The organism is Streptomyces clavifer (assembly GCF_036345975.1).
GTDB lineage: Bacteria > Actinomycetota > Actinomycetes > Streptomycetales > Streptomycetaceae > Streptomyces > Streptomyces clavifer.
Genome location: NZ_CP107794.1, coordinates 402,291 through 455,846, shown reverse-complemented (window position 1 = coordinate 455,846; position 53,556 = coordinate 402,291). Strand labels below are relative to the sequence as shown.

The following is a 53,556-nucleotide window of genomic DNA, read 5'->3' as shown; positions in this document are numbered from 1 at the left end:
ATATCGCTGCGCGATATGCAAGCGAACGGCTTCGCTCCGCGAAGCCGGAAAGGGGCTGCGCCCTTTCCGAGGGTGCGCTTCGCTTACCCTCGAATTCACGCTCCGCGTGAACCAGGATTCCCGCTTCGCAGAAACCCTTCACCGCACTCCGCTGCGCTCCATGCGGGGGTCGTCCGCTGCGCTCCCTCCCCCACCGGCTACGCCGGGCTGGCTAGGTGAGAGGGTGTCCGGGGCCGTCGTGAGAGTGCCCCGGACATAGGCCCGGCCTTTCCGGGCGGGGGCCGGTTTGAGGGTGCATCAAAATCTGACCGTAGCTCAACTCTGGAACCACCCACCCCCACCGTTCACCACCTGATGCACCATGTACCTTTGGCAGATTTGAAGGGGGTGCATCATTTTTGGGTGTAGCTAGAGACTGGAGCCAGCCCACACCACCCCTACCGCACTCCGGCACGCCCGGAACGGCTACCGCACACCCCACCCCCGACCGTGCCGGAACCGGCCGGGCTCACGCGGACACTGCCCCCTCCCGCGGGGTCACAGACCCTCCTGCGACCCCGCGGCACCCCGACTACCCAACCCCCCTCGCCATGGGGCCCCTGGAGACGCTCAAGCACTTCCAGGAGCCCCGAAAAGACAGAGAAAACGCAGATGCCGGGCAACGCAGTCGGCCGGCATCACGGCCAGGACCACCCCCGCATACGCGGGGAGCAGGTGACGGGGACGTCTTGGACGAGCTGGGTGATGGGACCATCCCCGCGTGCGCGGGAGCAGACTCTGTGACCTGCGTGGAAGTTAGAAGGGGGGTTCGTCACTGTAGCCAGTCTGAGGGGGTGGCTTGGCAGGAGTAGCAGAATCGGCCCAGGGGTCGCCTTCGGGGACCTGCCGGGCAGCAGGTACGGCTGACTGCGGGGTGCCCCAGCCTGAAGTGGGTGACGGGCCACCCCAACCGGAGGACGGCGGTGCCGGAGCGGCAGGAGGAACTACCGGCGTCTCGTTCGCTTCGAGGTCATCGATGTCGTTGTTCCATAACTGGCGCAGGTATTCGCGGCAGGTCGCCGGGTCGTCTTCTTCCCAGTGGTCGTCTGGCTTGGCCCAGCGCCGGCCGTCGGGGTCACGGTCTTGTAGTTGGCACAGGGCACGTAGGAGGGCGTCGACGACTACCCATTGGCTGGTGGTTGTGCCGGTAAGAAGGCGCCGGATCGTTTCCCTGCTGACCGGGTGACAGCCGGGCATGTCCCTGGTGAGAGTGGCGATCCGTGGGAGCGAGGGACGTGCGGCTTCCCGGTAGTGAACGAAGAGCTCGTTCACAAGCTCCCGCTTGGGGCCGGGTGGCAGCACGTCTTTACCGGGCATTCGTAACATTCTCGGCATCTAGCAACTCTGCCACGGATAGGCGCAGTTAGACACAGGAAAGCTCGCTTCTGCGTGAGATGACACCACACAAAGACCTACTGAACCCCATGTCAGCTCGTTCTTACTGCCCTTTCCCTCGAATCGACTCAGACCAGCACGTTAATTGCCAGCTTCCACATGGGAATCCATGTTTGAACAACATGCCGTTTTCGCTGGTCAGAGGGGGTGTAGGGGTGGTTTCGTTGGTGTCGGACGCCTTACTGAGCCGCAAATGTCTCGGTGGGTGGACAACGGCGTGGACGTCGCCCGAAACGGCGACGGCCCCCTGGTGGGCAGGGAGCCGTCTGCAGAGGACATCACCACTACATAAGGAACAGCGCATGTCCGACCACGAGCCTAAAGGCACAGGCCAGCCTGCGGAAGGCCCTCGTAGACGCTGGCGACATCGACTCCGCCGGCTCAGGAACGAAGCGGGCGTCTACCTCGTCCGAGGAGCGGCCACCACCGTGGGCGGCATCCTCGTGACCTACAGCGCCTTCTGGATCCAGACACGCGTCTGACGCCACCGTCCGCGGAGGGGCGGAGGGGGCCTGCTCGCAGGATCACTCCGTGGCCGGGGCCGTGGTCCTGGCCCTGGCCGACCGGTCGGGGCCAGGGTCGTATCGGGCTCCCTACCGCGACCCGCCGTGTGTCTGCACCCGAGCCAGAGGCCAGGACTGCCATGCCGGGGGTGGGGCTCTGGCGCACGCTGGGGTATGAACGCGCCGATAGCCGTCCACCGCCCCTCCGCGACCGGTGGACGGCGGGTCACCATCCGCGGGCAGATCGCCGGTCTCGCCCACGACGACCACGACGTCGTGGAGTTCCTGCGCCGCGCCGGCCTCCCCGACGTCGAGCAGCTGCTCGACGACGCGGCGTGGGTGCAATGGCGCGGCGGCAGAGCACACCGCTACGAAGCCGCGTAGCGGGTCCGGCCGGTGGTCAGGCGGGTGAAATACCGGGGGGACGCCGCGGTCGCGGAGCTGCTGGAGCCTGTCCAGGCCTGGCCGGCCGGTCGCAGGGTGCTGGTTCGCCGTGCGTGCCGTGAGCAGCGGCCAGTCGCGGGCAGCGGCTAGGCCGTTCCTTTCGGATCTTGCATGATGATCGGCATGAACACGGAAACCTGCGACCCTGCCGAGTTGGCCGCCCTCCGTGAGATCTTCGCGCCCCGTCCCGAGGCGTCGCTGCCGGCAGGCTGGGAGGCGGTGCGGTTTTTCGAGGCGGAGCACGGCATCCTCCTGCCGGAGCCATACCGCACGTTCGTGGCGGAGGTCTGCGACGGCCTGCGGGCCGGGCCGCCCTACTACGGTCTGCTGCCCTTCGCGCAGACGCCCTCGGATTGGGGCTCCGACCGCCCCGAGCGCCTGCTCGCCGAGCCGTTTCCTCTCAGGTCGACGTGGATGTGGGAGACCAACGAGGAGGACGAGGAGGCATTGTCGGAGCAGGAGCTCGAGGCCCGGATGGACGCCGTGTTCGACCACGGCTCCCTGTTGCTGGGCACCGACGGCTGCGGCATGTACTGGCACCTGGTCGTCACCGGCCCGCAGCGCGGTCACGTCTGGCTGATCGACGAGTACGGCGCGGTGCCCTTCGGTACTTCGCCGAGCACCTCCCCGATGCCGGGCACCCCTGGTTTCACCGGATGGGTGATCCACTGGACCCAGGGCCGTTCCTGGTTCGCCGGTCCTCCGGGAGATGATCCGGAAGAAGCGGCCTAGCCGCGGGCGGCGGTCAGCAGACTCGCTTCGTGCTCCGTTCCGACGGTGTCCTGGTGCGATGCGCCGCCGTGATGACAGTGCGCGACCTGCGGATGTAGATGGCGTCCGTGAGGCCCGTGGAGGGCGCTGGGACGCCCCGGGGGCCCTGGGGTGCCTGACCGCATCACGGGTGGCCCAGCGGCCGCCGCAACACCCTCAGAGGCCAGCGCAGCGCCGCCCGGTTTCCTTCACGAGGGCGCCCACCACCGCTGCAGGGTGGTCAGCGCTTGACGCGGTTGCGGACCGCGAGGACCGCGAGGCCCAGCAGGATGGGTTCGGTCAGTCGGGAGGTCATTTCGATGTAGGTGCCGGTGGTGGTGAGGTCCTGCCCGGAGGAGCGGAAGACCACCGAGTTGAGCGTGACGTTCAATGCCTTCTCGAAGCGCTCCCCGTTGAACCTGTCGCCCTTCGGGTTCTGTGGATCGGCCTTGTCGATCTCGAAGGTGACCTTGCCGCCGCCGGCCGGGACGGTCCCGGTCGCTTCCTGCTTCGGGGAGTCCTGGGCGATCCCGAAGCCCATCAGCAGCACCACGGTGGCCAGCATGGTGGCAGCGAGCCAGTACAAGGCCCGCGAGGCACGCAGGCCGTACCCGGACAGGGCCCAGTAGCCGTGCAGCAGCCCGCGTTCGGTGCGAGTGGTGCCCTCACGGTCATGGCGGCGCATCTCCATCTCGCCGTAGTAGAAGTCCGCCGCCCCCGGCTCGTTCTTGCTGTCCTCGAACGACTTGCGCAGCGCCCGGTAGACCGGTGCCAGCTGTGCCGGTCCGACGTGGCCGGCACTGAACACCGCCACGTTGGCAGGATCTGAGGGGCGCCCGCATGCCCCGAGGGCTGTACGGCCAGCCGTGGTGGTGGTTGGTGCAGAAGCCAGCGGCCGGCTCAGGGGCTCGGGCGGAACGTGCTGCGGCGGCTACCGTTTCGCCTTCGGTAGCCGCCGCATCGCTGAAGTTCTCGCCGGTTCTCCCGTCAAAGAGAACGGATCACCAAAGAGATAGTCGCCTAAATACGCCTTCCCCCATCCGCAACCTGATCAGGATTCGCCAGAAACTTTTCGATCTCTTCAAATGCGTCCTTGAGATCGTTTCCTGTTTCTCGCTCACGAATGCAGAAATGCATCAAGGAGTTGGACATCAGATGCGCAATCGATTTCTGCACGTCGAGAGGAATGTCCTCGCCTGGATAATCACGCACCTCCAACTCCTCGTCTAGAATCTCTAGATAGCATTTTGCGTCCTCGTCACCGGACACAGCAGCTCTCTTCCACCACAGGTAAGCACCTTTGTCATCGCCGAGAGACTCGACAATCTCAGCTACTCGCCGAAGCTCAGCAGAACTGATTTCATCTTTCGCATCTCTCTCGAGCAGTGCGTCTAGCTCAACGAGACGTTTCAGCTGGCGACGATCAAGGAGCTGGGTAATCTGAAGAGTCTCAGAATCATCCAGCGGACACGCCCCGGCCGGGGGCCGGCCCGAAGGCCAACCCCCTGGTTCCCGGGCAGGTCAGAGACCTCACCCGAGACGGCTTCCTTGCACAATGCCTGGTCAATGAGGTCCAGCAGGACCAGACGGGCGAACTTTTCCTGCTCTTTTCCGAACTTCCAGCTGCTCATGCTGACACCTCCTCAGATGACTCAACCATTGCTTTCTCCAACCGTCGACGCGCCGTCCTGATGTACTTCTGGACGGTCCCCACGTCGACGTCCATCATTCCTGCTACCTGATCCAGCGGAAGTTCCCGCACGATGGCGAGATTGACGACCTCGCGCATACGCTCAGGCAGATCAGAAATAAGTGCATAAATCTTGGCGCGAAGTTCAAGAACCAAAAAAGATTCCGGAATTCCGAGAGAAGATGCTGCATCAGGAATATCTTCTGGGGGCATCGGGGTGATCGAGGGTCTCCCACTCTTTCGAAACTCGTCCACGATCACATGGTGCAGAACCTTGCGACTGTAGTGGATTAGTCGAGTGTCGCTGATGTGCCCCAGTTCGGGAAATCGTTTATAAACTTTCTCCATAGTGATCTGGACCGCGTCTTCGGCGAAGTCTCGGTCAGATGATGTGGCCCTGGCCGCCGTCAAAAGAGGGCGCCGCAGGGTAGCGAACCGATTGTTGGGGTCACTGTCGTAAGTGGGCGGACACGCTTCATCGGTCACGGGGACCTCCGACAGCGCATCGCCTGCCACGGCGTGCTGTGGCAGGCGATGCGCACACCGTCCCTCCATGGGATCTCAGGCCAAGCCATGGGCTCAGCTCCCTTCTCGGCGAGGATCTTCAGCGGTGAAGGCAGTGCCTTCACACACCTACACGCCAGAAGGCTCCGGATCCGGACGCCTCACGACGAAATTTTTCAACAGGGTGCCGACCGGCTGCGGTTGGCGGGTCTGCGCAGCCGGGAAGGGTGCGCCCGTCGTGGAGCAGGTCTCCACAAGGGATTCGAATGTCCGGCGCGGCGGCGTGTGGCGTCAGGACCCGAGGGAGCTGACGTCACACGCCGCGGCGCCGAAGGCCTCAGCGCTGAGCACGGGAACTACAGCTTCAGAAACAGCAAAAGCGCCACGAAAGCGGCTACGGCCAGGGTGAGGGCCGGAATCAGGGACGGCATGGAGACTGCGAGGTAGGCGGCAAAGGCCGCGCCCATCATCGCGATCGCGATGGGCGTGCGCTCGTTGCTGGACACTGGGTTTCCTCCGAGGTGTCGGGACTGCCGTGTTCCGGAGAGCGCGTGTGCCCTCCGATGACCTACACGGCGAACCAACGTGAAAGCGGACGCCTGAATGGCCATCACCCTTCCGCCGACCACGGGCCGCCGCTACGCTGCTGCCGCCCAGGGTCCACGACGACGCTGGCGTCGTGGAATTCCTGCTCGGCGCAGGCCTTCCCGACCGAGCAGCTTCTGGACGACACGTCATGGGTGCAGTGGTGAGGCGGCAGAGCACACCGGCACGAAGCGGCGTAGCGGATCGGCCGGTGGTCAGGCGGGGGGGACGCCGGGGGGAGGATGCCGCGGTCGCGGAGCTGCTGGAGCCTGTTCAGGCCGCCCGGCCGGTCACAGGGTGCTGGTTCGCCGTGCGGGCCGCGAGCAGCAGAGGCTGGTCTGCTCCTTCAGTTGACCTGCGCAACGCGTTTGTTGTCCGGCATCATCACGATATGCCGGTCGATCCCGTACTCAGGGCTCGTCCGCCAGCTGGAGCCGTCACTTATGTTCGTCCGGATCCGTCCGTCTCGTCGCGAGCTCAACCGCTCAGGCGGCCGGGCCCCTTGAGAGATCGGTCTCTTCGCTGATGCCTGCCTCCCTTCTGCTGTCGGCACCGGCGTCGCGTTCTGCTACGACACAGCCAGGGCTGGTGCGGCTCGCGCCGCTGCAGGGTGAGACGAACCTTTCGTATCTGGACCGGCTGGCCGACCGCTACCGCCTTGGCGTCAAAGACCTCATCCCGCCGCTGCTCCAGGACGGCACAGAACTGTTCAGGGGCTTCCGCACGGACGGGGAGGTGTACCTCAACGCCGAAGCGCGCGCCCGTGTCTCCGCGTTCTGCCGCGTGTCCGAGAGCGTCCTGGGAAGGGCTCTGCCCGCCTGGGCCGCCCATGAGCCCCTGTCACCGGACGGGGCGGGTCCGGCGGGGCGGTTCCGCTTCGGAGCTGTGGTGCCGGCCGCGGGGGAAGGCTGCCGGCTGTGTACGTCAGCGCGCACCGGAGGGGCCAAGCCCGCGCGGCTGTATCTGCAGCCGCACACCCGGGTCTGCCCGCGCCACCGGCGCTGGATGCTCGGCACCCAGTGGGTCGACGGCGCGCCGGCGGGCACCGAGCAGATCGGCCTGGCGGGTCTGCCCGAGGTGCTTTCAGCGCACCGGTCCCACCTGCACCTGCTGCGGCGCCGTCCGGACACGGCCCGGGCGTTCGAGGTCGCTCACGCCGTGATCGTCTCCTGGTGGGCGCAGCAGTGGCCGGAGGAGGAGGAGTGGCCCGATCGGGTACGTCAGATGGCGCCGTCGGGGGCAGATGCGGGCTGGTGGCGGCTTTTGGTGCGGGACGCGGTTGTCTACCCGGAGACGGTTGCCCTGGCCCGGGTCCTCACCGGCGCACACGTGAGGCAGCGGCTGCTCGTTGAGACCGGCGGGCATCTGCCCCACATGCTGGCTCATACCCCTGCCTTCATTGCTGGGTTGGCGCGGGTGTTGAGACGGCCGTGGCTGCTTGATCGGATCGCCTCGGCTTCGGTGGGCCCTTTGCTGGTCTGGGTGCAGCACTGTGTACGGGCTGGTGCGGGCTCGGCCGCCGCCGGGAGTCTGTGGGAGCTGCGCACGGCGCACCGGCCTCGCAGCGTCGCCCGTGAGCTGACCGTCTACCGCGGTGCTGCCGCCCGGCGGGAGGAGGCTGCGGGCGGCGGGGGGCAGCGTCTGGGGTTGCGGCACACTTCGGATCAGGCGTTCACGGCCGGTTTGGCCCATGCCCGTGCTTATGCCGCTGTCCACGGCCACCTCGCCGTCCCGATCGGCACCTGGTTCAACGGCTTCGCCCTGGGCCGGTGGCTGTCCGATCACCGTGAATCTGCTGCGCTGCCGCCCGAAAACGTCGCGGCACTCGAGGCGCTGGATCTCTGGTGGCGGCCGCCGTGGCCTGTGACGTGGCAGCGCTTCTACTACCAGGCGCAGCACCACACCCGCGCCCGCGGGGCTTTGCGGCCCGAACACGGCTTCCCCACCACCGGCTTCGGGTTGGGTCAATGGCTCTACCAGCAGTGCGTCGGCTATGAGAGTCTGCACTCCGCGCAGCGGGGTCTGCTGGCCGGTATCGGCCTTACTTGTGAGGCCGTACGGGTGGCCCGCCCCGGTAAGCACCGGGCTGCTTCTTTCCAGCGCGCTCTTGGCTGTGCGCGCGCGTTCGCGGAGGCTCACGGGACGTTGGTGCACGCGACTACCGGCACGGTCCAGGACGGCCACAGGCTGGGGCAGTGGCTGGCCGGCGAGCGCAGCAAGGACCGAGCCCACCAGCAGCGTCACGGCACCCACTCCCCCGGGGCGCTGGCACTCTTGGCGATCGACCCGTGGTGGAATCCGCCGTGGTCACTGCAATGGCAACGCTCCTGGTATCAGGCTCGCGCCTGTGTCCAAGACGGCAAGGTCCTCAACGCGGCGGCGGGGTTTCCTGGCACCGGCAGCAAGGTCGCCACGTGGCTGACCACCCAATGTGCCCGGTACGACACGCTCCTGCCCGAACAGCAGGACCTCCTCGCCCGCATCGGTATCACCGCAGCCGCCGCTCTCGAAGCCACTACCCGGCCCACCGAGAGCGGGACTGACTACGCCACCGCGTTGGGACACGCCCGCTGGTATCACGCGGTCCACAACACACTCGCCGCGGCGACCGGCACCATCCATGATGGCTTCCACCTGGGACAATGGCTACGCCGACAACGCCAGCACGCCCGTGACAACGCCCGCCGGGGCGCGCCTTCGCCGGCCGCCGCGAAAGCTCTGAGCGCGCTCGATCCGTGGTGGTGCCCGGCCTGGAGCCTGGCGTGGCAGCGCTCTTGGCAGCGCATCCACGACCAGAGCGAAACCGGCGCCCGGCCTGGGACCGGTCATCACTCCCGCAGCCTCACTCCCGTCCAGCGCGCCTGGCTGCGCCGGCAGCACACCCGGTACCACGATCTGCACCCCGGTCAGCAACGCCTCCTGGCCGGCATTGGCCTCACCACCCGGACCACGGCCGGACCCGGGCCCGTCCCACCGCACGCCGAGTGACTATCCACCCTGGTGATGGTGGGACGTGGTGCGAGGGCTTGCCAGCTCGGCGGTGCGTGGCGCTGATGGGTTGAGAGCCACACGGAAGTACTGTGAAGAACGCCCGCCAAGGCCGGTGAACGCGAGAGCGTGGTGGAGTGACCCCTCGTCCCGGCCTCCTGTCGACAGTTCCTCTGCAGAGGGAGACGACCTCGTCGCTGATCTGCCGCATCGCGAGCCGCTACGGGCTGGAAGCGAAGGCGTTGCGGTCCTGCTGGAAGTGGCACAGCCACCAGCCCCGGCACGACGGCGGGGGTGCACGGGCAGACGCCGAGGTGCTGTTGAACACAGCCGGCCGGCAACTCCTGGGAGGCTTGTGCGGCGTCGAGGAAGACGTGCTGGCGCGGGCGTTGCCGTCCTGGGGACACCAGGACGCCAAGGTGCCCGCCGAAGAGGGCGGAGTGCCGGCGGCGGTGTGGCGGACCGGGGGGACGGTCGCCGGACCGGTGGCATTCGGCTGCCGCCTGTGCACCGCCCGGCGTACGGGGACGGTCGTGCGGGTGGTGCGGTACTCACCTCTCTGGTCCCGGGTGTGTGTCCGGCACGGGAGGTGGTTGCTGGACGCGGACGCCGACCAGCCCTACGAGTACCTGGACGTGCGGTGTCTGCCGGAAGTTGCCGCGGCGCAGCGGCGGTGGGTGGGGGTGGCGCGGCGCGCGGTGCGGGCGGGGGCCCAGCCGGAGCGGGTGTTCGCGCTGGCGCACGCGGTGGTGACCCGCTGGTGGGAGCAGGCCCTGCACTGGGAGCGGGAGAAGGTCTGGCCGCGGCGGTTGCATCAGGTCGCGGGCGGTGATGCCGGGGGTGATCTGGAGTGGTGGCGGATCGTGGGGCGGGGCGCGGTGGTCTTCCCCGAGGTGGTGGCGGTCGCCGACGCGCTGCTGGATCCGGCCATGGGCGAACTGGTGTGGGTGGACAGCGGGGCCGGGCAGCCGCGGGCGCTGCCCGTCGACGGGTTGTTCTGCCGTCGGCTCGGTGAGCGGGTGGGGCGGGAGTGGCTGGGGCCTCTGGTTGCGGCGGACCATGGCGGTCCGCTGATCGCGTGGATGGGCAGCGTGATCCGGCTGCGCCGTGGGGCCGGTGGGCCTCCCGGATATGACAACGACCCCTGGTGGCTGCGTCGGGAGTATCAGCCGGTGACGATGGCGGGGCAGTTGCGGGTGCTGGGCAAGGAGAAGAAGGCACCCGGTTCGGGGACGATGTGGCGGACGGTGGTGCCGGCTGAGCAGCGGATGCGGATCGGCAGTCTCATCGGCAGTGCCGAGGAGCAGTTGCTGCAGCTGCGCGGCGTGCAGAGCGGGCCGACCGCCGAGGTCGCCCGGCAGCTGCTGCAAGGCCTCGGTCACAGTGCTGGTCTGGTCGAGGCGGCCTGGAAGCGGACCGCGGTGGCGGCGGTGAACGGCGGGGTTCCGTTGGAGGAGGTGGCCCGGTGGGCGGATATGTCCCCCGGGACACTGAGAAGGATGCTGACGGCAGGCGGGCAGGAAGAGGACGGCTGAGATCAAGGTGGGCCCGGGCGCATCGGCTGTTAACTGATACAGCACTCGTTTGTGGCAGAAACCCTGAAAACGACGATGCTTGTCGGCGGGAGCGGCTTGGCTGACGCGGGTGATCAGCACAGGAGAGGCCGCCCGGCCCGGGGGCCGGGCAAGGCGAGCGGCCGTGGATCGTCGGAGCGGCTTCGAGGCGGTGTTCCTCGATCCGGTGGGGCAGCCGGTTCAGCAGCGGTGGGCGGATGCCGCCATGACCGTGGGATTCGAGGAGTTGCGACCGGTGTCGGCGTTCCCGGTGATCCCTGGGCGCCGCTGGGGGCCGGGGCTGTGGTGGTCGGCGACCACCGGGCGGCACGTGGCGGCCGGGTCGAACGCGATGCGCACCCAGCTGATGGTCCTGGACCGCGACCCCGATGTGACCGGGCTCGCGGGGCGTCCGGTGCGGCTGCTGTGGCGCGAGGAGCGGGGCCGGGTGCGTTCCTGGGTGCCGCAGCTGTTCGCCCGGTACCGCGACGGCACGGGTCTGCTGGCCGACTGCCCCAGCCACCTGGAGGCCGGCGGCGACCGCGCGGTGAAGGCCGCCGAAGCGGTGAACGCGGCGTGTGAGGAGATCGGCTGGGCCTACCGGCGTCTTGCGCCGCTCGACGACGTCCTGGCCGCCAATCTGAAATGGCTGGCCGGCTACCGCCACCCCCGCAACGCCGGCCGCCCCGGCCTGACGCCCACGGTGGTGGAGGCGTTCGCGCGGCCGCGGCCGCTGATCGAGGGCGTCGAAGCGGCCGGCGACCCGATCGAGGTCCTGCCGGTGGTCTTCCACGCCCTGTGGCACGGCCGGGTGACGGCAGATCTAAAGGCGCCGCTCCACGAACGCCTCCTGGTCGGTCCCGCGGGCTGGAGTGGCCCGCGTCCGGGCACGGCGGGAGGGGCCCGGTGACCGCGCGGCGCAACGCCCGGCCATCGGTGACGGTCGGGGCGCAGGTCCGGTTCCGCGGTGTGAAGTGGCAGGTGGTCGCCCTGTCCGGGCAGACCATTCACCTCGTCGGCCCGGACGGCGGTGGCGAGGCGGTGCTCGCCGGTTACCTGTTCGCCGATCCCGGCTTCAGCGTCATCGGGGCCGAAGTGCCGCAGGCGGCCCCGCAGTGGGGGCTGTTCGAGACCGCCCCCGCCGCGGCACGTGAGAAGGCCATGGCCTGGCAGCGGCACGTGCGGGAAGTCGAATGCGGCCTTGCCGACGGGCCCGGCAGCGCTGGAGCGGTGCGGGTGCAGTACGACCCAGAGCGGCACACGCTGGCCGAGCGGGAACAGGCCAAGGCCGAGGAGCTGACCGCCCTGGGCTTCGGCCGGGTGTCGCGCACCACGGTGCAGCGCATGCGGCTCGCTTACCGCAAGCAGGGCCTGTGGGGGCTCTTGGACCACCGCACCACTCGTGCCTCCAGCCCCACCGGGCGGTCCGACGAACGGGTCGTCGCCGCCGTCCGTGAAGCACTGCGCCGCCGGCGCGGGCGCTCCAAAGGCACCATCAACGGCCTGTTCCCGCTCATCAACCAGATCCTCGAAGATCAGCACGGCCCCGGTACGGTGCCCGTGCCGTCCCAGGCGACGCTGTACCGGCTCGTCACCACACTCGCCCGCCCCGGTGAACTGCCCAGCGGTCCGGTGCGGCAGGTGCCCGCGAGTGTCGAGGGGCGGGCTTTCACTCCCGCCATGGCGCTGCGGCCGGGCGAGCAGGTCCAGATCGACACCACCCGCCTGGACGTCTTGGCCCTCTTCGACGACGGGCGCCTGGCCCGGCCCGAGCTGACTATCGCCGTCGACGTCGCCACCCGCTCCATCCTCGCCGCCGTGCTGTGCCCCAGCGCGACCAAAGCCGTGGACGCGGCCCTGCTGCTCGCGGAGATGGCGGTCCCGCCCCCGGCCAGGCCAACCTGGCCGGACATCCTGCGCATGGACCACGCCCGCGCACTCCCCCACCAGCGGCTGGCCACGCTGGACGAGCGTCTGGCCGGTGCGGCGGCCCGGCCGGTCGTCCTGCCCGAGACGATCGTCGTCGACCGCGGCAAAGTCTTCATCTCCCGGGCGTTCACCGCCGCCTGCGAGAGCCTCGGCATCAGCGTCCAGCCCGCCCCGCCCCGCGCCCCCACCGCCAAGGGCATCGTCGAGCGCACCTTCGGCTCCATCAACGCCCTGTTCTGCCAGCACCTGCCCGGCTACACCGGATCCAACGTCACCCGCCGCGGCCCCGACACCGAGAAAGACGCCTGCTACAGCGTCACCCAGCTCCAGGACCTCCTCGACGAATGGCTGGTGCACTACCACCACCGGCCCCACGAAGGGCTGCGCCACCCGATGATGCCCAGGAAGGCCCTCACCCCGAACCAGATGTGGGCCGCGCTCCTCGCCGTCGCCGGCTATGTACCCGTCCCGCTGACCGGGCGCGACTACCTCGAACTGCTCCCCGTGCGCTGGCAGGCCATCACCCCCGCCGGCATCACCATCCACCACCGCACCTACGACGCGGACCTCCTCGCCCCGCACCGCAGCCAGGCATCCCCCGTCGCCGGCCGCGGCGGGAAATGGGAAATCCACTACAACCCCCACGACGTGCGCCAGATCTGGGTCCGCCTCCCCGACGGCGAACTCACCGAGATCCCGTGGATCCACCGCGACCATGTCCACCGGCCCTTCGACGAACGCACCTGGCAGCACATCCGCACCCAGGCCGTTGACGGCAACCACAGTGACACCGAGCAGCACGAAGCCAGCCTCGCCGACTCCCTCGACCAGCTCATGCGCCGCGTCCACAGCGGCCACGCCACCACAACGGAGCAGGCACTCCTCGCCCGCACCGCTCACCTCCCTCTCCCCACAGCCCGCGACGGGGACCACCACACCGAAACACCCGCTGACAGCCCGGCGCAGCTGGACGAGGACGACAGCATCGACGACCTCGACGACCTGCCCGACGACGACGTCAGACCCGCCCCGGCCGCCGGATTCGGGCTCTACGACGCACACGAGGAAGCCGACAAGTGGTGAACCCGAGCCCGCCAGGCGCGAGCAGCACACAAGGCGGTCCCGGCGACAGCGGCGGAGCCGAGCTGTCGTGGCCGCTGACCACCTGGCAGGGCTGGCACCGCTTCGCGACCACCGACCCCGTCGTCCCTCCCCGGCCCGGCGACCCACCCCGCAGTACAGAGGAACGCCTGGCCTACCACTCCAGCTTCGTCACCATCCGCACCCCCGCCATCCACACCCTGGCCATCCAAGTCCGCACCCTGATGATCCTCGGCCGTCATCAGCAGACCACCGCACGGCCCTCACTGATCGTCACCGGACCCGCCGCAGCAGGGAAAACCACGGCCCTCCTGAACGTCGGGCGTACCTGCCACCTCGCCCACACCCGCAAAAACCCGCCACCACCGGGATCAGCGCATGCTGCGGTACCCGTCGCGTATGTTCTGGTCCCGCCCGGCGCGACCGCGAAAACCCTCATCACCGAATTCGCCCGCTACCTCGGCATCCCCGTGGCCGCGCGCATGACCCAGACCCAGATCACCGAAGCCGTCTGCCACACCTACACCCAAGCCGGCGTGCAGCTCGTGATGATCGACGAGATCCACCGCCTCAACCCCCGCACCACCACCGGCGCCCAAACCGCCGACCTTCTGAAAGACCTCAGCGAACGCCTCCCCGCGACATTCGTCTACGCCGGCATCAACGTCACTGACACCCCGCTGTTTACCGGCGTGAGAGGCGCCCAACTCGCCGGACGCGCCACCCTCGTCGACTGCGGCCCCCTACCCGCCCGCCACGGCACCCGCCACCCGTTCCGCGACGTCATCACCGACATCGAAAACCATCTCGACCTCCAGCAGCACAAACCCGGCACCCTCCCCCACCACGCCCCCTACCTCCACCAACGCACCGCAGGACGCATCGGATCCCTCACCAGACTCATCCGCCAAGCCGCCATCACCGCTATCAGTGACGGCACCGAACGCATCACCAAAACCACCCTCGACACCATCCGCCTCGACCACCTCGCCGAAACCCAACACCGCTCCCGCCGAGGCCGATAGGCCCACCTGCCAGCCAGGCAAAACAACCCTGACCAGCACAAACACCAACCGGGCCTATACACGCCAGAACTACCTACAACACACCCAGCCCCGCTCAACGCACAACACATAGCCCCAGCTCAGAAGCCCCCACCTACCCGCCCGAGCCGCCGACTCCACCTCTCAGCGAACCAGCAACACCCCAGACCAGCCGCCCCACCACACACCAACAAACCCCCCACCCAGCGTTAATGTTCGCCTCGGTGATCACGAATCCACAGGTGGCCGTTGTCGAGAATTCGCGAAATCTCTCGCCAGAATCGCAAACAGTATTTCCCGTGGTGGCCATTCACGCCAGATAGTGTTACCGCTAGCCTGATGAGTTCGAGGTCTCCGTAGCGACCGGCATCGCAGCACGCTTTCCTACTGCCGCTCCTCTCAGAGTCCAGACGAGCAGCCATGCCGCTGATCCGAGTGCGATGACGGTGAACGTCGTCATCGCGGCCGAGAACGGAACCCCTATGAAGCCGAGGAGACCGCTCACCGCGCTAAGCACTCCACCGACTATCAATCCCCTTGCGCCGCGGATGCTGTCCTTCTCCGCGGCGAGGTGCGCTGCGCGCCATGCGGCATCTGAGGAGAGCGTCACGCTCGTGCGGATACCGGCAAACTGATTGCGCTTGAGCGTGCCGGCGGCGGCGCGGCGTGCGAGGTGCAGAAGTAGCCAACCTGCCGCGACGAGACCTGCACCCGTGGCAACTGCGGTGACGATGAGGGTAACCTGATTATCCATAGTCCAACTCCTTGTCGGGTCGTGAGGAACGTCAACAATCCGACGATAGCGTCAGGAAGGAGAGGGAGACAGCAGGTGCGATCGCCGACAGACTCCTGCTCGAATCACCCGGTCAACTCAAGCACTTCCAGGAACCCCGAAAACACCGATGCCGAACGATTCGTGAACATGTGGCCTCAAGAGGGTGAGAGGCATTCACGGAAACGGATGTCCAGCCCGAGGCCCAGCCTTACGACAGCCTCAAGCTGTCGACCAGTTGCACCTGGGGATCCCACCCCGCCGGACGTTCGCTTACCGATCCGCGCCAAGGGCAGCCGGCCTCGTTCCATGCAGCTCGCGCGGTCATGACCCCCGCATTCGAGGCGTCCTCGTAGCCGAACTCGATGCAGCAGCAGCTGCAGATTGCGAACGACGGCGTCAGTCCGTCGGAACCCCAGGGATCGAATCCCTGATCGAGCCCGCACACAGGGCAATAGGCTCCTAGTGACCTGAGTCAGAGATTCGGTGGCAGTAGGCGGCGACTTTGTCGAGGATTTCGTCGGCCGACTTGGTCCAGATGAAGGGCCTGGGTTGGTCGTTCCAGTCGGCCAGCCAGGCCCGGACGTCGCGTTCGAGGGCTTGGACGGAGCGGTGTACTCCGCGCTTGAGTTTCTTCTGTGTGAGTTCGGCGAACCACCGCTCGACCAGGTTCAGCCACGACGCGCTGGTAGGTGTGAAGTGCAGGTGGAAGCGCGGGTGTGCCAGCAGCCACTTCTTGACCGCCGGTGTCTTGTGCGTCGCGTAGTTGTCGAGGATCAGGTGGACCTGAAGGCCGGCCGGGACTTCCCTGTCGAGCTTGGCCAGGAACTTCTTGAACTCGACGGCCCGGTGGCGGCGGTGGAGCGATCCGATCACCTTGCCCGTCGCGACTTCCAGGGCGGCGAAGAGAGTGGTGGTGCCGGCGCGGATGTAGTCGTGGCTGCGGCGCTCGGGAACCCCGGGCATCATCGGCAGGACCGGCTGGGACCGGTCCAGGGCCTGGATCTGCGACTTCTCGTCCACGCAGAGAACCAGAGCCTTCTCCGGCGGGTCGAGATAGAGGCCGACGACGTCGCGGACCTTGTCGATGAAGAACGGATCGGTGGAGAGCTTGAAGGTCTGCGAGCGGTGCGGGGCCAGAGCGAACGCACGCCAGATCCTGGATACCGTCGACTGCGACATGCCCGTCGCGGCGGCCATCGAGCGCGTCGACCAGTGCGTCGCGTTCTTCGGTGTCTCCTCGAGCGTTCTGACGATCACTCGTTCCACATCCGCGTCGGTAATCTTCCGCGGGACACCCGGCCTGGGCTCGTCACACAAGCCGTCCAGGCCGTTCTCCAGGAAGCGCCGCCGCCAGGTGCGGACGGTGTCCGGTGCAACCCGCAGCCGACGGGACACCTCCATGATCGAGTGACCGTCCGCGCACTCCAGCACGATCCGTGACCGCTGAGCCAGCGCCTGCGCGGTCGTCCGCCGACGCACCCAGCCCTCCAGCACAGCCCGCTGAGCATCGGTCAGTGACAACGGCGGAATCTTCGGCCCTGGACGACTCATAACCAACTAACGCCAAACCTCTGACTCAGGTCACTAGCGCATCCAGCTCGGATTGACGGAGCTGGCAGACGCGTTCGGTCAGGATCGGCCAGGCATCGTGGAGCCAGTCGCGATGAGCCATGTCGTTGTCGAACTCCCAAGCCCACATGGTGTCGAAGCCCTCTTCCACGTCCGCGACGAACTCCGCCCACGCCTCCATGCGAGCGTTCAGTGTCATGCCGTGGAGGTAGCGACTGGACAGTAGTTGTGTGGCCCGAAGAACCGAAGCGTAGTCCTCTGCGTCCAGCAACTCGCTCTCCATGCCTGCAGCCTTGCAGGAGAGCCCCTTCTTGGTCACCCCCTTTCCTCGCGGATCCGCCGGAACGAGGGCACCCTGCACCTGCCAGGTGCAACACATCTGATCAGCTCGTGAGTCCTTTTGCGAGAGCAATGGCCAGGTCAGGGGCACTCCGGCACGTCCACCACGTCTGGACCCACCAAACTCATGAAAGGGCGAGGCTAAGGGCTTTGCCGCCCCACCTGGCCTGGTCCCGCGGTCACGGCGCCGCGTCGGGAGGGCCCAGCTGGGCCAGTGCCGTGGCGCTCGGGCTGCCGGGATCTGCGGTGTAGAGCACCAGCCGCAGGCTGGTGCCGGGCATGAGCAGGGTTTGACGGTCAAGTTCCAGCTCGCCGAATTCGGGATGATGCAGGCGTTTGCGCAGCGTCGGACGGGGGTGTACGTCGTGGCTGCGCCAGCCGGCGACAAAGTCCGGGTTGTGTGCGGCGTACTCGTTGACCAGCTCGCCCAGCGCACGGTCCGCCGGGTGGCGGGCGCCGGCCGCGCGCAGGTGGGCGGCGGACTGCCGGGCGAAGTCGCCTTCCGCGCCGACGGGTGCCGAGCAGAGGGTGCCACCCAGCCGAATGGCGAGGCGCACGGTGTTGCGCTCGTGGACGGGCAACTGCGCGAAGTCGATGATCAACGCGACTGCCGCAGCGTTCCAGGCCACGATGTCTTCCAGGTCGTTCATCACATAGGCGGGAATCGGCCCGAGCCGATGCAGCAGTCGGCGTGCATCGGCAGGCGCCGGCGCGCGATCGGCGTCCGTGCTGGGCGGGATCTGCCCGGCCAGCCGTGCCAGGTGCTCACGCTCTGGGTCAGTGAGGCGCAGTGCCGTGCCCAGCGCGGACAGCACCTGCGGCGACGGACGCGGCGCGCGGGCCTGCTCCAGTCGCTCGTAGTAACTCGTGGACACCCCGGCCAGGGCGGCCACCTCTTCCCGCCGCAGCCCAGGGGTGCGGCGGGCACGCAGGCCGGGCGGGTGGATAGCCGTGGCCGGCATTTGGGTCGGGCGGAGTGCCTCCCGTCGACGGCGCAGGAAATCAGCCAGTTCTGCTCTGCTCACCCGGCCAGGTTGGCACAACGGCACTCGGCTTAGCCACGGACCAGTGGTCCGGGGCTCACTGGTGCGTTCCACGGCACTGCCTCGTGCGCCCACTCTGGGGCGGTCACACGTCCTACAGAACGCTGGAGAATCACCGTGTCACCACGCACTTCCGAAGAAGTCTTTCGCCGGCTGCTGGAGCTGCTGCTGGCCAAAGATATGGATGCCGTTGCCGATCTGTGGGCGGACTACGGCACCGCCGAGTTCCCCTTCGCCGAAGGGGCATCACCGAGACGGTTGACCGGACGTGAGGCCGTCCGGGGCTATCTGGCCGGCTACCCGGACCTGATGGACGTGCAGGCGATCCCGACCCTCACCGTGCGCCACACGGACCAGCCGGACACCAGTGTGGTGGAGTTCACCGCGCGCGGCCGCACGGTGGCCACCGATGAGCCGTACCAGTTGGACTACATCACGGTGCTCACCACACATCAGGGCCTGATCACCCGTTATCGGGACTATTGGAACCCTCTGGCGGCCGCCTCAGCGGCCGGCACACTGCCCGAACTACTCGGCTCGCTGCGCTCGCAGGCCACCCGATGACCGGCGTCCTAATTACCGGCGGCACCGGGAAGACGGGAAGCATCCTGGCCGAACTGCTCCGCAATAACGGTGCGCCGGTCCGGGTGGCAAGTCGCATCCCACCGGCAGACGCCCCGGACGCGGTTCGGTTCGACTGGAGCGATCCGGCCACCCATCCGGCCGCGTTGCACGGGATGGACCGGGTCTACCTGGTGCCTCCGGTGGACACCACAGATCCGATGCCGCTTGTCGAACCGTTCCTGGCCGAGGCCGAACGCCTCGGCGTGCGCCGGGTGGTGCTGCTCGGCTCCGCTATCGTGCTGCCCGGTGCCGCCAGCGCGCTGGAACTGGCCGCGCACGTGCGGGCTCGGCCCGGATGGATGGTGCTGCGCCCCTCCGGGTTCATGCAGAACTTCTTGGCCCCCCACCCGCTGGGTGAGCGGATCCGGCGACGCGGTGAGATCCGCACCGCCGCCGGAACCGGCCGGGTGGGCTGGATCGACGCTCGAGACGTTGCGGCGGTGGCCGCCGTGCTACTGACTCAACCCGACGGCCACCCCGACGACCGGCGTGACTACTTACTCACCGGGCCGAGGGCGCTGAATTACCAGGAGGCGGCACAGATCATCACCATCCACACCGGCCGGCCGATCCGGATCGAGCCCGTCGAGGTCGTTGAGCAGGCGGACACCTACCGTGCGTCCGGCATGCCGGACGCCTTCGCGACCGCCCTCGCCGCCGTCGACGCCGGTATCCAAACCGGCCGGAACGACCAGATCAGCACTGCGGTGCTGGACCTGACCGGCTGCCCGCCCCGCGACTTCGCCGAGTTCGTCCAGGACCACGCACCCCAGTGGGCGAACGCCGGGACACCCGAGGGCTGACCGACACCTGTGCTGGCCCCGGCGGGAACTCCTCCTTGGACCAACTCGTGAGCTCGGCCGCCCATCGTGCTCAACCCGCCAGATCAACTGGCCAACTGAAGGGGTCTGTCAAACAAACGAGCGGTGCAACTCGAGTTGTTGCGGGTTACTGACGTGCTGCGGAGAGCTGGCCGTCGAAGGTGATGTCGAAGGCCGTCAAGGGTGTCTTCCAGCACATGGTCCAGCGTGGTTAGCGGGCGCGGGAGATCCAGCCGGAGCACTCCTCCTCGGTGGCATTGGTGCACCGAGGAGGGCGGTCGCCGTCCATTGCCCGGCAGGGGATCAGGTAGTGAAGGTGAGGTAGGTGCCAGTGGTAAGGCCGGAGAAGGTGATGAGTTGTCGGGGCTTGAGGCAGGTGAACGCGGCGTGCATGGCGATGCCGGCTGCCACTGCGTACGGCATCGTCTGCGGGATCAGGAGCGCTGGGGGCAGGGCGATCTCCGCCGCGATGGCAGCAGCTGAGGCCAGGCGCCAGAAGCGGATGTCCTGGTGAGTGAGGTTGCCGGTGTGGTGGCGGACGAAGCCGGGGACGGCGTGCTGGCGACGGTGGGGCAGTCGGTCTCTGACCTGGTCGTAGACGTGGATCCACTGGGCGAGGAAGAGGCCGGTGCGGAACTGGGGCGAGCGGATTTTCTGCCAGGCGCTGTTCCAGTAGATGTCGGCGGTGATCAGGACGAGGAGGCACTGCGCCCAGGTGTTGGCGGTGCTGGGCTGGTGCTCGATGTGGAGGCCGTGGCCGAGGTCGCCGGCCAGGAGGAGGCACGTGCCGGTCAGCAGGGTGAAGCGCACGGCGTTCGGGCTCTTCAGGTAGAGGAGCTCCATGGCGGCGCCGGCCAGGACCAGGACGAGGGACAGGCGGGGCTGGAGGCCTGCGGCGAGGGTGACGGCGGCGACGGTGCGGATGATCAGTGCGGGCCGGTAGGAGCGGGCCAGGATGCGTGCCGGGGTGGTGCCGAGGCACTGTTCGGCGATGTGGGTGCTGAGCGATTCGGGGGTGAAGCGATCCCAGCCGCTGTGGCCGAAGGACAGGGCGAAGCGCAGGGTCAGCACGGTGGCGAAGACGATGCGGAACAGCTGGAGGCGGCCGGGGTCGGTGGGGTGCTGGAAGCCGGAGGCGATGCTGTCAAAGAACCACATGGCTGTCCCTCACCTCGATGTGGTGCTCCCCCTGGGCATTGAGCAGTCGGCCGTGGCCGTCGAGGCGTGCGTAGCGGCCGCTGCTGATCAGGTAGTTGATGATGGCCTGCAGCTGGGGTGGTCCGAGGATGAAGGATCCTGGTGAGAGGTGGTCGTAGACATTGACCGGCTCGGTGTGTCCGTCCGTTGTGGTGCCGGTGAGCGTATGACGGTGAAGTTGGCCTGGCAGAACATCTTCCAGCGGAACCAGCGTCCGGGCAGGCGGGTGAAGCCGGTGATCATCCATGCGGCGAGGGTGAGGGCGCTCTGGGCAGCGGGCAGCACGAACTGGGGCATGGGTGCCAACCTCCGGGCGGGAAGGTCACCGCACCGGTCAACGCCTCCGACGGGGTGGAGGTCACCGGGACGCACGGTGAAGGGTGGTGTGGCAGCACCGGTGAACCGGGCGGCCTGGGGGTCAGCGCTCGGGCTTGGGGGGCCGCTGCATCAGCGCGGCCGTGGCTTGACCAAGGCTGATCTTGTCGTGGAGCAGGTCCGACATCACTTCGGTGATGGGCATTTCGACGTCGTGGGCGCGGGCCAGGGCGAGGATCGCCTCAGCGCTCTTGACGCCCTCGGTGGTGGTGCGGGTGGCGGCAGTTGCCTGCTCGACGCTCATGCCTTGGCCGAGGTGGGTGCCGAAGGTGCGGTTGCGGGAGAGCGGGGAGGAGCAGGTGGCAACGAGGTCGCCGAGCCCGGCCAGGCCGGCGAGCGTGCCAGGGTGGGCGCCCATGGCGGCGGCGAGGCGGGTGGTTTCCGCGAGGCCGCGGGTGATGAGCATGGCGGAGGCGTTGTCGCCCAGGCCCATGCCGGAGGCGATGCCGACGGCGAGGGCGATGACGTTCTTCACTGCGCCGCCGAGCTCGCAGCCGGTCACATCGGTGCTGGTGTAGGGCCGGAAGTACGGGGTGTGGCAGGCCTGCTGAAGTCGGCGTGCGGTGTCCTCGTCGCGGCAGGCGACCGTCGCGGCGGCGGGCTGACCGGCCATGATCTCCCGGCCCAGGTTCGGGCCCGACAGCACCGCCATGCGTTCCTCACTGACGCCGGTCACCTCTGTGATGACCTGGCTCGCGCGCAGGCCGCTGCCCAGTTCGATGCCCTTCATCAGCGACATGATCACTGTGTCCGGTCCGATGAGCGGCGCCCATGCGGCAAGGCTGGTGCGCAGTGACTGGGCAGGGATGGACAGCACGAGGTAGTTCGCGCCGTCCAGTGCGGTGGCGGGGTCGGTGGTTGCCGTGAGGGTGGCGGGTAGTTCGATGTCGGGGAAGTAGCCGGGGTTGCGGTGCGTGGCGTTGATGCCGTCGGCGATCTCGCTACGGCGGGCGTGGACGGTGACGTCGGTGCCGGCATCGGCCATGATCTTGGCGACTGCGGTACCCCAGGACCCTGCTGAGAACACGGCCGCACGGCTTCGGGGCTGGCTCACTGCGGGGTCCTCTCGTCGGGCGTGTGCCTGCCGCCGTGGCGGTCGGGCCTGGCCATCCTATCGGCGGTACGGGCCTGATCAGGGGCGGTCGCGTGGCGGTACAGGGTCAGCAGGACGGCCCGTCGGCCGGGCAGTGCGGGCAGCACGTGTTCGGCCTCCGCCAGCATGCTCCGCGCCGGTGCGTCCCCCAGCTCGCGACGCAGCTCGTCGGCGTGGGTGATCCAGAGGCTGTAGAGGCGCTCCCACATGGCGGGCTCGCCGGGGCGTTCGTCCACGTGCTCCACGATGAGTCCGGCTGCTGCGGCCTGCTCGACCCACGTGGGGGTGGCGTCTCGGCGCAGGGAGCGGGTCATCACGAGCCGGCCGCCCGGGGCCAGGACGCGGCCGAGCTCGGCCACCGCTTGGTCGCGGTCCCTCGTGCGGCCGAGAGCGTCGATGCAGACGATGCTGTGGGCGGCGGAGGTGGGCAGGGAGGTGTTCTGCAAGTCGGCGACGCGGAAGGTGGCGCGGGCAGTGTTGCTGCCGAGGAAGTGGGGGCGGCGGGCGGTGGCCTGGGTGACGGCGACCGGGGAGAGGTCGAAGCCGTCCAGGCGCAGGGCCAGGGCACGGGCCAGCCAGAGGCCGATGCCGCCGGTACCGCAGCCGGCATCGACGAGGAGCTGTCCCGGTCGCATGCTCAGCCGGCTGGTGATGAGTCCCAGCAGGGGCCAGTCGCAGGAGCTCGAAGCGCCGATCTCGAAGGGGTAGTCGGCGCCCATCGCCGCGGCGTACATCCGGGCGACGAGGTCGGTGCGGGCACGGGCGGTGTGGAAGGCGTCGTACTGGGCGGGACTCGGCAGCGCGGGGGCGGGTGCCGGGGGTGGGGTGGTGTTCATCGTGGCATCGACCTCCGGATCCGCGAGTGGGTGCCGGGGCACAGGACCTGCACGGCGTGGACCGGTGCGTCGAGGGCTGACAGCTCCAGGGCCACGGGTTCATGCCCAGTGACTCCGGTGACCCTGCGGACCACGTCGGCTCGGCGCTCGGTGAAGGTCGGGGCAGGCGGGGCGAGTCGGGATGCAGCCTGTTTCCAGGCACGAGGCCGGTGGCCTGCGGTGGATGGAACGGGGTGTCGAAGCTGGCGGTGTCGCTGGGGAGGTCGTCGCGCGTTCCGGCGATGGCCGTCAGCCGCGATTGTGCGGCTTCTGTCAGCGCACGGGTCAGGGCGATCGTGGGACTGCTGTGGCAGCCGCCGCCGGCGAAGACGACCGGGTGGTCGTCCGCCCAGAGGTAGGCCACGCACACCGGCAGGCCGTACGGACCGTCCACGAGCGCCATCTCGAGCATCATGCCTGCGGCCGTCAGCCGGTCGACCACCTCCTGGCTGTGCGGGTCGTCGACGGTTGCGGGGTCGATGAGGGTGCGGTTCCTGCCACCGTTGAGACCGTCCCGGTAGAGCACGTCGCGTTCCATCACCTCGTACAGGCCGTGCAGCAGGGCTTCGTCCCTGGTGTTCCCACACGCGAGGCCGGTGCTGGTCGCGCGAATCAGATCCGGGTTCCACTCGGGTCGCTGCGTCCGGCGGCGGACCACGTCGACCGGCACGAGGACCTCTTCCCCGCTGGCCAGGCCGATGCCCGGCGTCCAGTCCCACACCATCCTGGCCAGCGTGTAGTTGGGGTGGGGAACGGTCAGTGGCAGGGCGGCCACTGGGCAGTTGGGGGCCACCTCTGTTGCCGGACCGCGGGCCGCAATGGGGAGCGGCTGCTCGGTGTGCCACAGCTCGATCCCCTCCATGACCGCGGAGAGTTTCGCGAGCAGGCTGGTGGCCCCCTTTCCCTGGGACGTGCTGAGGGTGTGGGAGGCGGGGCGGATCGCCGTCCAGACCGGGAGCCCGATGCAGTCCAGTCCGGTCAGGTCAGCGACGCGGGTGATGCCGTAGTGCGGCAGATGCCCGGCCACGGCCTCCCAGGTCTGCTCTGCGCTCCGGGCACGCACCGTGCCCGGCAGGACAAGCACGTCGTCAGTGCGCATCAGCTGTCTCCCTCTTCGCGGCCGACTCGCTCATCTCGTCCAGAAGGCCGGGGACGAGGGGCTTGGCGGCCGCAACGGCGTGTGCCCCGCAGACCAGCCCGCGTGCGGAGGCCTCCGCGTCGAAGTACTGCTCGGGGCACTTCCACACCCGCAGCAGGAGCTGCCGGGTGAGGCCGTCGCGTGCCGCTGCCGTGGAGAACCCGGGCCGTGTGCGGCGCGCCTGTTCGAGGACGGCGGCGTACCGGGCGACGGCTTGTCGGTCCTGTGGGGTCTCGCCGGCCAGAAGCAGGGCCGCAGTCTGCTTGTCGCGGAGGTCGATGCTTGGGTGGAACACGCGGTCGGCGGGCAGGGTGTTTCCGGCAACCTGGGCCAGCCGCACCGTCAGCGGCAGGCCCGGGCCGTGGGCGGGGTGCAGGGAGCGGTGTTCGAGGTAGGCCGCCCACGTTTCCCGGAAGGCCGGATCGAAGACCTGCTGGTAGACGAGGCGGCCCTCGGTGGACAGGTGCAGTCCGTCGACCCTCTCGTGCGCCCAGGCGTTGGACCAGCGCCGGTAGTACGTGGTGTCCCACACAGCCCGTGCCGGCCGGGCACCGACCGGGAGCGGCCTGCCGGAGAGGGCGGTCTGTACGGCGGCCAAGGCGTCAACGCGTTTGACGTCACCGAAGTGCGGATCCCGATCGATCTGTTCGGCCAGCCACCGGGCGAACGAGCTCTCGCCCTGCCAGCGGCTGACGGCCCGAACCGCGGCTGTGGTGCGCTGGGGGTAGTAGACCGCGCGCAGCGCCTCCAGCAGTTCGTGCGCCCGGGCGCTGTCGAGGATGCCGGCCTCCTGCGCCAGCCGGAGCACGCTGCGGAGGTTGACCAGCGGCCAGGTCAAGGCCTCCCACTGCCCGTCGGGAGCTTGGCCGACGGCTACTTCGTCGTCGGCGGTGATGTCGCCGCGGTGGTAGGCGGCGTAGACGGAGCCGACGCCGAGCATTCCGTACGGTGCGAGTTCGGCGGCCCGCAGCGCGCCGATGCTGGCCGCTCCGATGACGTGCACACCCCGGCCCATCGCGGCGAGGATTTCCTTATGCCGCAGGGCCGGGGCCTGGTGGTACACCCCGTCGATGAGTACGACGGTGTCGTCGTCGCGGATCGTGGCGTGGAACAGGTCCCCGTGCCGTGCCGGGGGCCAGCGCCGGATACCCGGTGCGGACAGCTGCGGTTCGGACCGTGACAGCGTCGGCCCGACGAATACGTGGATCACTGCGGTCTCCAGACGGCCGGTGCGAGAGAAACGCCCGCCTCTCCCCCACAGCCCAGCTGGGCACGAGGAGAGGGGCGGGCATCCCCGGGGATCAGGACGCGGAAGGAGGGAGTGCTACTCCTCGTCCTCCACATCGACAGCGACCACCACGGGTCCGGTGAGCTCGTTGGCCTCGTCGGTCGACGCCGGGATGCTGGCGGCGGCAGTAGCGGACTTGGACTCCATGGAGTACCTCCTGCGGAAGGCGGGTTCAGCGGCCGGTCGGCGCGCTGTTGGCAGTCGCCAGTGAAGCGGGAACCGGACCTGTGGATAAGCCCGCCGTGGGGGCCCGTCATGGGGGTAGCGTCTGTGCTCTCGCTGCGAGCGAAGGGGGACTCGTGGACGACTTACGTCCGTCACCAGCGCAGATTCCAGACCGAGTGTTGAACGACCCGGTGTTCGCCCATGCCGCCCGGGTCCGTGACTTCACGACCGTCTTCTCCATGGCCCGCGAGCACGGCGTCAGCTTCTACCGGATCGGTGAAGCCGCCGGCATGAAGCCCGAGCGGGTCGCCAAGGTCGCCCGGGGGGAGGCGACGGTGACCACTCTGGACGCGACCGAGCGCATCGCGGACGCACTTCGGATTCCCGGTGCCTTTCTGGGGCTTGCTGCGCGACCCTGGGAATACAGCTCCCCAAGACCGCACCCGGAGGCCGACGATGGAGATGACCCGATGAACCGCCGCCAGGTCCTGCGTGGCGCCCTCGCAGCCGGTCTCACGACCACCGCCCTCACCGCACTGCGCGAGACCCGCCAGTCACTGGACCTCGCTCTGGCCGCTGATACGGCCCCGGCTGATCTGTCCGACCTCGAGGCAGCTGCCGAGGCCTACGGCTACGGTTACCACGGGCAGGTCCCGACCCGGTTCCTCGCCGATCTCGTCAGCGATTTCGCCGAGCTCCGGCCCCATCTCGACAGCCCCCAGCCGGTCGCCGCCCGCATCCGGGTCTGCCGCACCGCCGGGCAGATGGCGGGGATGATCGCGATCGTCCTGCACGACCTCGGCACCCGCAAAGAGGCCAGAAAGTGGTTCGCGACGGCCTCCAGGGCCGCCCAGGAATCCGGCGACCGCCAGCTGCACGCCTGGGTCCTGGCCCGCGAAGCGATGGTGCCGATCAACTACGGCGCCCCACAGGCCGCGGCACTGCTGGCCGAGCAGGCACGGCACGCCGCCGGAAGCCAGCCGACGGCGGCCGCGACTCTGGCAGCCGCAGTCGCCGCCCGCGCCTACGCCCTTTCCCACCAGCAAGACCAAGCCCACGAGGCGCTCACGGCCGCCGACGCCCTCATGGAACGCCTCGATGCCAGCGCTCGCGCCGACACATGGCTCACCCACAGCGAGCAGAAACACCACGTCCATCTGTCCCACGCACTCACCGCGCTCGGCGACACCCGGCGTGCCCGCGAAAGCCAGCAGAGGGCACTGGAGCTATCCGCGCCGACCAGCACCATGACCCGGGCGTTGCTCACCATCGACGCTGCCACCTGTACTCACCAGGACGGTGATACCGAGGAGGCCTGCCGGCGCATCGTCACGGTGCTGACCACTCTTCCCGATGCCTACCGCAGCGGCCTCGTGCGCCACCGCGCGACGGACCTCTACCACTCGATCCCCGGCCGGCGTCACGACGAGCGCGCCGTGCACGAGCTGCGCGATGTCTTGGCCGCCTGAGCCGAGACTCGAGCTCAGTTACCGGGACGGTGTCGCTCTGCCCTGAGCTGCGATGCGCCGTAGGTCGCACGCCTCATCACGGAACAATCTCGGTGTCTTCACTTTTCCCTCATGGCTCTGTTCACGAGAGACGGCAGCGTTGTGACAGCTGTTCGGGAGGCCCCGAGCAGCGAGGGCGGCAGCGAAATGTTCACGGGTTTCGGTAGCAGTCGTTCATGATCTAGGTCTGCGTGGGAGTTGTCCGCGTAGTCGTAGAGGCGATGTCGTGCACGTTTCCGTAGGCGGGTCGACGAGCGGGCGCGCGACCGACTCGGCGACCCGCACCAGCTCGGCGTCCGAAGCGTCGACGCTCACAGCTCGAACCAGGGCCGGATACCGCGGCGGAGCAGTCTGCGCCAGGGGCAGACGGCCGTCGTCTGCTACTCGCGCCTGCTGCTCAGGTTTGTGGCTTGCTCTGGCGCCTCGGCCGTCTTGGGGCCATCCGCTCCGTTGTCGGCGGTGGCGGCAGAGGAGGCGGGCTCAGGGCGTCGCGGACGGCGGTCAGGATGTCTTCGGTGTCGGCGCCAAGCGCACGAGCGGTGGAGGTGAAGTCTCGTGCCAGAGTGTTGAGTTGGTCAGCATCGTGCGGGTACGGCTCGGGTGGGAGAGCTGCGACCCGGGTACCCGCGCCACGGCGAGTGCGGATCAGCTTGGCGGACTCGAGCTCGCGATAGGCGCGAGCCACGGTGCCCGGCGCTAGGCCGAGGTCGGTGGCGAGCTGGCGTACGGTCGGCAGGCGCTCGCCCTCGGTCAGCCGACCGGTGCGGATCAGCGCGGCCAATTGGGCGCGGATCTGCTCGTACGGCGGCGCCTGGCTGGTGGTGTCGACGCGGACGGCGGGGTCATGCATTGTGGGCTGCCTCGTCGTCGACCGCCCGGGGCGCAATCACGGTGAGAAGGGACCATCCAAAGGTGAAGAGACTGAGCAGGCCCAGGGGGCAAATCACCACGATGGTGGCGGCTCCCAGCTGGCCGGCGCAGCCCTTCTCCGTGAGCGCGACGAGGATCATCAGGACGACGAGCAGCACCTGACTCGACACCAGCAGCCCCCAGGCTCCGGTGATCGCCCACGCGCGGTCGCGGCGTTGCTGGTTGTTGCCCGGGCCGTGGGTGATGCGGCGCAGGGCCCAGACGCAGACGGGGGTTCCGACCGCGAGGGCGGCGAGCATCGGGCCGCTGTAGTACAGGCCGGGCCAGGGGCCGAGGTATGTGCGCATCCCGTCGCAGGTGACGGTGATGACATGTCCCGCTCTGCCTATCTGGTAGGGGTCGGAGGAGGCCGTGACCGCACCGATCACCAGCATGCTTCCGAGGGATGCCGCCTGCAGGAGAAGCAGGGGTGCCATGAGGGGCGGCACTTGGTTTCTGACCAGGCGCGGGGCGACACTCGCGGTGCGTACTGCTTCCTGTGGACGCAGGGTCAGGGCGTCGCCGAGCAGGACGCCGCCCACCGCGCACAGGCCGAAAGCGGTGATGGCGAACACGAGGGGCATCGTGATGTCGCCGCTCTCCATGGTGGCCAACTGCTGTGCGGCGACGATGCCGGTAGCCAGGCCGGACCAGCGGGCGTAGTAGTCGGCGTGGTCGAGGAACCGGGACTGGAGCGGGACGGTGTCGAGCATAGAGAGATCCCCCCAGATCATCTTGTATTAAGTAGTGAGTACAAGATGCCCTGGTCGGCATCTTGTGTCAATTGCTCGATACAAGGCGTTGTAAAGGGAGCCGCTGACACAAGGGGAGTTGCCGCCGGCGCGAGGATGGGGACGCCCTACGGCCCGCGGGCCCTTCGCCCTGGCCGCGACCTTTGCGTGGCACCGGCGGGCCCAACGGCGACGGAACCGTGATGCCGGGAAGCGGTCAGGGGCGGGTGTGTAGGCGACGATGGTGTCCTCGGAGGGGCCTTCGGCGAACACCTTGGGTGCCTCGTGCTCGGTGGCGTCCGCAGTCAGCTGCCAGCGCAGCTTCGTGGCCACCCGATCCCCCGCGTACCGACACCGTGCGTCCAGGGACGGCGGCAGCCACTCGGCCGGATCCTGATCCGATTCCTGACGGTTCGTACAGGCGGTCACTGCGACGAGCGAGGCCGCCGCGCCTTGATCGTTGGCGTACGCCTCACGGCGGACTGCCGTCCACGCGAGGCACCAGCTGGCAGGAAGCGTCATTCGAGAAGCGCGATATTCCCAAGCGGCTGCGGTGTGGCAGTGATTGAGGGGAAGCCGAGCTCAACAGCGTCACACTGCCTGAAGGGGGCAGTTCTGTAAGGGATCTACGGGAGCTGATCGAGTAGCGGCGCTGTCTCACGCGGTATGGGCCGGCCCTCGGCCTTCGACGGCCAGCGACGAACGGGTGCCGGGGCTCAGTCGGTGTCGACGCCGTGCGCGGCAAAGACGTCCGCCGCGTCTGGCACGGCCAGGACGCCGTCCTCCACGAAGGTGACCTCCCGCAGGTTGGGCAGCAGGGCGATGTCGTCGAGCGAGCGGACGTCGAACAGGTCGTCCTCTCCGTCCCAGGCAGGGGCGCAGTGCCGGAAGACGTCCGCTCCGGCGTCGAAGCACAACTCCTCGACGTGGGCGAGCAGCTCGGCCGGGATCTCCAAGGTCTCGAAATGGGTCCGGGACTCCGGAAGCACCTCCGCGTGAAGGCCGTTTTCCAGGACGTAGGAGGCAGGGTCACCGATCCCTCGCTCGGCCAGCCGTGTGGGCAGGTCGTAGACCGGGAGGAGGGGCTCGGGGCCGTACATGAGCTCCTCGATGACGAGTAGTTTGAGATTGAAGTCGCGGAACTGGCTCATAGAACATGAGTACCACGGAGGTACGACACAGATCCGAGCCCTTGGCCCTGGCCGGGCTCAGTGCGGTGGCTGCGGAGCGGGCCGGGTAGCCCGGTCGGAGGCGCGCTGGCCGTGGCTGTCTTCGGCGCCCTGATCTTGGCCCCTGCCGGCTTCGGGCACGGCCTGCGGATCAGTCTCGCTCTGACCGCTACTGTCGCAACACTCGCCGCGACCTGGCTGGAGTTTGTAGCAGGTTCCGTCCCGGAGCGCCGCGAAAGGAACGTTGGCGCGTTGTCGGGCGAGACGGAGCAGGACCTGGGTGGTTCTCCGTCCCGAGCTACAGTTCCAACCGCGCGACCCCTCCCGTCTCAAGGGCCACCCACAGAGCGCCGTCGGAACCTATGGTGATGCCGTGCGGCTCGGACGACGGTGACGGCAGGCTGTACTCGGCGATCTCGCCGCTATCGGTGATGTGGCCAATGCGGTTGGCTCCCCATTCGGTGAACCAGCAGTCCCCGGTGGACGCCGCGACGATGGCGTGGGGTTTGGCCGTGCGGTCAGGGAGCGGGAACTCCTTGATCCCGCCGTCCACCGAGATCCTGCCGATCTGGCCCGCTGCGATCTCAACGAACCACAAGGCGGCGCCGTCACTGGTGATGCCCACGGGTGCGGCGCTGGGGGTGGGGAGTGGGTGTATGACGATATCCCCATGGACAGTGATGCGGCCGATTGCGTTCGCCTGGTTGAGGGTGAACCACAGGGCACCATCAGGGCCTGCGGTGATTGCCGAGGGATAGGCGCCCTTACGGGGAAGGGCGAACTCGGTGATCTCTCCCTTGCAGGTGATGCGGCCGATACGGTCGGTGTTCATCTCCGTGAACCACACCGCACCGTCTGGACCGGCAGTGATGCCGAAGGGTCCGCTGTCGGGCGTCGGAGTGGGGAAGGACTCCCTTTCGCCGTCGGCGGTGACGCGGCCGATCCGGTGGTCCTGGGACCGGGTGAACCACAGTGCTCCGTCGGGCCCGGGAGTAATGACCGTAGGGCGACACTCAGACGAGTCCAGGGGGTATTCATTGAGTTCGCCGTCGAGGGTGAGACGCGCGATGCGGCCACTGTGCGCGAGGGTGAGCCACAGCGCACCGTCAGGTCCGGCCGCGATGCCGTAAGGCCCCGCACCCTTGTCCGCCACGGAGATCTCCCTGGTGGCCGGGGCATCAGAATGGTGCACAGCAACTCCTTGCAGGGGTGGTGGGGTGAGGATCAATCGACATTCCTGGTCGATGTCGCAGCTCGGTCTCGCACCAGGTTGAGGATGATCGCAGCGAGGTCAGCGGGCCGGGTCATGGGGACGTTGTGGTTCGAGCTGATGTCGATCAGCCGACGGCCAGGGACGGCATCGACGACAGCACGCACCTCGTCGCGCCGGGAGGCGTAAAAGCCATCCTCGGCCAGCACGATCGTCATCGGACAGGTGACGCGGGCGTACACATCGACGGCTGGGAAGACTTCTGCGTCGGGCTCCACGGCAGTGACAGTCGCGACCTCCTCGATGGCGGGCCGCCGTACCCACCAGTGGCCGCAGCGCATGAAGGAGCGCCGCGCAACCTCCTCGACAAGTCCGGGCCGTGCTCCGGCGTTGAGCCAGTCGCCTCCGGCCTCCCGCACGCACTGCTCGACATAGGCGTGCATCTGGTCGTCATCGGCTTTCCAGCCGTAGCGGAACATCGTCCGTAAGCGGTCCGCCGCCTCGGTAGTCCGCACGTCAGCATGCTCGGCGATTGACGCGTTACGGTCATCGAGCACTATGCCGTCCACGATGCAGAGGGCGGCCGGTTCCACAAGTCCACAGGCAGTGGCGGCCGTCACCGCGTACCCGCCGGTGGAATGGCCGACCAGCACGGGGCGGTCCCAGGCCAGCGCGGTGACGACGCTGCCGATGTCTCGCCAGTACTGCTCGGGATTGGTGGAGTCGAGCCGGGTCTGCCCATGGCCACGCAGGTCGAGGGCAATCGGATGGCACTCGCTCACCAGCTGGGACGCCACATCCGTCCAGGCCGCAGCGTTGTGTCCGCTGCCGTGGACAAGCAGCACGCCCTCACCGTGACCGCCGAAGTCCACACCGGATAGGACCCCATCCACGACGGGGAGTTCGATCTCTGTTCCGGTCACCACCGCACCCTGCCTGTGAGAAGACAGCCAGTGCAACTACTTTTCTCACAGGGAGTCAGGGCGGGGTGAGAATTCCTTGAGACCGCGCCGGCGAGCGGACAACGCAACTTTCGCAGCAAATACCGGATTTACTGCGGCGGAGCCCCTACGGTGATCACCGCGACCTGCGGCGGGGCGCTCCGGCCGCCGCGGCGAGTCGTACTGCGGCAGGGCTGGAAGGGCGGGACAGATGTGACGATCGAACCAGTGACCGAGTCCGGGAGTGGTGGCACGCTTCGGCTGCCGCGCGCCCGGGTGGTGCCCCTGTCCACCGCTCCGGCGTCGTACACCGCGGCGGTCGAGCGCTACCTCACCGGCGCGGGCGTCGCGAAGTCCTCCGCCCGGATCTACCGGATCTCGCTGACGACGTGGGGGGTGGATGCTCGCCGGCGAGGCGGCCCCGACCGGCCCGGCCCGCCGGGGCGCCAACTCGCCCGTCTTCCCCGTCGCTGCAATCGACGACCCGGCGCTTCCGGAGGTGCTGGCCGAGCTGGCGGCGGCGCGTGCGGACGAGATGGACGCCGACACCATCAACTGGGAGCTGTCCATCGCCCGCAAGGCGATCGGCTGGTGGCAGCGCCAGGGCTGGATCGAAGGCGATCCGACGGTCGGCATCGAGCGGCGGCCGGCACCGCCGGACCGCACCAAGGCCCTGGCCGAGAACCAGATCGCCGCCCTGTGGCGCCTGGACGTCGCCCTGCGGGAGAAGACGCAGTGGAAGATGCTCTACGAGTCCGCCGCACGGACCGATGAAGTGCTGTGCCTGAACGTGGAAGACCTGTACCCAGAGGACAAGCGTGGCAAGATCACCGCCAAGGGCGGGGCGACGGAATGGATTCACTGGCAGTCCGGCACTGCCCATCCTGCCCCGTCTGATCGGCCGCCGTACCCGCGGCCCGCTGTTCCTCACCGACCGCAAGGCCACGGCCGGGACGCCGACGTTGGACGTGTGCCCGGAGACCGGCCGCGCCCGGCTCTCCTACCGGCGGGCTGAGGAGATCTTCGAGGAGAACACCCGGCTGCTGGCCAACCCGCTCGCCCCACCCGAGGACATCGAGGACCTGGACGGGTCGACGCTCCACCGGCTACGTCACAGTGCTCTGACACACGACGCGGAGGACGGCACCTCCACCCGGTGTTACTGGCCTGCTACCGCCACGCCTCCGTCCGCTCCCTGGAGCGGTACGCCCGCCCCGGCGTTGGCTCGGTCGCCCGACACGTCGCCGAACGCGATCCCGCTGCACGCCGCCGGACGTGACCCCCGCCGTTTGCGGCTGGTGACAACATTCTTACCGGCACCCCATGTTGCCCCGCAGCCGGATAGGGGCGGGGCTGATGGTGTACCCCCGGAGCCGACCGCGGGTACTGCTCGTTCGAGCCGCACTGTCAGGGGCTGGCCCCTGCCCGCCACGCCGGGGCAGGCCCCTTCCTACGCAAGGGCGGCTGCGGCCGGTAGACCGGGCGAACCCGAGAAAAGAAGGCAGGCGGATGGACAAGGACACAACAGGAGCGGCAACGGATTTGCCCGTGCGGCTGCTGCTCGTCTCGGACACCCATGTGCCCCTGCGCGCCAGGGGGCTCCTCGATGAACTTCTGCGCGAGACGGACCGGGCGGACGTCGTCGTCCATGCCGGGGACTGGGTCGACGTGGCCACCCTGAACCTGCTGGAGGAGCGTGCGCGACGCCTGGTGGGGGTGTACGGCAACAACGACGGTCCGGAACTGCGGGCCCGGTTGCCGGAGGAGGCCCGTGTCCGCCTGGGAGGCCTGCGGTTGGGCGTCGTCCACGAGACGGGGGCGGCCCGCGGGCGGGAGACGCGCTGTGCTCAGTCCTACCCGGACCTTGACGTCCTCGTTTTCGGACACAGCCACATCCCCTGGGACACCGTGGCGCCGGGCGGGCTGCGCCTGCTGAACCCGGGGTCGCCGACCGACCGCAGACGGCAGCCGTACTGCACGTACATGACATGCACGGTGGCGGACGGGGTGCTGGGTGAGGTCGCCCTGCACCGGCTGCCGAGGCGCTGACCACTCCCCCGGGCCGGGAGGGTCAGACCATGTGGGCGTCCGCCCCTCTGGTGAGAACGTCGCAACCTGACCGCGGCCGCAGTGCACACCCCGGTCCCCGGTGCCGCGCCGGCCACGGCGTCCAAGAAGGCGCTCAGCTGACTTCATCACACGGTAGTCGTCGTAGTGCACGGGCAGCGAGAACTGCGGGCGATCTCGTCGGCACCCCTCGAAGGGGCTGTCGCCGGAGACGTGGACGCGCAGCCGCACCTGTCGCCGCAGCCTCGAACTCGAGCGTGCTTCACATGACCCGCGGCAGAGCCGGCCGCGCATCATCGCAGTCAGGCGGACCTGGCGGCCATCCTTGGCAGGGGTGCGATGAGCCCAGTCTCGCGGCCCTGTGGCGGCGGAAGCTTCCAAGAGTCCGCAGGGCCCGCGCTGCCTGCTGGTTTGCCAGGGGGCCTACTCGAGGTTCATGCGAGCCACTCGGCCCAGTGGTCGCCTAGGGACCGTATTGAGTTCCGATCAATGGGTGGCTCGGGTGAGGTCCTTGAGCCAGATCATCGAGGCGCGTAGGTGGAGGCCGGCGAGGTAGCTGTCGGGAGACTTGTCGTACCGGGTGGCGATGCCACGCCAGGCCTTCATCTTGTTGATCAGCCGCTCGACGGTGTTCCTCTCCTTAGCACGTCAGAGGGCCATGCCTCCCGTTGCGTCGATGACCTGGCCGGTTACCCAGCGTGCGTCGTCGGAGGCGAGGAAGGCCACGATGTCGGCCATGTCTTCCGGCCGCCCGATCCGGCCGAGGGCGGCAAGAGACGCCGCTTGCGCCTCGGCATGCGGATCGCCCAGCAGGGTGGCCGCGCTGGCATCGGTGAGGACGGTTCCGGGGGCCACCGAGTTGACCGTGATGCCCCGGGGGCCCAGCTCCTTGGCGAGGGCGAGACTGAAGTTGTCCAGGGCTCCCTTGGTGGCGCCGTAGGCGATCATTCCCGGCGTGGCCAGGCGGGCCACGGAGCTGGAGATGTTGATGATCCGGCCCCCGTCGCGCAGGCGCGGCAATCCCTGCTGCGTGACGAAGAACGGTGCACGCACGTTCACGGCGAAGACCTTGTCGAAGGCGTTCTCGGTCAACGACTCCAGGGATGCGAAATCCCCGATGCCGACGTTGTTGACGATGATGTCGAGCTTCCCGTCGGGCACGTGCTCCGTGCCCGCGGCGTCGAAGGCGGCCCAGAGGCGGGCCGCGTCGCCGCGTTCGCCCAGCCCCGCCTGGAGTGCGAAGGCCCGTCCTCCGTTCTTGCGGATGTTTTCGACGGTCTCGCTCGCCGCCGTCTCGTCGCGGGCGTAGGTGACGCCGACGGCGGCGCCGTCCTGGGCGAGCCGCTCCGCGATCGCCCGGCCGATGCCCCGGCTGCCGCCGGTGACCAGTGCGACCTTGTCCTCGAGTGCTCTTGCAGACATGGCGGAAGACCGCCTCCCGTTCATCGAATCGTCTCTTGAGTGCTATGGAGCGCCTAGACCAGCGGCTTGTGTTCGGGCCACCACCGCTGGACGGCTTCGACAGCCGTCGTCGGGCTGACGTTGAAGCAGAGCTTCGCGCCGGGTGCCAGCTCGTGGGTGGTGTTGACCAGCACCTCCAACAGCGGGGTCAGCTCCGGGTCCAGCCGGACGCCGGCGCCGATCAGCACGATGTCGTAGTCCTTGGCGGTCAACGCGGCGCGAAAGACCGCCTCGGCCGTGCGGCCGTAGTCGAGCAGGCAGACATCGACACTGAGGCCGAGCTCCTCGAGCCGAGCCCGGCCCGCGGCCATTCCGGCCCGGACCGCCTCGGCGTCGATTTCAGGGAACGCCGCCCGTGACGAGGGCGCGTCGTCCACCAGCGCTGGATCCAGTCCGACGTTGAGCATGGACGGGGACATGTCGGTGTACCTCCGGTGACCTGGGGTTTCTCGGACCCACTGTAGGCGCCTGGAGGTCGGGCGGCCCTCCCACATTTCTGGGATACCGTGGCAAGGGTGAGTTCCCCGATGGTCCGGCGCGAGACCGTGCGCGACATCGAGGCGATCTGCCGTCTCGACCTCGACTCCCGAATACTGCGCCGCCGGATCGCCGACCGGCTGACACGCCTCATCCCGGCCGACTCCTACTGCTTCAGCACGATCGACCCGATGACGCTGCTGACCGCCGACCAAGTCAGCGCCGGGCTCGTACCGGAGGCGGCCGCGGCCGCCGCGCACAACGAGTACCTGGTGGACGACGTCCTGAAGTTCGCGGCGCTGGCCCGCTCCGAGGTGTCCGCGGGCACGCTCGGTGCGGCCACCGGCGGTGATCCGGAATCCAGCCACCGCTACCGGACAGTGCTGCCGATGATCGACGCACGGCACGAGCTGCGGGCGGGCTTCGTGGTGGACGGCCGCTGCTGGGGCGTCGTCGCCCTCTTCCGCGGCGGCCGGCGGCCCGACTTCACCCCGGCCGACGTCGGCGTCCTGCGGCGGCTGTCCGCCCCGGTCGGTGCGGCCCTGCGCCGGGCCGCCCACCGGGCACCCGACGACACCGCTGCGGGCCCGTCCCAGGCCGGAGTGCTCCTGCTCGACCAGGACTTGCGGCTGTTTTCGGAGAACCTGGCCGCGAAACTCTGGCGGGACGAGCTGGGCCCGTCGCAGGCGGAACTGCCGTCCGCGATCCTGGAGGTGGCCGCACGGGGAAGAGGCGCTGAGCTGCCGGCGTACGGACGCATCCGCGGCCGCTCGGGCCGGTGGCTCTCCGTCCAGGCCTCGCCGCTGAGTGGTGGCCCGCACCCGGCGGCCATCGCCGTGACGGTACATCCGGCGCCGGCCGCCGACGTGGCCGAGATACTGCTGCTCGCGTACGGGCTTACACCGCGCGAGCGGGACGTGCTGGCGCGAGTCGTCGCCGGTCTGCCGTCGCGGACCATCGCCGTGGAACTGCACATCACCGCGGCGACCGTGCAGGACCATCTGAAGAGTGTGTTCGCGAAGACCGGTGTCCGCAGCCGCAGCGAACTGGTGGCGACGGTCCTGGGCCTGTGACCGGACGAGTGATTACTGAGTTTTCGTTAGGGACCGTATCCAGTTGTGATCAATCTGCGGGATTCGACCTCGCGGCACGGCGTGAGCCGGTAGACCTGGTGTCATGACGCAGGTGCAACTGAGCGACGCTGAATGGGAGTTCATCGAGTCCTATCTGCCGATCGGCCGGTTCGGTCCCTCGCCCACCGTGCACAACCGCTTTAGGCAGTGGCGCGACGCGGGCGTCTTCCAGGCCCTGATGGAGGGGCTGGTCGCGGAGGCGGCCCGGCGGGACGAGGTGGACCTGTCCCTGGTCAGTATCGACTCCACCACCGTGCGCGCCCACCAGGACGCGGCCGGCATGCACCTGAGCCCAGACGTCCTCACCGCCCTGGAGAAGGCCGCGGCCGAAGAAAAAGCCAGGTCAAAGGGGGCGACAACAACGGACGAACCGGACAGGACATCGACACCGACCCCGGACGGCAGGAGCGGCGCCGCGTCCGGCACCGGCTGCGGCTGCGGCTGCGGCTGAAGGCCGCTTCGCTGGGCCGCTCCCGGGGCGGGCAGACCAGCAAGATCCACCTCGCCGGCGACCGCAGGTGCCGCCCGCTGGTGCTGCTCCTGACCGCCGGGCAGGCCGCCGACAGCCCTCAGTTCATCCCCGTCCTGAACCAGATGCGCGTCCGTCTGCCCGTGCGCCGTCCGCGCACCCGGCCGGACGCCGTGGCGGGCGACAAGACCTATTCCTCCCGCGCCAACCGCGCCCACCTGCGCAAACGCCGCATCCGTGCGGTCATCCCGGAGAAGAAGGACCAGCTGGCCAACCGCAAGAAGAAGGGCTCCCAGGGCGGTAGGCCCGTCGACTTCGACGCCGAGCTCTACAAGGAGAGGAACACCGTCGAGCGGCTGATCAACAAGATGAAGGCCTGGCGTGGCATCGCCACCCGGTACGACAAGTCTCCCGACAGCTACCTCGCCGGCCTCCACCTACGCGCCTCGATGACCTGACTCAAGGACCTCACCCGAGCCACCCATTGATCGGAACTCAATACGGTCCCTAATAGGGCGTCCAGGATCTCCGCAATGCCGACAGTGTTGGCGGATCCGGACCACGGTAAGGGTGCCGTGGCGGCCGGTACCGGCGAGGACTTCCACCACCAGGTCTGTCTCGAGACCTGTGTAGGGCTCTCCGTGCGTGCGCCGCTGGCCGGTGGCAGGCGCGTTGATCAGGGCGGTGCCGATCCGGGCGGCGAGGACGGGGGCTATCCGTGCGGACAGGCGGGGCCGGGCTGTCCCGGCTGGGACGAGGACGAGGTTCCGCGGCCTCCGCCGGGGGCCGGTGAACCCGACGACCCGGGCTTCGGCCGTATCCGCATGCCTGACCTTGACCCAGGCCCTGCGGCCGGCGGGATACCCGGCCGTGGCGCGCTTGGCCACGACGCCTTCAAGGCCAAGCGGTTGCAGCGACTCGTACCAGTCCTCGGCAACGGAGCGGTCGTCCGTTGCCGGAACAGGCTGGATCGGAGGCCCGAGGTCGGCGAGCAGGTCCAGGAGGAGCTCCCTGCGCCGGGTGTAGGGGAGGGGGGTGTCCCCGATCGCCGGGTCCGGGTGATGAAGCACGTCCCAGCAGGAAGCGCATGAGTTCGCGGATTCCTGTGGCCTCAACCGCTGAACCTGCCCGCCTGCGGCCGTTTAAGCCGAGGACCGCGACCGGTTCATCGGCTCCCGCTGCACCGTCAGCGTCGCTCAGTCAGTCTGTGGCTGACGCCACTGGCGGAGCGGCGACCTTGATGGATGTATCGCTCGTGCGAGGGGCCGGCGGCTTCAGGGCGGCAGCGGCCTTGCGGACGAAGGGGGTGCCGATGATTGCGAGGCAGCCGATGGCTGCCGCAGTGGCGAAGGCGGCTTGTGCCGCCGAGATGGACTGGGGCAGGTTCAGTGCTCCCGCATCCTGCGCGTGGGAGCCAATGGTGTAGGCCGAGATCAGGATGGCGCCGCCTGCGCCGCCGGCCAGCTGTTGGGCGGTGTTGAACGCCGCGGTGCCGTGCGGGTAGAGCTCGGCGCGCAGGGAGGACAGCGCGGCCGTCGTCATCGGAGCCCACATCAGGGCCTGTGAGGCCGACAGGACGAGGTAGGCGGCCAAGAGTGCGGTGACACTGGTGTCCTCGTCCACGCGACTCAGGAACCACAGGGAGCCCGTCCAGATGACCGATCCGGGAATGGCCAGGGGCCGCGGTCCGTAGCGGTCGTAGACGCGGCCGCCGAGGGCCGAGACAAGGGCGATCAGGGCTCCGCCGGGGACCAGGAAAAGGCCGATCTGGAATGTGGTCAGGCCGGCGACGTTGGTGAGAACCAGCGGCAGGACCATCGTGGTGCCGAAGCCAACCAGCGCGACGACGAGCATGACCAACAGCGGCACGGTGAATGCCTTGGTGCGGAAGATCCTCATGTCGAGGAACGCGTTGTCGCTTCGCTGCAGCACGGTCTGCCGGCGGACGAAGGCGGCGAGGGCGAGGAGCCCGATGACGATGGGGATGTAGGGCGGGACCGGTGCGTGGCCGGAAGCGGACTCGCCGATCGTTGACAGGCCGTAGACGAGGGCGCCGAACCCGATGGCGGACAGGACGAGGGACAGCACGTCCAGCCTGACCTGCTCGGGGCTGGTGATGTTGCGCAGTTTGGCGGCGCCCAGGGCCAGCCCGGCCAGGACGACGGGCAGGATCAGAATGAACAGCCACCGCCAGCTGAGCTGGGAGATCACCACGCCGGACACCGCCGGGCCGACTGCGGGTGCCACCGCGGTCAGACCGGTGACCAGCGCCATCGTTCGGCCTCGGCGATGTGGGGGAACCAGGCGCATCGTCGTGGTCATCAGCAAGGGTACGAGGGCGGCCGTGCCGACCGCCTGGATGATGCGGCCGGTGAACAGCACACCGAATCCCGGGGCGACGGCGGCGATCGCCGTGCCCAGGGTAAACAGGGACAGCGAGCCGATGAAGATCGCACGGAGGTTGAACCTGCGCAGGAGGAACCCGGTGGCGGGGATGAGGATCGCCAAGGTCAGCAGGTAGCCGGTCGTGAGCCACTGTCCCGTGGTGGGCGTGATGTCGAGATCGGTGATCAGGGTGGGGAGTGCGACTCCCAGCAGCATCTCGTTCAGCAGGACGGTGAACGCGGAGACCATCAGGATCCCTATGACGAGAATGTCCTTGGAGGCCAGTTTTTGGTTGTTGCGGGTCGGTAGTGCTGCATCTGGTGTGTCCGCGGGGGCCTGTGCCGGAGTCTTGTCGGGGGACATGTGATCTCTTCCGTGGGGCTGAGGTGGGTGCTTGAAGCAGAGTTGGGCGTGCCGTCGTGTGCGCGCGGCAGCCCGGGCGTGAGGCATAGCAGCGGCCGTGAAGTCGGCAACCAGAAGGGGTGGCTTCCGGCGGCCACGGGCGCCGTGGCCGTGCCTGCGGATCTGCTAGCGGTAGCGCCGGAACCAATAAGGAGATAGTCTCCGTTTCGCGGACGACAATACGGAGAGGGTCTCCGTATTGTCAATGGGAGGTGCAAGGCATGAGCGAGGGAGCAGTCGGCGGGCGTCGGCAGCGGACGGATAAGCAGCGCAATCGCACACACATCCTTGAGGTCGCGGAGGAGTTCTTCGCCGAGCAGGGCATCACCGGCTCCATGGACGCCATCGCCAAGCGGGCCGGGGTCGGCCCGGGCACCCTGTACCGGCACTTCCCCACCCGTGAGGCACTGCTGGCCGCTTTGCTGCATGCCCGCGACGAAGAGCTGGAGGCTTGTCGCGTTGCCATCCAGCGCGAGGTGACCGACTCCCGTGCCGCGCTCGCGCAGTGGCTTCAGGCGCTGAGTGCATGGGTGACCGCCTTCGACGGCCTGCCCGAGCCCCTGCGGGCCGCGCTGACCGAGGGCACGTCGCCTCTGGCGATCACCTGTCAGGGCTTCGTCACGACCACCGAGGAATTCCTCGGTGCGGCTCAGCGGGACGGCGCCGCCAAACCCTGGGTGCGGGGCCGGGACCTGTTCCTCAGCACACTGGCCACAGCCTGGGCGCGCGGCGCCGTCATGGCCGACGAGTCGTCGCCCGACGCGCTCGTCTCTCTCATGCGCATCGGGTGGGAGACACCCGCGAGGGAAACGGCGCCCGGAAGCGACGAAGGGCCTTCACGAGCGTAGGCGTGCTTCAGACCAGCAGCCGGCCACGTTGCCATGGGGGCGCCGTCACCACGTCGGCCGCAGCCACCTCCCGCACCCCCACTCGATGCAAGGAGACCCACTATGAAGATCGGCATTCTGGGCGTAGGCCACATCGGTAAGACCCTGACCCAGCGGCTCAGTGCCGCAGGGCATGACGTGAAGGTGGCCAACTCGCGCGGCCCGCACACGATCGAGGCTGATGTGCTGTCCTCAGGCGGGCAAGCGGTCACCGCGACGGAGGCCGTGGCGGACGCAGACGTCGTGATCCTCTCGATTCCCCTGAACCGTCTTCCGCAGGTCGCGCCGCTGATCGCAGACGTGCCGGCCGACACCGTCGTCATCGACACGTCGAACTACTACCCGGCGCGTGACAGCCGGATCGAGTCCATCGATGCCGGTCAGGTCGAGAGTTTGTGGGTCACCGAACAGCTGGGCCGTGCTGTCGCCAAAGCGTGGAACGCGATCGGTTCCCACTCGTTCTCGGCTAAAGGCAGGCCCGCAGAAGGCCCGGACCGCATCGCCATCCCCGTTGCCGCCGACCGCGACCGAGACCGCCAGGTGGCCATCGCACTGGTCGAGGACACCGGTTTCGACGCCTTCGACGCCGGGACGCTCGCGGACTCCTGGCGCCAGCAGCCAGGCGCACCGTGCTACTGCACAGACCTCACCCGCGAGGAGATGCCGGGCGCGCTTGCGGGAGCAGAAGCCGAGCGCCTGCCCAGGCGGCGGGACTTGGCCGTGGCCGCGATCCAGGAAAGGGTCGGAGACGCCGCCACTAACCCCGACTCGGACTACGGCGTCCGCCTGAACCGCGTCCTGTTCATGTGAGGCCAGGAAGTGTGCGCCGCACCCGGACACGGGATCGGCCGTCGATCGGTATAGGCCCCGCCCGCCCCGAACCCTCTTGGCCCCGGCGTCGGTCGACGCCGGGGCCAAGAGGGTTCGCGTGCAGCGCCCGGGCCGGTTGCTGCACGGGCAGGTGCTGTCAGAAGGTGCGCGCGGCGACCTTCACCCGCTGGGCCGTCCGCAGCGCGTCGCGCAGCTTGTAGGCCGGCACCGGAGCCGCGGGAGCCTGGAGCATGCGCTCGGCCGGCACGTCGGGATCTGCCAGGTAGATACGAGTGTAGGCGCCGGCCTCGGGCTCGAAGCGCCAGCTTTCGTCCAGGGCTCCGGCATCCACCGTGTCGAAGCCAAGTCGGCCGATCAGTTCAGCCGCCCGGGCCTTCGCGTCGGGGTCGCTGCCGGCGATGGGCAGGGCGCTGCGGTCCGGAGCCCCGGCGGGCCGGGCCAGCTGGGGGATGTGGTGGGCCAGGATGTTGTTGAAGGCCTTGACCAGCAGCGCGCCGGGCAGGAGCTGCTGCTCCAGCTCCGCCGTGGTCACCTCCTCGGAGTCGAGTTCGGTGATCCGGCCGTCGCGGTACGGGTAGTAGTTGCCGGTGTCCAGCACGGTCCTGCCCGTCAACAGGCCGGCGGGCAGGTCGCGGTACGCGGTCAGGGGAATGCTGAGCACGGTCGCTTCCCCGGCGCGGGCGGCCTCCTCGATGGTGCCTGCCGTGGCGCGCGGCCCCAGTTCCTCGATGAGGTCCGTCAGGCTCTCGGGACCGCGCGAGTTGGCGATCACCACCTCGATGTCCGCAGCCACCGCCAGCCGTGCGACGGCGGACCCGATGTTGCCGCTTCCGATGATTCCCAGGGTAGTCATCGTTGCTCCTCGCTTCCTTCATGTGTGCCCAGGACCGAGCGGTCCGGACGGTTTCGGTTCATTGCCCGCAGTGCCACGCACCTGGTGGAGCAGGGCGCGCAGGCCGTCTCGTAGTGCGGGCCGCGAACAAGGCCCGCAGTTGCCTTCCCCGATGTGCCGCCGGGCTACCGGGCCAGAGGTGTGTGGGTGCCGAAGGATCGTCGGTGATACGTGAGCGGTCCCGGGTATCCCTCGCCCGGCTCAGCGGCCATGACGTGGGCGAGCAGGATGGTGTGGTCCCCGGCGTCGGCACTGTCGGCCACCTCGGCGGCGATCCATGCGGCGGCATCCGGCAGCCGCGGCAGTTCCTCGCTCGGTGACCAGTCGATTCCCTCGAACTTGTCGGGTCCCGAGCGGGCGAAGACGGAGGCCAGGCCGACCTGATGGGCTCCGAGGACGTTGAGGCCGAAGCGGCCGCTACCCCGGATGACCGCCAGCAGTTGTGAGCGTTCGTCCAGCGACACCAGCACCATGGGCGGCGTCAGGGACAGGGACGTGAAGGCGCTGACTGTGGTGCCGTGCGGGCGGCTGCCGTCCAGGGCGGTGACCACGGCGACCGGAGACGCCACGGCGGCCATGACATCGCGGAACTCCTGCTGGGCCGCGGTGCCGGTTCGCGAAGACCGAACGGTGGACTTCACAGGTCGGCCGTTTCCGTGACGCGCGGGTCGAGCCCGTACTGCTCGCGGGCGTGGAGGTGGTCGCGCAGCGTGGGGCCTTCGTAGTCGAGGTGGAACAGGCCGCGTTCCTGCAGGAGGGGAACGACCTGGTCGACGAAGGCGTCGACGCCGTCGTGGTAGCCGTCGATGGCCAGCGAGAAGCCGTCGCAGGCCCCGGCCTCGAACCACTGCTGCATGTGGTCGGCCACGTCGGTGGCGGTGCCGGCCACGACCGGGTGGTAGTCGATGACGCCGTGGGCGAGCACGTCGCGCAGGGTCCAGCCCTCCCGGGCCACCGCCAGGGCGCGGGCGGAGCGCGGGTCGTGCGGGCTGGGCACCGCTTCGGCCAGCTGGTCCGCGGTCAGCGGCTCGTCGATCTGGCTGTGACTGAGCGGCAGGCCGATCATGCCGCCGAGGTAGCGGACGCGTTGGCGCAGGTCCACGGACTCGTCCAGGAACCGCCGCCGGTCGAGGGCGGCCCGGCGGGAGGCGGCGATGGTCGGCATGAAACCGGCGAACATCTTCACCTCGTCCGGGTCTCGACCGGCGCGCTCGGCCGCATCGCGAAGTGCCTGGCGCTGGGCCTGACCCTCCTTGATGGTGTAAGGGTTGACGTAGACGCCGTCGGCGTAGCGTCCGGCCAGTTCCAGGCCGTATTCGCCACCGCCCGCCTGGAAGATGACCGGCTGGCCCTGCTCGGAGGGCGGGATGGGCAGCGGGCCGCGGGAGGCGACGTGGCGGCCCTGGAGGCCTACCGGCTGGATCTTGTCCATGTCGGCGAACCGCTTGCCGTGCACGTCCAGGACCCACGCGTCCTTCTTCCAGCTGCCCCACAGCGCCTGCACGATCTGCACGACCTCGTGGGCCCGCTCGTATTTCTCCGCCCGCGGCGGGACAGCGCGGCCGTAGTTCGCCGCGGCGGCGGGGTCGGATGTGGTGACCGCGTTCCAGCCGGCCCGGCCGTGGCTGATCACGTCCAGCGCCTTGAACTGGCGGGCGAGGCTGTAGGGCTCGTTGAAGGTGGTGGAGGCGGTGGAGACCAGCCCGATCCGCTCCGTTTCGCGCGCTATGGACGTCATCACGAGCAACGGGTCGATCGCGAAATGCGGGACCTGGTGTTCGAGGTCCACATCCAGAACCGGAGTGTCCGCAAAGAACAGCAACTGGATCTTGCCTCGCTCGGCTGCCTGCGCGTACCGCACGAACTGGTCCATGTCCGTGTAGCTGCGCAGGTTCGCCCCGGGAAGGCGCCATGCCCCGGGTTCGGCTCCGTAGCCGCTGGTGAACTGCATGCACAGGAGCATCTGACGACTTGGCACGACTAGCCCTCCAGGCGGGACAAAGAAACGGAGGATGTCTCCGATTGCTCGCTTTGACGATACGGAGACATCCTCCGCATTGTCAAAGGAGGGCAGGCCCAGCTAGGAAGGAAAGGACAGTCGGCACATGGGAGCCGCAGGCGTACAGATACAGCCCTGGCCAGCGCGACATCGACGGGAAACTCCACACCTGCACCCCTTGGGCGTTCGCAGGCTCGCCAGCATCCCGAGGCCGTCCGGACGGTCGCATCCCGACCCGCTACTGCCAACGATTCGCCGGAGCGGGCCACGGAAAAGCCCCGGCCGCGCACGTCCAGCAGCCGGAGGCTTCGTCGTCACCCGGACCCGTGGGGAGGCGCCGGGAAACGGCCAGGGCATGGCAACGCAGCTACCCTCGGTGCGCTCGGTCCCGGTCAGCCGATCGAGCCTGGCGCGCGCAGAGCGCGCACCAGTCGAGCGCGGCCTCGGCAGCACCGCACGGCGCCTTCCACCGGTACGGACAACCGTCCCCCGCCTCCCCGGCCTTGTCGGCGAGTGAGACCGGGAGGCACCCAAAGGCGCGGCACTCGCCGGAACTGCAAAACGATCCATGATTTCCTGAATTCAGGACTAGGTGTACTGTCCTGAACGTGCTGACTGTTACCTCCGACATCGAGGTGCTGGCCAGGTTCGGCCGCGCGCTCGCAGACCCGATCCGCTGTCGCATCTTGCTCGCCCTATGCGACGCCACCGCCTACCCCGCAGACCTCGCCGACGCCCTCGGCATCTCCCGCACCCGGCTGTCCAACCACCTGGCGTGCCTGCGTGACTGCGGTCTGGTCGTCAGCGTGCCCGACGGTCGCCGTACCCGCTACGAGCTGGCCGACGAACGCCTCGGCCACGCCATCGACGACCTGCGCACCGCCGTGGTCGCCGTCGATGCCGACCGCACCTGCCCGGACGCGGACGAGAAGGGCTGCTGCTGATGGCCGCCGACATATCCGTAACGCTCGGACCCTCTTCCGCCCGGCGCGATGCGCTTACCCGCCGGATACGGTTCCTCGTAGCCGTGACCATCACCTACAACGTCATCGAGGCGATCGTCGCCCTCACGGCCGGGAGCCTCGCCTCCTCCACCGCCCTGATCGGCTTCGGCCTCGACTCCGTCATCGAGGTCTCCTCCGCCACCGCGGTCGCCTGGCAGTTCTCCGCCCGCGATCACGCCGTACGCCAGGCCCGTGAGCAGCGCACTCTGCGGATCATCGCCGTCTCGTTCTTCGCGCTCGCCGCGTACGTCACCGTCGATGCCGTCCGTGCGCTGGCCGGTACCGGCGAGGCCGAACGCTCCATCCTTGGCATCGTCATTGCCGCCCTCTCCCTCGCGGTGATGCCGTTCCTCTCGGCCGCCCAGCGCCGAGCGGGCCGTGAGCTCGGCTCGGCCTCCGCCATCGCGGACTCCAAACAGACCCTGCTCTGCACCTACCTGTCCGCCGTCCTCCTGGTCGGCCTGGTCCTCAACGCCACCCTCGGATGGTCCTGGGCCGACCCCATCGCCGCCCTCGTCATCGCCGCCATCGCCCTCAAGGAAGGCCGTGACGCCTGGCAGGGAAAGGGATGCTGCGCAGCCCCCGTTACGACAGTGTCGTCTGTTGAGGCATCGGCAGACGCGTGCGGTTGCCGCCCCGCCTGCGACTGCTGCGGATGAGCTCGATCTGCCGTCGACAACGTCAGGCTGCTGTCGGAACTCGGGTTATGGCTCAACTTCTGTGATGTGAGCGATCACACCGGTCTCTGAACGGAGCTGTGCCCGGCGTCTCGCAGCTCAGGCCGGTGGAGCAGGCTCTTGAAGGAGGCACTCGCGCTCCGATGTTGAGCCAGAACCCGTTCTTCATGGACAGGCCCAGGCAAGGACCTGACCACCGCCAGCACCTCCATGGAGATGCCTTTCCCGCGTCCTCTAACCCGTCCTTGTGGGCTTGGTCTTCCTCGCCGTCGGCAACCGTGTCAAACGGTGACCCACCACTCCCGTTGCGTGGATCCTGACGTCCAGTGCCCTTTGTCAGGCGGTACGGCCACCGCTCGCGCTGTGCTCGGATAGGGCGGCCCTGCGGCGAGGGAAGTCCGTGAGCAGCGGGCCGACCTTTTCCGGGGTGTACGGCGTGCCGGTGATGCCCTGGCCAGCCAGGGCGCTGAAGAGCTGGTCCGAGACCGGCGTCTCTCCCTCGTGGTCCAGGTGCTGGGACGCGGCGGCAGCGAGTGTCGTGGTCTGTGCGGGCTCGGCAGGGGCTGGGGCAGTCTGTCGCTCGGCCCGGCCGCTATGGGCTGACTGCGACGCGCTGTCGAACGGCGAGCGGCTACAGGCGGCTGAGACCGCCCTGGCGGTCGTGATCGGGCTCCCCACCGAGTGGTTCGAGAAGAGCCCTCACGGCAGCTTGCTGTGCGCGGCCAAGTCGGCGCACTACAGCCAGCAGAACCCCAAGTTCCTGTTCAGGTGCGCGAAGCTGAAGTCGAACGTCGCGCTGGAGCACCTGGTCATCGTTTAGCGGTCGCCGGCCTGGAGCTGACTGCTCGCTGGGCGTAGGTATCACCGCCCTGGATGAGTATGGGCAAGCCGGGTCTGCCGGGCTGCGGGGGCCAACCGGTCCCCGCCGCGCCGTCCGTTACTGCCCGGCCGCGGCTTTTGCATTCTCTTTCCATCACCCGCTGGACCGCACTGTGTGCCATCTGGTCTCGCGGCGCGCGGCGCGAGCCGCTGAGGCCGACTGGCGGGGCGGGCGCGGCTCCGGTCGTCGAGGCCGCAACGGCGCAGCACAGCCCGCAGTCCGCGCCGGCGGCGGTCCCGGCGACGCGGTGCGCCGTGGGACCGCCGTGAGGAGCGCGACAGGACGCGCCACGGCGGCGTGGTCTGCACCTGCGATCTCATCAAGCGGTACGGACCGAGCTCCGAGCTTGACGGCTACTGGCTTCCGGCTTCGACCGGACCCCGGGTCCGTACAGGGGCCGTGGTCTCGCACGGAGTCTGTCGGAGGAGGCAGCGCGCCATGGCGCGTGACGACGGTGGTGAGCAGGCAGCTATTGGCCGCGGCAGGTTCTGAGGTAGCTGAGGAACGATGCCTGCAGCCCGGTCACGTGCGTTTCGTGCATGAGTGCGCTGGTGACGGAGCCGTTGCGTGCGGTGAGGTGGTGGAGGAACGTGGCCGCGTTCTTCGCGAGGTTCTGGTAGACCGCAATGTCTCCGAGGATCTCCCGGTCGTTGAAGGTCACGTGAAGCTTGGTAGCTGGCAGAGTGTCACCCATGGCTTGAAGAAGGGCGAAGACCTGGCTGTCCTCGTTGATAATGCCAGGGCTGCCCGCGCCGATGCTCTCGAAGAAGGTGCTGTTGGTGAGCCAGGCGTAGAGACTGAAGAGTCCGCCGTAGGAGTAGCCGAAGAGGCCGTGACCGCTCGGGGCGGTGCCGTAGTCGCGTTCGATCCGCGGGTGCAGGTCGTCGGTGATGAAGTTCAGGAACATATCCCCGCGGCTGTCGCGCAGTTCAGCGAGGTAGGCGTCGGCTTGTTCTCGTGTCATCGTGCCAGTTTCGATCCCCATCTCGACGGCATCGATGAACTCCTTCGCGATGGGTTCGCCGGGGGGAACGAGGTCGCGGTTGCGCAGGCGTTCCCAGTGCTCCGCCTCCTCGCCCGCGTAGCCCACGCTGACCTGGACGTATGGCTGGATCGACTGCATGGGGTCGAGTTGCGTGACGATGAGTGGGGCGGTCATGCCCACGGTCCAGTTGCCGTCGAGGACGTACACGACAGGTGCTTGGGCCGTGGCAGGGTCGTAGTTCGGTGGCGTGGTGACCCAGATGCCGTAGTCGTGCCCACCGCTGGAGCGCATCTCGAAGTAGTCGGTGTGGGCGAGGCAGCCTTGCCACATGGTGCTCATATGGGGTCCTTCACGGTGGGGCCGGCCTGGGTGACGAGGACGGCGTCGGCGGGGGCGAGAGCGGATTCGGGTCTTTGGGGAGGTTGCCGTTCCACAGAACGGGGTCTGCCTGCGCGCCGCGCTGGGGGCGCCGAGCTGGGGCATGCGGCCGTTCTCGACAGCGTCATCGAGGTTGCCGGGACCGCGCCCCGATCCATCGACGGATGCAGCTCGACTGGCTGAGCAGGCCTCATGGTCGATCCTCCGCCGTTGCGAGCTGACTGCGATCATGTGCGAAGCAGCACGGGACCGCGTATCATTCTTTTCCAATGGAAAAACTATAGGAGTGATTCTGTCAACTTCAGACCCCAAGGGCAGCGCGCCGCGCGAGCGGCTCCTGGCACGGCTTCTCGACGCCTTCAGCGGAACCCTCCCCCCGCCGGAGATGTCGCTCCGTGGGATCGCCGCCCGGGCCGAGACCAGCCACGCCCTGCTGCGCTACCACTTCGGGTCGCTCTCGGGCACCCTGGCAGCCATGCTCACGGCGCAGCGGTTCCGTGACAACGAGACGCTTCTGCAGGCAGCCCAGCAGGGCACCTTCGACGATTTCGTCGCGGCGATCTGGCGTACGTACACCCGGCCGGAAGAGCTGTCGCGTGTCCGGGGCTTCTTCCACGTCGTCGGACTGGCCGCGTACGAACCTGAGAAATTCCGTGAGTTCGTGGAGTCGATCGGCGACCTCACCGTGATGCTGTCCTCACTCGCGGAACGCGAAGGGCTCGACACGAAGGAAGCGAGGAATGTGGCCACCGTCACCGTCGCCGCGATGCGCGGCCTCCTTCTGCAGGAGGTCCTGACTCCCGGAACCCGCCCGGAGGATGCGGTCACCTTGATCCTGCGCATGAAAAGGGGCCGGCCCGATCCGCGATCACATCCGGAGCGTCCGGAGCGTTAAGGGCGTACAGATCATTGACTTGGCTTCTTGATCTTTCATAAGGGCAGGTCAGAAGCGAGGAACGTCGTGATGTCGGCTGGTGTGCGGAAGCGGGCGGTGGAGGCGCCGACACGGGGGCCGTGTGCTTCGAGGAGTAGGCAAATTTCCTGATTCGCTCGGCAGATGATCACGGCGGAGACGCCGAACAGTTGACCCAAGAGGTCCATGGTGGCGAGTTTGCGCAGGTGGAGCACGGTGGCGGCACCTGTGCCCGGTGCGACGAGAGGCTCGTGCCCACGACGTGCGCGGAGCACGTCCTCGCGTTGAGCCTCCAAACGAACGCATCAGCGTCCTGTTCGCGATGCTCCGCGACGGCACCCTCTACAACCCCGAGCCCTCCACCGTCACCCTCGCAGCATGAGCACGACCAACAACCCCAGAACCGACGGCACCGTCTTGACTACCGACATAGAGGCACCCGAAGAATCTCCGAGACGCCTTCCCTCCGCTCCTCGATCCCCAGGGCATGGACGAAGACGTCCTCGCCGAGGCCGCCGCCGAAGCGCGGGCCTTCGGCGCCGGCCCGGCGGCCGCCGTCGACGAGCTGGTGCGCGGCCTGCTCGGGCAGTTGGCCGACTGGCAGCAGTCGATCGGCGAGCTGGGTTGCGCGCTCACCACGGCAACTGAAGGCCGACCGCTACCCGGCTGGTCCACCGACGCCGGCCGCACCGAGGACATCGGGGGGCGCCAGGCCCGCACCACGCTGCTGGAGGCCGTCACACGCCACCATCACGCTCGCCTGCTCGCCTGCTCGCCGCCATCGTCGAGCTCGACGATGCGCTGGAGCTCGTAGCTACCCGTAACGAGCGCTTCAGGGGCGCGGTCATCCCAGAAGGCTGCGCGGTCAGCGCCGGCCGCCGCCGATGCGGCGGCCGTCGGCCAGTGCAGTAAGCGGGCCGAACACGCGGGTAGCCGGTCCTCACGTCAGAATCTCGCCACAGCGGGCCGGGAACTCCTTGGGGTTGAACTCGGGCATGGTCCAGGTGCCAGTGCCCCGGTCCCACAGCCACAGGTCCCCGTCACCGTCGACCACAGTCGGCGGGACCAGTATGGGCGCATGCGCCGAATTCTACGGGCGGGGGCTGACAATCGCGTCGACTGCGTCCAGGGCCAGCTGCCATGGGAACGGCAGCTTCTCGCCCGGCTGGTTCGGGACGAAGCCGCCCTCGCCGTAGAGCACCTCGATGCCCATCGACCGCAGGGCATCCACCGACCAGTGGAACTGCGGGTGCTGCGCATAGGCGGCGTTGACGCACGGAATCGCCACCGTCGGAATCTCCTTGCCGATCGCCTCCGCGACGACGCCTACGACGAACCTGTCCGTGAGTCCCAGCGCCCAGTGATTGACCGAGTTGAACGTGGCAGGAGCGAACAGGATCACGTCCGCCGGTGGCCATGCGTCCGGCTGTCCCGGCAGCTTGTAGTTCAACCGCACCGGGTGCCCGGTGAGCTCCTCCAGGGCAGGCAAATCGGCCTCCAGCCACTTGGCGGCGGAGGGCGTCAACCCCAAGCACACATCCCATCCCCGCGACTGGGCTTGCTTGATGACGCCAGACATCTCAAGGACCGGAGGAGCAGCAGAACCGAACAGATACAGAGTCGCCATGGGGCCCAGTCGACCATAGGCAACCGCCCCCGATGTGCGTGGAATCGGGGGCGATGCAGGCTCCGGCGCGCGGAGGCGGCGGTACCGTTCCAGATGACGAGTCAGGAACGGAGACCAGTATGCGCAGACTGGACGACGACCACACAGGCACCCGCATCAAGGAGCAGCGGAAACTCGCCCGCCTCACCCAGCGGCAGTTGGCGGACCGGCTCCCGTACTCCTACAGCCTCCTCAACCAGGTCGAGTGCGCCGCCAAGCCGGCGAATCTCGACTTCGTGGCGGCCGTTGCCAGAGCCCTGCGGGTCGACGTCACCGTACTGACGGGACAGCCCTACGTGACCGAACTGCAGCAGGACCGCCTCGCCGGACTCGTCCGCCCTATCAGGGAGGCACTCGACCTGTACGACCTGGGGGCCGACGACGCGATCGAGGAGAAGCCGACCGCCCAGCTGGTGGCCAGCGCCGAGTACCTGTGCGCGCAGGTGCGGGCAACGCATCTCCGGAACGCGGCCCGACTGCTGCCCGTGACAATCGCGGACCTGACGACCGCGGCGTGGCGGACCCAGTCGACGGAGCTGTGGCAGGCCCTGGCCTCGACGTACCGGACCGCCCACGATGTCTCGGTGAAGCTCGGCTACTACGACCTGTCTAGCGTCGCCCTGGACCGCATGGACTGGGCCGCGCACCGGGCATCCGACCCGTGCCTCTCCGCGATCCGCCAGTACATGCGGGCGCTCGTCTATTTCCGGGAGGGCGAGTACACCATCGGGCAGCGCCTCGTCGCCGCTGGCCACTGCATCGTCGGCGCCGCCGAGCAGACCCGGGAGGCCGTCGCGGTCACCGGGCAGCTGCACCTCGGGGCGTCCGTCATCGGCGCCCGAGCCGAGGACCAGGCCGCGGTCGACACCCACATCGCCGAAGCAAAGCGGTGCGCCGCACAAACCGGAGACGCCTCCGAGATTCACTGGCTGTCCTTTGGACCGACGAACGTCGCCCTGCACCGCATGTCCGCGGCGGTCGAGATGCGGCAGTACGACGAGGCGCTCGACCAGGCCCGGCAGATCAGCTTGCCGCCGGCCCTCGCGACGTCGAGGCGCGCGCACTTCCTCATCGACAAGGCCCGGTCCGAGATGGAGACCGGCCGCACCGAGGCGGCGCTCGGCAGCATCGTCGAAGCCCGCCACGCCGCCCCGGAGCAGACCCGCTACCACCCTGGCGCCCGGGAGACCATCAAGGGCCTGGTCCACATTTCCCGGCGCACCCCGGACTCTCTCGGCCACATGGCTGCCTGGATCGGTCTGTAATTGCATGCTCACGCTCTGACCTGGCCACGCTCACGGATCTGTGAGCGTTACGTCCTTCCCCGCGGGTCACCCTGGTCTCGTACCTGATCAACGACGAGCCGAGGACGACGTGACCGTGAGGAACTTACCGCCAGTCGCCGAGTTGACGAGGCAGCAGCAGCGCGGCTGGGTATGCGTCTGGTGCAGCGCGGCGCTTCACACGGGTACCGCCCTGGACCTCGGCGAGCAACGCCACCAGCCGACGGAGGGGTGCGCGTACTCGTGGTTCCCGCGGGCCTGCCCTGATTTGGTGGCCTGCGCCGAACGGGAGCCCGCACCGTGACCCGCTGCGTAAGCGACGGTGGCAGCCACGACTTCCCCGTCGAGGACTCCGTGCAGGCGTACTGCCCGGAGCACGGGGTCCGGTTCGTCTGGAAGTGCCCGAAGTAGCCGAGCTGGTGGTGGACCCGCCAGGTCCGCTTGAGGAGGGTGGCGGCGATGCCCTGGCCGCG

The 53,556-nt window shown here is 68.6% G+C and carries 48 protein-coding genes and 6 pseudogenes; 22 read left to right on the top strand and 32 right to left on the bottom strand.

Features of this window, described 5'->3' with window-relative positions; genetic code table 11:
• The first annotated feature begins 2,111 nt into the window (after positions 1–2,111).
• Both OG927_RS35750 and OG927_RS35745 read left to right on the top strand, forming a co-directional pair.
• A complete protein-coding gene (locus OG927_RS35750) occupies positions 2,112–2,321 on the top strand; it encodes a hypothetical protein (RefSeq protein ID WP_124283546.1) in 210 nt (69 codons plus the stop codon).
• A gap of 171 nt (positions 2,322–2,492) precedes the next feature.
• On the top strand, positions 2,493–3,113 hold the full coding sequence (locus OG927_RS35745) for an SMI1/KNR4 family protein (protein ID WP_124283547.1): 621 nt from the start codon (positions 2,493–2,495) through the stop codon (positions 3,111–3,113).
• A 259-nt stretch (positions 3,114–3,372) separates the two neighbouring features.
• Here the strand turns inward: OG927_RS35745 and OG927_RS35740 are convergent.
• The 5 genes and pseudogenes from OG927_RS35740 to OG927_RS35720 all read right to left on the bottom strand — a co-directional run.
• A pseudogene (locus OG927_RS35740) lies at positions 3,373–3,948 on the bottom strand (pentapeptide repeat-containing protein); the annotation flags it as partial.
• 203 nt (positions 3,949–4,151) lie between these two features.
• A complete protein-coding gene (locus OG927_RS35735) occupies positions 4,152–4,400 on the bottom strand; it encodes a hypothetical protein (RefSeq protein ID WP_330321283.1) in 249 nt (82 codons plus the stop codon).
• A gap of 140 nt (positions 4,401–4,540) precedes the next feature.
• A complete protein-coding gene (locus tag OG927_RS35730; RefSeq protein ID WP_330321282.1) occupies positions 4,541–4,762 on the bottom strand; it encodes a hypothetical protein in 222 nt (73 codons plus the stop codon).
• Positions 4,759–5,307 carry an RNA polymerase sigma factor gene (locus tag OG927_RS35725; protein ID WP_164494257.1) on the bottom strand — a complete coding sequence of 183 codons (549 nt, stop codon included), beginning with the start codon at positions 5,305–5,307 and terminating at the stop codon, positions 4,759–4,761. The genes OG927_RS35730 and OG927_RS35725 overlap by 4 nt, the downstream gene beginning before the upstream one ends.
• 374 nt (positions 5,308–5,681) lie before the next feature.
• Complete coding sequence (locus OG927_RS35720; protein WP_164494258.1) at positions 5,682–5,831, bottom strand: hypothetical protein; 150 nt, start codon at positions 5,829–5,831, stop codon at positions 5,682–5,684.
• A gap of 604 nt (positions 5,832–6,435) precedes the next feature.
• Here OG927_RS35720 and OG927_RS35715 point away from each other — a divergent pair.
• The 5 genes from OG927_RS35715 to OG927_RS35695 all read left to right on the top strand — a co-directional run bounded on the left by OG927_RS35715 (position 6,436) and on the right by OG927_RS35695 (position 14,506).
• On the top strand, positions 6,436–8,898 hold the full coding sequence (locus tag OG927_RS35715) for a helicase associated domain-containing protein (RefSeq protein WP_330319450.1): 2,463 nt from the start codon (positions 6,436–6,438) through the stop codon (positions 8,896–8,898).
• A gap of 137 nt (positions 8,899–9,035) precedes the next feature.
• Positions 9,036–10,433, top strand: a complete 1,398-nt coding sequence (locus tag OG927_RS35710; RefSeq protein ID WP_124283551.1) for a DNA-binding protein — start codon at positions 9,036–9,038, stop codon at positions 10,431–10,433.
• A gap of 163 nt (positions 10,434–10,596) precedes the next feature.
• Positions 10,597–11,361, top strand: coding sequence for a TnsA-like heteromeric transposase endonuclease subunit (locus OG927_RS35705; RefSeq protein ID WP_056791393.1), 765 nt, complete (start codon positions 10,597–10,599; stop codon positions 11,359–11,361).
• Positions 11,358–13,463, top strand: a complete 2,106-nt coding sequence (locus OG927_RS35700; RefSeq protein ID WP_056791389.1) for a Mu transposase C-terminal domain-containing protein — start codon at positions 11,358–11,360, stop codon at positions 13,461–13,463. The genes OG927_RS35705 and OG927_RS35700 overlap by 4 nt, the downstream gene beginning before the upstream one ends.
• 74 nt (positions 13,464–13,537) lie before the next feature.
• Positions 13,538–14,506 (top strand): ATP-binding protein, encoded by a 969-nt coding sequence (locus tag OG927_RS35695; protein ID WP_330321284.1) that lies wholly within the window; start codon positions 13,538–13,540, stop codon positions 14,504–14,506.
• A gap of 349 nt (positions 14,507–14,855) precedes the next feature.
• Here OG927_RS35695 and OG927_RS35690 read toward each other — a convergent pair whose 3' ends face one another.
• The 4 genes from OG927_RS35690 to OG927_RS35675 all read right to left on the bottom strand — a co-directional run bounded on the left by OG927_RS35690 (position 14,856) and on the right by OG927_RS35675 (position 18,232).
• Positions 14,856–15,278, bottom strand: coding sequence for an SdpI family protein (locus OG927_RS35690; RefSeq protein ID WP_330321380.1), 423 nt, complete (start codon positions 15,276–15,278; stop codon positions 14,856–14,858).
• A 480-nt stretch (positions 15,279–15,758) separates the two neighbouring features.
• The gene (locus OG927_RS35685; protein ID WP_330321381.1) at positions 15,759–16,850 is read right to left on the bottom strand and encodes an IS630 family transposase; all 1,092 of its coding nucleotides are present in this window, start codon (positions 16,848–16,850) and stop codon (positions 15,759–15,761) included.
• Between the two features lie 25 nt (positions 16,851–16,875).
• Positions 16,876–17,187, bottom strand: coding sequence for a hypothetical protein (locus tag OG927_RS35680; protein ID WP_330321614.1), 312 nt, complete (start codon positions 17,185–17,187; stop codon positions 16,876–16,878).
• A 199-nt stretch (positions 17,188–17,386) separates the two neighbouring features.
• Positions 17,387–18,232, bottom strand: coding sequence for a helix-turn-helix transcriptional regulator (locus OG927_RS35675; RefSeq protein ID WP_056792632.1), 846 nt, complete (start codon positions 18,230–18,232; stop codon positions 17,387–17,389).
• 135 nt (positions 18,233–18,367) lie between these two features.
• On the opposite strand from OG927_RS35675, the gene OG927_RS35670 reads away from it, so the two are divergent.
• Together OG927_RS35670 and OG927_RS35665 are read left to right on the top strand one after the other, a co-directional pair.
• Entirely contained in the window at positions 18,368–18,814 is a 447-nt protein-coding gene (locus tag OG927_RS35670; protein ID WP_056792631.1) for a nuclear transport factor 2 family protein, read from the top strand.
• Positions 18,811–19,677, top strand: a complete 867-nt coding sequence (locus OG927_RS35665) for an NAD(P)H-binding protein (RefSeq protein ID WP_056792630.1) — start codon at positions 18,811–18,813, stop codon at positions 19,675–19,677. Before OG927_RS35670 ends, OG927_RS35665 begins: the two co-directional genes overlap by 4 nt.
• A 321-nt stretch (positions 19,678–19,998) precedes the next feature.
• On the opposite strand, the gene OG927_RS35660 is transcribed toward OG927_RS35665, so the two are convergent.
• From OG927_RS35660 to OG927_RS35635, 6 genes and pseudogenes are all read right to left on the bottom strand, one after another.
• Entirely contained in the window at positions 19,999–20,853 is an 855-nt protein-coding gene (locus tag OG927_RS35660; protein ID WP_056792629.1) for a hypothetical protein, read from the bottom strand.
• Positions 20,840–21,139, bottom strand: a complete 300-nt coding sequence (locus OG927_RS35655) for a hypothetical protein (protein WP_242424513.1) — start codon at positions 21,137–21,139, stop codon at positions 20,840–20,842. Before OG927_RS35655 ends, OG927_RS35660 begins: the two co-directional genes overlap by 14 nt.
• Before the next feature lie 171 nt (positions 21,140–21,310).
• The gene (locus tag OG927_RS35650) at positions 21,311–22,321 is read right to left on the bottom strand and encodes an NAD(P)H-dependent glycerol-3-phosphate dehydrogenase (protein WP_056792628.1); all 1,011 of its coding nucleotides are present in this window, start codon (positions 22,319–22,321) and stop codon (positions 21,311–21,313) included.
• Entirely contained in the window at positions 22,318–23,196 is an 879-nt protein-coding gene (locus OG927_RS35645; RefSeq protein WP_056792627.1) for a class I SAM-dependent methyltransferase, read from the bottom strand. The genes OG927_RS35650 and OG927_RS35645 overlap by 4 nt, the downstream gene beginning before the upstream one ends.
• Positions 23,193–24,334, bottom strand: a pseudogene (locus OG927_RS35640) (YcaO-like family protein). The gene OG927_RS35645 and the pseudogene OG927_RS35640 overlap by 4 nt, the downstream one beginning before the upstream one ends.
• The gene (locus OG927_RS35635) at positions 24,324–25,583 is read right to left on the bottom strand and encodes a TfuA-like protein (RefSeq protein WP_079100764.1); all 1,260 of its coding nucleotides are present in this window, start codon (positions 25,581–25,583) and stop codon (positions 24,324–24,326) included. The pseudogene OG927_RS35640 and the gene OG927_RS35635 overlap by 11 nt, the downstream one beginning before the upstream one ends.
• Before the next feature lie 482 nt (positions 25,584–26,065).
• Here OG927_RS35635 and OG927_RS35630 point away from each other — a divergent pair, with 482 nt between their 5' ends.
• Entirely contained in the window at positions 26,066–27,295 is a 1,230-nt protein-coding gene (locus tag OG927_RS35630; protein WP_242424511.1) for a hypothetical protein, read from the top strand.
• A gap of 436 nt (positions 27,296–27,731) precedes the next feature.
• Here the strand turns inward: OG927_RS35630 and OG927_RS35625 are convergent, their stop codons facing one another.
• The 6 genes and pseudogenes from OG927_RS35625 to OG927_RS35595 form a co-directional block, all read right to left on the bottom strand.
• Positions 27,732–28,184 (bottom strand): GntR family transcriptional regulator, encoded by a 453-nt coding sequence (locus OG927_RS35625; protein ID WP_056792624.1) that lies wholly within the window; start codon positions 28,182–28,184, stop codon positions 27,732–27,734.
• On the bottom strand, positions 28,177–28,956 hold the full coding sequence (locus OG927_RS35620) for a hypothetical protein (RefSeq protein WP_199862912.1): 780 nt from the start codon (positions 28,954–28,956) through the stop codon (positions 28,177–28,179). The genes OG927_RS35625 and OG927_RS35620 overlap by 8 nt, the downstream gene beginning before the upstream one ends.
• Positions 28,957–29,196: 240 nt before the next feature.
• Positions 29,197–29,526: pseudogene (locus OG927_RS35615) on the bottom strand (HNH endonuclease); the annotation flags it as partial.
• Between the two features lie 164 nt (positions 29,527–29,690).
• Positions 29,691–30,125 (bottom strand): DUF6892 domain-containing protein, encoded by a 435-nt coding sequence (locus tag OG927_RS35610; RefSeq protein ID WP_056792622.1) that lies wholly within the window; start codon positions 30,123–30,125, stop codon positions 29,691–29,693.
• A gap of 316 nt (positions 30,126–30,441) precedes the next feature.
• Entirely contained in the window at positions 30,442–31,335 is an 894-nt protein-coding gene (locus tag OG927_RS35600; RefSeq protein WP_056792621.1) for a Vgb family protein, read from the bottom strand.
• 32 nt (positions 31,336–31,367) lie between these two features.
• Positions 31,368–32,276, bottom strand: a complete 909-nt coding sequence (locus tag OG927_RS35595) for an alpha/beta fold hydrolase (protein WP_330321613.1) — start codon at positions 32,274–32,276, stop codon at positions 31,368–31,370.
• Between the two features lie 418 nt (positions 32,277–32,694).
• Here OG927_RS35595 and OG927_RS35590 point away from each other — a divergent pair, with 418 nt between their 5' ends.
• Entirely contained in the window at positions 32,695–33,309 is a 615-nt protein-coding gene (locus OG927_RS35590; protein ID WP_330321612.1) for a hypothetical protein, read from the top strand.
• Between the two features lie 533 nt (positions 33,310–33,842).
• The gene (locus tag OG927_RS35585; RefSeq protein WP_330321628.1) at positions 33,843–34,343 is read left to right on the top strand and encodes a metallophosphoesterase family protein; all 501 of its coding nucleotides are present in this window, start codon (positions 33,843–33,845) and stop codon (positions 34,341–34,343) included.
• Positions 34,344–34,847: 504 nt separating this feature from the next.
• Here OG927_RS35585 and OG927_RS35580 read toward each other — a convergent pair.
• From OG927_RS35580 to OG927_RS35570, 3 genes and pseudogenes are all read right to left on the bottom strand, one after another.
• Positions 34,848–35,003: pseudogene (locus OG927_RS35580) on the bottom strand (IS5/IS1182 family transposase); the annotation flags it as partial.
• Positions 35,004–35,009: 6 nt separating this feature from the next.
• Positions 35,010–35,783 (bottom strand): SDR family oxidoreductase, encoded by a 774-nt coding sequence (locus OG927_RS35575; RefSeq protein WP_330321611.1) that lies wholly within the window; start codon positions 35,781–35,783, stop codon positions 35,010–35,012.
• Positions 35,784–35,836: 53 nt separating this feature from the next.
• The gene (locus tag OG927_RS35570) at positions 35,837–36,241 is read right to left on the bottom strand and encodes a hypothetical protein (protein ID WP_056792618.1); all 405 of its coding nucleotides are present in this window, start codon (positions 36,239–36,241) and stop codon (positions 35,837–35,839) included.
• A 96-nt stretch (positions 36,242–36,337) separates the two neighbouring features.
• Here OG927_RS35570 and OG927_RS35565 point away from each other — a divergent pair, with 96 nt between their 5' ends.
• Together OG927_RS35565 and OG927_RS35560 are read left to right on the top strand one after the other, a co-directional pair.
• Positions 36,338–37,372, top strand: coding sequence for a helix-turn-helix transcriptional regulator (locus OG927_RS35565; protein ID WP_330321610.1), 1,035 nt, complete (start codon positions 36,338–36,340; stop codon positions 37,370–37,372).
• A gap of 103 nt (positions 37,373–37,475) precedes the next feature.
• Positions 37,476–38,359, top strand: a pseudogene (locus OG927_RS35560) (IS5 family transposase).
• On the opposite strand, the gene OG927_RS36165 reads toward OG927_RS35560, so the two are convergent.
• Positions 38,339–39,016, bottom strand: a complete 678-nt coding sequence (locus tag OG927_RS36165; protein ID WP_403090353.1) for an ATP-dependent DNA ligase — start codon at positions 39,014–39,016, stop codon at positions 38,339–38,341. The pseudogene OG927_RS35560 and the gene OG927_RS36165 overlap by 21 nt on opposite strands.
• A gap of 85 nt (positions 39,017–39,101) precedes the next feature.
• Entirely contained in the window at positions 39,102–40,649 is a 1,548-nt protein-coding gene (locus tag OG927_RS35555) for a DHA2 family efflux MFS transporter permease subunit (RefSeq protein ID WP_330321609.1), read from the bottom strand.
• Between the two features lie 260 nt (positions 40,650–40,909).
• On the opposite strand from OG927_RS35555, the gene OG927_RS35550 reads away from it, so the two are divergent.
• Positions 40,910–41,536 (top strand): TetR/AcrR family transcriptional regulator, encoded by a 627-nt coding sequence (locus OG927_RS35550; RefSeq protein ID WP_330321608.1) that lies wholly within the window; start codon positions 40,910–40,912, stop codon positions 41,534–41,536.
• Positions 41,537–41,569: 33 nt separating this feature from the next.
• A complete protein-coding gene (locus OG927_RS35545; protein ID WP_330321607.1) occupies positions 41,570–42,385 on the top strand; it encodes an NADPH-dependent F420 reductase in 816 nt (271 codons plus the stop codon).
• Between the two features lie 157 nt (positions 42,386–42,542).
• Here OG927_RS35545 and OG927_RS35540 read toward each other — a convergent pair whose 3' ends face one another.
• From OG927_RS35540 to OG927_RS35530, 3 genes are all read right to left on the bottom strand, one after another.
• Positions 42,543–43,259, bottom strand: coding sequence for an NADPH-dependent F420 reductase (locus tag OG927_RS35540; RefSeq protein WP_330321606.1), 717 nt, complete (start codon positions 43,257–43,259; stop codon positions 42,543–42,545).
• A 164-nt stretch (positions 43,260–43,423) separates the two neighbouring features.
• The gene (locus OG927_RS35535; RefSeq protein WP_330321627.1) at positions 43,424–43,876 is read right to left on the bottom strand and encodes a flavin reductase family protein; all 453 of its coding nucleotides are present in this window, start codon (positions 43,874–43,876) and stop codon (positions 43,424–43,426) included.
• Positions 43,877–43,935: 59 nt separating this feature from the next.
• The gene (locus tag OG927_RS35530) at positions 43,936–45,249 is read right to left on the bottom strand and encodes an NtaA/DmoA family FMN-dependent monooxygenase (protein WP_330321605.1); all 1,314 of its coding nucleotides are present in this window, start codon (positions 45,247–45,249) and stop codon (positions 43,936–43,938) included.
• 656 nt (positions 45,250–45,905) lie between these two features.
• Here OG927_RS35530 and OG927_RS35525 point away from each other — a divergent pair.
• From OG927_RS35525 to OG927_RS35515, 3 genes are all read left to right on the top strand, one after another.
• Positions 45,906–46,241 carry an ArsR/SmtB family transcription factor gene (locus tag OG927_RS35525; RefSeq protein ID WP_330321604.1) on the top strand — a complete coding sequence of 112 codons (336 nt, stop codon included), beginning with the start codon at positions 45,906–45,908 and terminating at the stop codon, positions 46,239–46,241.
• Entirely contained in the window at positions 46,241–46,960 is a 720-nt protein-coding gene (locus OG927_RS35520) for a cation transporter (RefSeq protein WP_330321603.1), read from the top strand. Before OG927_RS35525 ends, OG927_RS35520 begins: the two co-directional genes overlap by 1 nt.
• A 679-nt stretch (positions 46,961–47,639) precedes the next feature.
• Complete coding sequence (locus tag OG927_RS35515) at positions 47,640–47,798, top strand: hypothetical protein (RefSeq protein ID WP_330321602.1); 159 nt, start codon at positions 47,640–47,642, stop codon at positions 47,796–47,798.
• A 529-nt stretch (positions 47,799–48,327) separates the two neighbouring features.
• Here OG927_RS35515 and OG927_RS35510 read toward each other — a convergent pair.
• Complete coding sequence (locus OG927_RS35510; protein WP_330321601.1) at positions 48,328–49,182, bottom strand: alpha/beta hydrolase; 855 nt, start codon at positions 49,180–49,182, stop codon at positions 48,328–48,330.
• A 325-nt stretch (positions 49,183–49,507) separates the two neighbouring features.
• On the opposite strand from OG927_RS35510, the gene OG927_RS35505 reads away from it, so the two are divergent.
• Entirely contained in the window at positions 49,508–50,116 is a 609-nt protein-coding gene (locus OG927_RS35505) for a TetR/AcrR family transcriptional regulator (RefSeq protein ID WP_330321600.1), read from the top strand.
• Between the two features lie 35 nt (positions 50,117–50,151).
• On the opposite strand, the pseudogene OG927_RS35500 reads toward OG927_RS35505, so the two are convergent.
• Positions 50,152–50,430 (bottom strand): annotated as a pseudogene (locus OG927_RS35500) (ISAzo13 family transposase); the annotation flags it as partial.
• Positions 50,431–50,621: 191 nt separating this feature from the next.
• Here OG927_RS35500 and OG927_RS35495 point away from each other — a divergent pair.
• Positions 50,622–50,948, top strand: coding sequence for a hypothetical protein (locus OG927_RS35495; RefSeq protein ID WP_330321599.1), 327 nt, complete (start codon positions 50,622–50,624; stop codon positions 50,946–50,948).
• Between the two features lie 276 nt (positions 50,949–51,224).
• Here OG927_RS35495 and OG927_RS35490 read toward each other — a convergent pair whose 3' ends face one another.
• Positions 51,225–51,761: a flavoprotein gene (locus OG927_RS35490; protein WP_330321598.1), complete on the bottom strand. Its 537-nt coding sequence runs from the start codon at positions 51,759–51,761 to the stop codon at positions 51,225–51,227.
• Positions 51,762–51,880: 119 nt separating this feature from the next.
• Between OG927_RS35490 and OG927_RS35485 the strand changes: the two genes are divergently transcribed.
• A complete protein-coding gene (locus OG927_RS35485; RefSeq protein WP_330321597.1) occupies positions 51,881–53,065 on the top strand; it encodes a helix-turn-helix domain-containing protein in 1,185 nt (394 codons plus the stop codon).
• Positions 53,066–53,556 lie beyond the last annotated feature (491 nt).

Bases quoted from the DNA above. Each gene is read 5' to 3' on its own strand.
- OG927_RS35750 (WP_124283546.1), top strand. From the start codon at position 2,112: ATGAACGCGCCGATAGCCGTCCACCGCCCCTCCGCGACCGGTGGACGG.
- OG927_RS35745 (WP_124283547.1), top strand. From the start codon at position 2,493: ATGATGATCGGCATGAACACGGAAACCTGCGACCCTGCCGAGTTGGCC.
- OG927_RS35730 (WP_330321282.1), bottom strand. From the start codon at position 4,762: ATGAGCAGCTGGAAGTTCGGAAAAGAGCAGGAAAAGTTCGCCCGTCTG.
- OG927_RS35715 (WP_330319450.1), top strand. From the start codon at position 6,436: ATGCCTGCCTCCCTTCTGCTGTCGGCACCGGCGTCGCGTTCTGCTACG.
- OG927_RS35690 (WP_330321380.1), bottom strand. From the start codon at position 15,278: ATGGATAATCAGGTTACCCTCATCGTCACCGCAGTTGCCACGGGTGCA.
- OG927_RS35685 (WP_330321381.1), bottom strand. From the start codon at position 16,850: ATGAGTCGTCCAGGGCCGAAGATTCCGCCGTTGTCACTGACCGATGCT.
- OG927_RS35665 (WP_056792630.1), top strand. From the start codon at position 18,811: ATGACCGGCGTCCTAATTACCGGCGGCACCGGGAAGACGGGAAGCATC.
- OG927_RS35660 (WP_056792629.1), bottom strand. From the start codon at position 20,853: ATGTGGTTCTTTGACAGCATCGCCTCCGGCTTCCAGCACCCCACCGAC.
- OG927_RS35655 (WP_242424513.1), bottom strand. From the start codon at position 21,139: ATGGATGATCACCGGCTTCACCCGCCTGCCCGGACGCTGGTTCCGCTG.
- OG927_RS35645 (WP_056792627.1), bottom strand. From the start codon at position 23,196: ATGAACACCACCCCACCCCCGGCACCCGCCCCCGCGCTGCCGAGTCCC.
- OG927_RS35630 (WP_242424511.1), top strand. From the start codon at position 26,066: ATGGCCCGCGAGCACGGCGTCAGCTTCTACCGGATCGGTGAAGCCGCC.
- OG927_RS35625 (WP_056792624.1), bottom strand. From the start codon at position 28,184: ATGCATGACCCCGCCGTCCGCGTCGACACCACCAGCCAGGCGCCGCCG.
- OG927_RS35620 (WP_199862912.1), bottom strand. From the start codon at position 28,956: ATGCTCGACACCGTCCCGCTCCAGTCCCGGTTCCTCGACCACGCCGAC.
- OG927_RS35610 (WP_056792622.1), bottom strand. From the start codon at position 30,125: ATGAGCCAGTTCCGCGACTTCAATCTCAAACTACTCGTCATCGAGGAG.
- OG927_RS35590 (WP_330321612.1), top strand. From the start codon at position 32,695: ATGCTCGCCGGCGAGGCGGCCCCGACCGGCCCGGCCCGCCGGGGCGCC.
- OG927_RS35575 (WP_330321611.1), bottom strand. From the start codon at position 35,783: ATGTCTGCAAGAGCACTCGAGGACAAGGTCGCACTGGTCACCGGCGGC.
- OG927_RS35570 (WP_056792618.1), bottom strand. From the start codon at position 36,241: ATGTCCCCGTCCATGCTCAACGTCGGACTGGATCCAGCGCTGGTGGAC.
- OG927_RS35555 (WP_330321609.1), bottom strand. From the start codon at position 40,649: ATGTCCCCCGACAAGACTCCGGCACAGGCCCCCGCGGACACACCAGAT.
- OG927_RS35550 (WP_330321608.1), top strand. From the start codon at position 40,910: ATGAGCGAGGGAGCAGTCGGCGGGCGTCGGCAGCGGACGGATAAGCAG.
- OG927_RS35545 (WP_330321607.1), top strand. From the start codon at position 41,570: ATGGGGGCGCCGTCACCACGTCGGCCGCAGCCACCTCCCGCACCCCCA.
- OG927_RS35540 (WP_330321606.1), bottom strand. From the start codon at position 43,259: ATGACTACCCTGGGAATCATCGGAAGCGGCAACATCGGGTCCGCCGTC.
- OG927_RS35535 (WP_330321627.1), bottom strand. From the start codon at position 43,876: ATGGCCGCCGTGGCGTCTCCGGTCGCCGTGGTCACCGCCCTGGACGGC.
- OG927_RS35530 (WP_330321605.1), bottom strand. From the start codon at position 45,249: ATGCAGTTCACCAGCGGCTACGGAGCCGAACCCGGGGCATGGCGCCTT.
- OG927_RS35520 (WP_330321603.1), top strand. From the start codon at position 46,241: ATGGCCGCCGACATATCCGTAACGCTCGGACCCTCTTCCGCCCGGCGC.
- OG927_RS35510 (WP_330321601.1), bottom strand. From the start codon at position 49,182: ATGAGCACCATGTGGCAAGGCTGCCTCGCCCACACCGACTACTTCGAG.
- OG927_RS35495 (WP_330321599.1), top strand. From the start codon at position 50,622: ATGGACGAAGACGTCCTCGCCGAGGCCGCCGCCGAAGCGCGGGCCTTC.
- OG927_RS35490 (WP_330321598.1), bottom strand. From the start codon at position 51,761: ATGGCGACTCTGTATCTGTTCGGTTCTGCTGCTCCTCCGGTCCTTGAG.
- OG927_RS35485 (WP_330321597.1), top strand. From the start codon at position 51,881: ATGCGCAGACTGGACGACGACCACACAGGCACCCGCATCAAGGAGCAG.